At 74.8% G+C, this 57,671-nt stretch carries 40 protein-coding genes, 2 pseudogenes and 2 CRISPR repeat arrays (1 of these 44 running past the window's edge); of the genes and pseudogenes, 27 read left to right on the top strand and 15 right to left on the bottom strand.

Annotated elements, in window-relative coordinates; genetic code table 11:
- Together gdhA and MNZ27_RS06350 are read left to right on the top strand one after the other, a co-directional pair.
- Positions 1–1,260: the 3' portion of an NADP-specific glutamate dehydrogenase gene (gene gdhA, locus MNZ27_RS06355; protein WP_332842780.1), read on the top strand. Its footprint begins 93 nt before the window's first position; 1,260 of the gene's 1,353 nt are visible here — the last part of the coding sequence; its start codon lies beyond the left edge, outside the window; it ends in the stop codon at positions 1,258–1,260.
- Positions 1,261–1,923: 663 nt separating this feature from the next.
- Positions 1,924–3,807 carry a S41 family peptidase gene (locus MNZ27_RS06350; RefSeq protein ID WP_242393200.1) on the top strand — a complete coding sequence of 628 codons (1,884 nt, stop codon included), beginning with the start codon at positions 1,924–1,926 and terminating at the stop codon, positions 3,805–3,807.
- Between the two features lie 82 nt (positions 3,808–3,889).
- On the opposite strand, the gene MNZ27_RS06345 is transcribed toward MNZ27_RS06350, so the two are convergent.
- Positions 3,890–4,333 carry a response regulator gene (locus tag MNZ27_RS06345; protein WP_242393199.1) on the bottom strand — a complete coding sequence of 148 codons (444 nt, stop codon included), beginning with the start codon at positions 4,331–4,333 and terminating at the stop codon, positions 3,890–3,892.
- 278 nt (positions 4,334–4,611) lie between these two features.
- Here MNZ27_RS06345 and MNZ27_RS06340 point away from each other — a divergent pair, with 278 nt between their 5' ends.
- Positions 4,612–4,815 (top strand): hypothetical protein, encoded by a 204-nt coding sequence (locus MNZ27_RS06340; RefSeq protein WP_242393198.1) that lies wholly within the window; start codon positions 4,612–4,614, stop codon positions 4,813–4,815.
- Between the two features lie 26 nt (positions 4,816–4,841).
- On the opposite strand, the gene MNZ27_RS06335 is transcribed toward MNZ27_RS06340, so the two are convergent.
- The 5 genes and pseudogenes from MNZ27_RS06335 to MNZ27_RS06315 form a co-directional block, all read right to left on the bottom strand.
- Positions 4,842–6,590 carry a hypothetical protein gene (locus tag MNZ27_RS06335; RefSeq protein WP_242393197.1) on the bottom strand — a complete coding sequence of 583 codons (1,749 nt, stop codon included), beginning with the start codon at positions 6,588–6,590 and terminating at the stop codon, positions 4,842–4,844.
- A gap of 211 nt (positions 6,591–6,801) precedes the next feature.
- Positions 6,802–7,497 carry a hypothetical protein gene (locus MNZ27_RS06330; protein WP_242393196.1) on the bottom strand — a complete coding sequence of 232 codons (696 nt, stop codon included), beginning with the start codon at positions 7,495–7,497 and terminating at the stop codon, positions 6,802–6,804.
- A 158-nt stretch (positions 7,498–7,655) separates the two neighbouring features.
- A pseudogene (locus tag MNZ27_RS24235) lies at positions 7,656–8,240 on the bottom strand (methyl-accepting chemotaxis protein); the annotation flags it as partial.
- 39 nt (positions 8,241–8,279) lie between these two features.
- On the bottom strand, positions 8,280–9,227 hold the full coding sequence (locus MNZ27_RS24230) for a cache domain-containing protein (protein WP_408629681.1): 948 nt from the start codon (positions 9,225–9,227) through the stop codon (positions 8,280–8,282).
- A 250-nt stretch (positions 9,228–9,477) separates the two neighbouring features.
- Entirely contained in the window at positions 9,478–10,023 is a 546-nt protein-coding gene (locus MNZ27_RS06315; RefSeq protein WP_242393195.1) for a hypothetical protein, read from the bottom strand.
- Between the two features lie 168 nt (positions 10,024–10,191).
- Here MNZ27_RS06315 and MNZ27_RS06310 point away from each other — a divergent pair, with 168 nt between their 5' ends.
- Both MNZ27_RS06310 and MNZ27_RS06305 read left to right on the top strand, forming a co-directional pair.
- On the top strand, positions 10,192–11,904 hold the full coding sequence (locus tag MNZ27_RS06310) for a chemotaxis protein CheW (RefSeq protein ID WP_242393194.1): 1,713 nt from the start codon (positions 10,192–10,194) through the stop codon (positions 11,902–11,904).
- 110 nt (positions 11,905–12,014) lie between these two features.
- Positions 12,015–12,407 carry a DUF4259 domain-containing protein gene (locus MNZ27_RS06305; protein WP_242393193.1) on the top strand — a complete coding sequence of 131 codons (393 nt, stop codon included), beginning with the start codon at positions 12,015–12,017 and terminating at the stop codon, positions 12,405–12,407.
- A 27-nt stretch (positions 12,408–12,434) separates the two neighbouring features.
- Here the strand turns inward: MNZ27_RS06305 and MNZ27_RS06300 are convergent, their stop codons facing one another.
- Positions 12,435–14,486, bottom strand: a complete 2,052-nt coding sequence (locus tag MNZ27_RS06300) for a cytochrome c3 family protein (RefSeq protein WP_242393192.1) — start codon at positions 14,484–14,486, stop codon at positions 12,435–12,437.
- Between the two features lie 748 nt (positions 14,487–15,234).
- Here MNZ27_RS06300 and cas3 point away from each other — a divergent pair.
- The 10 genes from cas3 to MNZ27_RS06250 all read left to right on the top strand — a co-directional run bounded on the left by cas3 (position 15,235) and on the right by MNZ27_RS06250 (position 37,344).
- Positions 15,235–17,994, top strand: a complete 2,760-nt coding sequence (gene cas3 / locus MNZ27_RS06295; RefSeq protein ID WP_242393191.1) for a CRISPR-associated helicase Cas3' — start codon at positions 15,235–15,237, stop codon at positions 17,992–17,994.
- 2 nt (positions 17,995–17,996) lie between these two features.
- Complete coding sequence (casA, locus tag MNZ27_RS06290) at positions 17,997–19,631, top strand: type I-E CRISPR-associated protein Cse1/CasA (RefSeq protein WP_242393190.1); 1,635 nt, start codon at positions 17,997–17,999, stop codon at positions 19,629–19,631.
- Positions 19,628–20,152, top strand: coding sequence for a type I-E CRISPR-associated protein Cse2/CasB (gene casB, locus MNZ27_RS06285; protein ID WP_242393189.1), 525 nt, complete (start codon positions 19,628–19,630; stop codon positions 20,150–20,152). The genes casA and casB overlap by 4 nt, the downstream gene beginning before the upstream one ends.
- Before the next feature lie 30 nt (positions 20,153–20,182).
- On the top strand, positions 20,183–21,223 hold the full coding sequence (gene cas7e, locus MNZ27_RS06280; RefSeq protein ID WP_242393188.1) for a type I-E CRISPR-associated protein Cas7/Cse4/CasC: 1,041 nt from the start codon (positions 20,183–20,185) through the stop codon (positions 21,221–21,223).
- Between the two features lie 7 nt (positions 21,224–21,230).
- The gene (gene cas5e / locus MNZ27_RS06275; RefSeq protein WP_242393187.1) at positions 21,231–22,031 is read left to right on the top strand and encodes a type I-E CRISPR-associated protein Cas5/CasD; all 801 of its coding nucleotides are present in this window, start codon (positions 21,231–21,233) and stop codon (positions 22,029–22,031) included.
- The gene (gene cas6e / locus MNZ27_RS06270) at positions 21,970–22,755 is read left to right on the top strand and encodes a type I-E CRISPR-associated protein Cas6/Cse3/CasE (protein WP_308197919.1); all 786 of its coding nucleotides are present in this window, start codon (positions 21,970–21,972) and stop codon (positions 22,753–22,755) included. Before cas5e ends, cas6e begins: the two co-directional genes overlap by 62 nt.
- The gene (gene cas1e, locus MNZ27_RS06265; protein WP_242393185.1) at positions 22,756–23,667 is read left to right on the top strand and encodes a type I-E CRISPR-associated endonuclease Cas1e; all 912 of its coding nucleotides are present in this window, start codon (positions 22,756–22,758) and stop codon (positions 23,665–23,667) included.
- Positions 23,648–23,983 (top strand): type I-E CRISPR-associated endoribonuclease Cas2e, encoded by a 336-nt coding sequence (gene cas2e, locus MNZ27_RS06260; protein WP_242393184.1) that lies wholly within the window; start codon positions 23,648–23,650, stop codon positions 23,981–23,983. Before cas1e ends, cas2e begins: the two co-directional genes overlap by 20 nt.
- Positions 23,984–24,061: 78 nt before the next feature.
- Positions 24,062–28,576: direct repeats of the CRISPR family, unit length 29 nt; unit sequence CCGTTCCCCGCGCCCGCGGGGATGAGCCG.
- 91 nt (positions 28,577–28,667) lie between these two features.
- A CRISPR array of direct repeats spans positions 28,668–29,186; the repeat unit is 29 nt; unit sequence CCGTTCCCCGCGCCCGCGGGGATGAGCCG.
- Between the two features lie 123 nt (positions 29,187–29,309).
- Positions 29,310–31,340 carry an HNH endonuclease signature motif containing protein gene (locus tag MNZ27_RS06255; RefSeq protein ID WP_242393183.1) on the top strand — a complete coding sequence of 677 codons (2,031 nt, stop codon included), beginning with the start codon at positions 29,310–29,312 and terminating at the stop codon, positions 31,338–31,340.
- A 682-nt stretch (positions 31,341–32,022) separates the two neighbouring features.
- Complete coding sequence (locus tag MNZ27_RS06250) at positions 32,023–37,344, top strand: carboxyl transferase domain-containing protein (RefSeq protein WP_242393182.1); 5,322 nt, start codon at positions 32,023–32,025, stop codon at positions 37,342–37,344.
- A gap of 49 nt (positions 37,345–37,393) precedes the next feature.
- Here MNZ27_RS06250 and MNZ27_RS06245 read toward each other — a convergent pair whose 3' ends face one another.
- Positions 37,394–37,678, bottom strand: coding sequence for a hypothetical protein (locus tag MNZ27_RS06245; RefSeq protein ID WP_242393181.1), 285 nt, complete (start codon positions 37,676–37,678; stop codon positions 37,394–37,396).
- Between the two features lie 172 nt (positions 37,679–37,850).
- Here MNZ27_RS06245 and MNZ27_RS06240 point away from each other — a divergent pair, with 172 nt between their 5' ends.
- A complete protein-coding gene (locus MNZ27_RS06240) occupies positions 37,851–38,771 on the top strand; it encodes an RtcB family protein (RefSeq protein ID WP_242393180.1) in 921 nt (306 codons plus the stop codon).
- 120 nt (positions 38,772–38,891) lie between these two features.
- Here MNZ27_RS06240 and MNZ27_RS06235 read toward each other — a convergent pair whose 3' ends face one another.
- The gene (locus tag MNZ27_RS06235) at positions 38,892–40,043 is read right to left on the bottom strand and encodes an esterase/lipase family protein (protein WP_242393179.1); all 1,152 of its coding nucleotides are present in this window, start codon (positions 40,041–40,043) and stop codon (positions 38,892–38,894) included.
- Between the two features lie 148 nt (positions 40,044–40,191).
- On the opposite strand from MNZ27_RS06235, the gene MNZ27_RS06230 reads away from it, so the two are divergent.
- The 4 genes from MNZ27_RS06230 (at position 40,192) to MNZ27_RS06215 (ending at position 44,401) form a co-directional block, all read left to right on the top strand.
- Entirely contained in the window at positions 40,192–40,800 is a 609-nt protein-coding gene (locus MNZ27_RS06230; protein WP_242393178.1) for a tetratricopeptide repeat protein, read from the top strand.
- Positions 40,801–40,846: 46 nt separating this feature from the next.
- Positions 40,847–41,881: a ChaN family lipoprotein gene (locus tag MNZ27_RS06225; protein WP_242393177.1), complete on the top strand. Its 1,035-nt coding sequence runs from the start codon at positions 40,847–40,849 to the stop codon at positions 41,879–41,881.
- Positions 41,882–41,901: 20 nt separating this feature from the next.
- Positions 41,902–42,567: a class I SAM-dependent methyltransferase gene (locus MNZ27_RS06220; protein WP_242393176.1), complete on the top strand. Its 666-nt coding sequence runs from the start codon at positions 41,902–41,904 to the stop codon at positions 42,565–42,567.
- Between the two features lie 313 nt (positions 42,568–42,880).
- Complete coding sequence (locus MNZ27_RS06215; RefSeq protein WP_242393175.1) at positions 42,881–44,401, top strand: CoA-acylating methylmalonate-semialdehyde dehydrogenase; 1,521 nt, start codon at positions 42,881–42,883, stop codon at positions 44,399–44,401.
- A 9-nt stretch (positions 44,402–44,410) separates the two neighbouring features.
- Here MNZ27_RS06215 and MNZ27_RS06210 read toward each other — a convergent pair whose 3' ends face one another.
- Complete coding sequence (locus tag MNZ27_RS06210) at positions 44,411–45,298, bottom strand: PfkB family carbohydrate kinase (RefSeq protein WP_242393174.1); 888 nt, start codon at positions 45,296–45,298, stop codon at positions 44,411–44,413.
- Between the two features lie 22 nt (positions 45,299–45,320).
- Positions 45,321–45,719, bottom strand: coding sequence for a hypothetical protein (locus tag MNZ27_RS06205; protein ID WP_242393173.1), 399 nt, complete (start codon positions 45,717–45,719; stop codon positions 45,321–45,323).
- A gap of 144 nt (positions 45,720–45,863) precedes the next feature.
- Between MNZ27_RS06205 and MNZ27_RS06200 the strand changes: the two genes are divergently transcribed.
- A complete protein-coding gene (locus MNZ27_RS06200) occupies positions 45,864–46,892 on the top strand; it encodes a saccharopine dehydrogenase family protein (protein WP_242393172.1) in 1,029 nt (342 codons plus the stop codon).
- Positions 46,893–46,919: 27 nt separating this feature from the next.
- Here MNZ27_RS06200 and MNZ27_RS06195 read toward each other — a convergent pair whose 3' ends face one another.
- Positions 46,920–47,639 (bottom strand): RNA methyltransferase, encoded by a 720-nt coding sequence (locus MNZ27_RS06195; protein WP_242393171.1) that lies wholly within the window; start codon positions 47,637–47,639, stop codon positions 46,920–46,922.
- A gap of 124 nt (positions 47,640–47,763) precedes the next feature.
- On the opposite strand from MNZ27_RS06195, the gene MNZ27_RS06190 reads away from it, so the two are divergent.
- Together MNZ27_RS06190 and MNZ27_RS06185 are read left to right on the top strand one after the other, a co-directional pair.
- Positions 47,764–48,438 (top strand): trimeric intracellular cation channel family protein, encoded by a 675-nt coding sequence (locus MNZ27_RS06190; RefSeq protein WP_242393170.1) that lies wholly within the window; start codon positions 47,764–47,766, stop codon positions 48,436–48,438.
- A gap of 98 nt (positions 48,439–48,536) precedes the next feature.
- On the top strand, positions 48,537–49,136 hold the full coding sequence (locus tag MNZ27_RS06185; RefSeq protein WP_242393169.1) for a cytochrome c3 family protein: 600 nt from the start codon (positions 48,537–48,539) through the stop codon (positions 49,134–49,136).
- An 84-nt stretch (positions 49,137–49,220) separates the two neighbouring features.
- Here the strand turns inward: MNZ27_RS06185 and MNZ27_RS06180 are convergent, their stop codons facing one another.
- Both MNZ27_RS06180 and MNZ27_RS06175 read right to left on the bottom strand, forming a co-directional pair.
- A complete protein-coding gene (locus tag MNZ27_RS06180) occupies positions 49,221–51,326 on the bottom strand; it encodes a GtrA family protein (RefSeq protein WP_242393168.1) in 2,106 nt (701 codons plus the stop codon).
- Positions 51,327–51,629: 303 nt separating this feature from the next.
- On the bottom strand, positions 51,630–51,971 hold the full coding sequence (locus tag MNZ27_RS06175) for a hypothetical protein (RefSeq protein WP_242393167.1): 342 nt from the start codon (positions 51,969–51,971) through the stop codon (positions 51,630–51,632).
- A gap of 202 nt (positions 51,972–52,173) precedes the next feature.
- Between MNZ27_RS06175 and MNZ27_RS06170 the strand changes: the two genes are divergently transcribed.
- From MNZ27_RS06170 to MNZ27_RS06160, 3 genes are all read left to right on the top strand, one after another.
- The gene (locus tag MNZ27_RS06170) at positions 52,174–53,628 is read left to right on the top strand and encodes a hypothetical protein (RefSeq protein ID WP_242393166.1); all 1,455 of its coding nucleotides are present in this window, start codon (positions 52,174–52,176) and stop codon (positions 53,626–53,628) included.
- A 548-nt stretch (positions 53,629–54,176) separates the two neighbouring features.
- The gene (locus MNZ27_RS06165) at positions 54,177–54,917 is read left to right on the top strand and encodes a 16S rRNA (uracil(1498)-N(3))-methyltransferase (protein WP_242393165.1); all 741 of its coding nucleotides are present in this window, start codon (positions 54,177–54,179) and stop codon (positions 54,915–54,917) included.
- Positions 54,918–55,099: 182 nt separating this feature from the next.
- Positions 55,100–56,290 carry a pyridoxal-phosphate-dependent aminotransferase family protein gene (locus MNZ27_RS06160; RefSeq protein WP_242393164.1) on the top strand — a complete coding sequence of 397 codons (1,191 nt, stop codon included), beginning with the start codon at positions 55,100–55,102 and terminating at the stop codon, positions 56,288–56,290.
- Here MNZ27_RS06160 and MNZ27_RS06155 read toward each other — a convergent pair.
- Positions 56,287–56,697 carry a response regulator gene (locus MNZ27_RS06155; protein ID WP_242393163.1) on the bottom strand — a complete coding sequence of 137 codons (411 nt, stop codon included), beginning with the start codon at positions 56,695–56,697 and terminating at the stop codon, positions 56,287–56,289. The genes MNZ27_RS06160 and MNZ27_RS06155 overlap by 4 nt on opposite strands.
- A gap of 266 nt (positions 56,698–56,963) precedes the next feature.
- On the opposite strand from MNZ27_RS06155, the pseudogene MNZ27_RS06150 reads away from it, so the two are divergent.
- Positions 56,964–57,671, top strand: a pseudogene (locus MNZ27_RS06150) (hypothetical protein); the annotation flags it as partial.

The raw sequence follows: 57,671 nt of genomic DNA, 5'->3' as shown, positions 1-57,671 counted from the left end.
GAGGTGCTCGAGACGCTCGGGCCGGTCCTCGCGAAGTACCCCGAGTTCCGGGAGCGGAAGATCATCGAGCGGATCTGCGAGCCGGAGCGGCAGATCATCTTCCGGGTGCCGTGGCAGGACGACCACGGCGAGGTGCAGATCAACCGCGGCTTCCGCGTGCAGTACAACAGCGCGCTCGGGCCGTACAAGGGCGGGCTCCGGTTCCACCCGTCCGTCTACCTCGGGATCATCAAGTTCCTGGGGTTCGAGCAGATCTTCAAGAACGCCCTCACCGGCCTGCCCATCGGCGGCGGCAAGGGCGGCTCCGACTTCGACCCGAAGGGGAAGTCGGACAACGAGATCATGCGCTTCTGCCAGAGCTTCATGACCGAGCTCTTCCGCTACGTCGGCGAGCACACGGACGTGCCGGCCGGTGACATCGGCGTCGGCGGCCGCGAGATCGGCTACATGTTCGGCCAGTACAAGCGGCTCACCTCGCGGTACGAGGCGGGCGTGCTCACCGGGAAGGGGCTCGACTACGGCGGCTCGCTGGTCCGCACCGAGGCGACCGGCTACGGCGCCACCTTCTTCGTGCAGGAGATGCTGAAGGCCCGCGGGAGCGAGTCGTTCGGCGGCAAGACCTGCGTCGTCTCCGGCTCCGGCAACGTCGCAATCTACACGATCGAGAAGATCTCCCAGCTCGGCGGCAAGGTCGTCGCCTGCTCCGACTCGAACGGCTACGTGCACGACGAGCGCGGCCTCGACCTCGAGCTCGTGAAGCAGCTCAAGGAGGTCGAGCGGCGCCGCATCAAGGACTACGTGCAGTACCGCAAGCACGCGCGCTACGTGGAGGGCGGGAACATCTGGGAGATCCCGTGCCAGGTGGCGATGCCGTCCGCCACGCAGAACGAGATCAACGGCAAGGACGCCGCCCTCCTCGTGAAGAACGGCTGCATCGCCGTGGGCGAGGGCGCGAACATGCCGACCACGCCGGAGGGCATCAAGGTGTTCCTCGACGCGAAGATCGCCTACGGCCCCGGCAAGGCCTGCAACGCCGGCGGCGTCGCGACGAGCGCCCTCGAGATGCAGCAGAACGCCTGCCGCGACAGCTGGACGTTCGAGTACACCGAGAAGCGGCTCGCGAACATCATGAAGAACATCCACGAGAACTGCTGGGAGACGGCGGAGGAGTTCGGCGCCAAGGGCAACTACGTGGTGGGCGCGAACATCGCCGGCTTCATCAAGGTCGCGAAGGCGATGGTGGCTCACGGGTTGATCTGATCTAACGGGGCGTGCCGCCCCGCCCCGCCGAGCGAAGCTCGTCGGGGCCCCGCCCCGGCTGCGCGGGTCCCGTGACCTCGCGCGCTTCGCTTCGCGACGGCGCGCGAGGTCCCCGCGCGGAGGGGCTGCGCCCCTCCCCCCGCCTGCGGCGGGGTCCCTGCACCCTGCGTGACGGCAATGCCGGCGCTCCTCCGGGAGCGCCGGCGTTTTCATTTCGTCCACGCGGCGCTCCCGCCCGCCGTGAGCCCACCCTCCGTCACCGTGCCCGTCACCGTCACCGGTCTCTCCGTGACCCGTGAACCGGGTCGCGTGGCCCGTGGCCCGGACCCGTGATCCGACGGAGACACGGGCCACGGGAGGCGGGATGCGGGAGGCGGGCACGGATACGGGGAACGGGCACGGGTCACGGTGACGGCGGACCGGCAGCTGCGCCCTGACCTTCGTGCCGAGGTTCGCACGACGGGGCCACCGGTCCCCGACATCCCCACCACTCCACACACCTCCCCACGTGCGATCCGGACGCAGCGTCCGCGCGACTCCGCGCCGGTGCGCGTACCTACACCATCCGACAACCCGCCCCGGAATTCCGGGGCGCGCCGGAGTCGTTGGTGGGGCGACGACCGCGACCTCTCGCCAGGCGCCGCGTCGCACCTCCACCCACCGATGAACACCGCGATCCTGCTCGCCGCCGCCTTCTTCGCCGCCGCCCCCGCGGTCGCCCCCCGCACGCCGCCGTCGCCCGCCCCCGCCCGTGCGCAGCCCGCCCCCTCGACCGACGGAGATCCCTGCCGCGACCTCGACACGCTCGCGGAGCCGGCGACCTGCGGCAGCGCCCCGCTCTGCTCCGCGCGGCGGCGGGCTCGGATCGCGTGCGCCCTCCGCGACGCGATGCAGTCGCGGTACGTGTTCCAGTCGGTGAAGTCCCGCATGCTCGCCGCCGAGGGGCGCGCGTTCGATCCGCGGAGGCACCTCGACGCGTGCGTCGCCGCCGAGCGCGCGATCCCGCGCGAGGACGAGCCGCTCCGGTTCTACGACCGGATGCGCCGGTGCACCGCCGCCTTCGAGGACGGCCACCTGATGCTCTCCGTCCCCCAGGGCGTCCCGCAGGTCGCGCTGGGGGTCGCGCTCCGCCTCGACGGCCAGGGGCACGTCCGCGTCGCGCACCGCGATCCGGGCCTCGTCGCCGCGCTCGACGCCGCGTCCCGCGCGGCAGGCGCGCCCGGCGCGCGCGCGCTCGCCGTCGGCACCCGGGTCCTCGCCGTGGACGGCCAGCCCGTCGAGGCGGTCCTCCGCGAGCTCGGCGCGCTCGTGCCGGCCTCCTCCGAGGGCGCGCGGCGCGAGCGGGCCGTGGACGCGCTCACCCGCCGGAGCTTCGCCTTGCCGACCCACCGCACCGTGACGCTCACGGTGCAGCGGCCGCACGGGAGGACCGAGGACTTCCAGCTCGCGTGGTGGCTCTCCCCCGGCGGCGAGACCCACCCGCTCACCGCCGCGTGGGCGCGGCGCACCGGCGTCACCTCGACCACGCGGGTGGACTGGCGCCCCGAGGCGCGCGGCGCGTGGCTCCGGGAGGGCGACTCCGAGGGCCTCCTGCGCGGCGACCCGATCGTGCCCCCCGCCGCGGCCGCGCGCCTCCAGGCGTGGCGCGGCGACCGCGGCCAGCTCGCCGCCCGCCTCGGGGAGCTCGAGCCCTCCGGCGGGCCGCGCTTCTGCTACGCGCAGCTCCTCACCTTCCACACCGAGACCCTCTCCGACGGCGACGAGCCCCGCCCGTTCATGCAGGTGCTCGAGGGGTTCGTCCGCGGGTGCGGCGCGCGACACCTGGCCCTCGTCCTCGACCTGCGCCAGAACGAGGGCGGCTACATCGACCACTCGACCGCGCTCGCCGCGCTCCTCACGCCACCTCACCAGCGCTCGCCGGGCGGCGCCCTGGTGGTCCGCGCGACGGCCCAGACCGAGCGCGTGTACCGCGAGCGGGCCCCGATGCTCGGCGGGGAGCCGGACGGCGCCCGGCGCGAGGTCTCCGGGCCGGGCCGCGTGCTCCGCGCCATCGAGGACGCGCGACGCGACGGCCGCGAGTTCACGCCAGCGTTCTTCGACGCGCCCCTGCGCTCCTCGGCCGTGTTCGACGGGCGGGTGGTGGCCCTCGTGTCCCCCGCGTGCATGAGCGCGTGCGATCGCCTCGCCGGGATGCTCCGGAGCGGCGGCCGCGCCGTCCTCGTCGGCGGCCCGACCGAGGGGGCCGGGGCGAGCCAGCAGGAGACGCGCGATCTCTCCGCGCGCTGGATCGACCCGGACGAGCAGCTCGCGGTGTCGATCCCGAACGCGGCGATGGGCGTCCAGCCCGCGCTGGGACGAGCCCCCGGCGCGACCGCCGAGGAGTTCTTCTCCGCGCTCGCGCTCGAGAACCGCCCGGTCCAGCCGCACGTCTTCTACGCGACGGACCTCGGCGACCTCACCGGCCACGACCGCGGCTGGCTCGCGCAGACCATCTCGGCGCTCCGTCGCGACGCCGCGTCCGTCGCGCCCACCGCAGGCTCGCGCTGACGGAGCCGCGTCGGGGCGTTCGGATCCCCCGGCCTTCGCCGGCGGCGAGACGGAAGCGGGGCGCGGGCCGCCGTCGGTTCGGTCAGCCGCCGGGGGTCCCGGCGGCCTCGGAGCGCTCGAGCGCCGCGGCCACCGCCGCCGCGACGTCCTCCGGCGACGCCGGCCTCGCGACGAGCCGGTCCACCCCCGCCGTCTGGAGCGCCGCCCGGCCGTGCGCGTCGGCGAAGGTCCCGACGATCACGGCGCCCCGCAGCGTCGGGTCCCGCGACGCCCGGAGCATGCTCACGAGCTGCGCGCCGGAGACGCCGGCCAGCCCCTCGTCCACGATCCAGGCGTCCGGGGAGCGGCCGGCGGCGAGCCGCAGCGCCAGGTGAGCGGCCGGCACCGCCGTCGCGGCGAACCCGCGCCGCACCAGCAACGCGACCAGCGCGTCGGCGACCGCGTCGTCGTGCTCGACGACGAGGATGGTGCGGTACCCGAGCTCGCCCATGCCCGACAGGTGTGGCGCTCCGGGTCCGATGCACATCGCCCCGACGGGTCCGGGCCGCGTCCCCTTGGGGAGCGCGGGTGGGGTGGTGCGGCGCCGTTCACCGTTCGTCGCACCCGGCCCGTGCTCCGCGCAGCGCCCCCTCGGCGCCCTCGCCGCCCTCCGCGCCCCGGAGCGCCGTCCGTGCCCGTCGTCCCTTCGGGCGGCCGCATCAGGGCCGTGTCGGCGACGACCGCGGCGGAAGGACGTTGTGGGCGAGCAGCGCAAATGCGCGTTCAGCCGGCGGCGGGCGCCTGCGCTCGCGACGGGAGGCGCACATGGCGGGCATCGTCGTTTCCGGGCGGATGGCGGTCCTGTTCGACAAGGTGTCGCTCGACGCCGGCGCCGAGGTCGAGGAGCCGGTGGACGGGTACCGCTGCCGATGGTGCGGCTGGACCTACGTCGTGGACGATCCGAAGCTCATCCCGGATCACGAGTGTCACGGCGCGGTCGCCGCGCAGGCCGCGGCGCACGCACCGTGAGCTCGGGCAGGGCGCGAGCGGCGCCCCTACGCCGGTGACGCCACCCGCGCGTGGGCGCGGCGCCGGAGCCGCGGCACCAGGATCAGCGCCGCGCCGTAGCAGGCGAAGGCGGCGACGAGCGTCGCCGGGCGCCCCCGCGGCACGTCCTCGAGCAGGATCTTGAGGCCGATCGCCCCGAGGGCCGGCGGCGCGAGCCACCCCGCCTCGAGCCAGGAAGCACGCCGGCCGACCCAGGCCGCCGCGAGGGCGACGCCGACGAGGATCGCCGTCCGCACCGCCGCGACCGCGCCGGCCGCGGCGCCGCGCCCCGGCACGCCCGCGAGGATCGGCACGGCCCCGCCGATCGCCACCCCGGCGGCGGCGGTCACCGCCACCGCGGCGACGAGCGCGAGCTGCGGGAGCCGCTCCACCGTCCGGCTCCGTGGCACCGGGGCGCAGAGCCAGGCGGCGGCGCTCGCGGCGGGGACGACGAGCGCGGGCGGCGGCGACGCGGGCGCGGGCCGCCCGGGCGACGCCAGGATCGCCTCTCCCGCGCGGGAGAGGAGGCCGGAGGCGCCGGCGCCGATCAGCGCGTAGGCCGTCGCGTGGCCGGCGAGGGAGAGGCGCCCGGAGCGGCGCGCGATCGCCGCCGCCGCGACGGCGAGCGTCGCGCTCGCGAGCGCGAGGGCGCGGGCCGGGAGGAGGAGGGCGGCGCCGCAGGCGACGAGCACGAGCGCGAGCGACGCGTAGAAGTGGAAGTTCACCCGGTGCGGCCGGCGCTCGACGAACGCGAACGCCACCGCGTAGCCGGCGGCGCCCAGGGCCAGGCACGCCGTCCCCAGCGCGGCCGCGCCCGTCCCGGTCCGGTGCACCACGAGCGCGGCGCCGCCCAGCCCGATCGCGAGCGCGGCGACGCCCTGGACGACCTCGAACGGGACGACGCGCCGCCCGAGCAGCAGCGTGCGCGCCGCGATGCTCCCGAGGTACGCGGTGACGAGCACCCCCTGGACCCCGAGCGCCACCACCGGCCTCTCCGCCGCGGCCCCGCCGGTGGCGCGCAGCGCGAGCGCGCCCACCGCGACGTCCGCCGCGATCGCGATCGGGCCCCGCAGCGCGCGCCAGTCCACGACGTACCCGATCCAGAGCGTCGCGACGCCGAGCGCCACGAGCACGAGCGCGGGCGCGGGCGCCGCGAGCCGCCCCGCCACCGCCGCGAGCGCCGTCGCGCCGGCGACACCGCCGAGCGACACGATCCACGCGAGCGCGAGGAGGCGCCGCCGGACCGCCACGGCGAGCGCCGCGCCGGTGAAGGCGGCGAGCAGCACCGCGGCGAGCGCCGGCGGGAGCAGGCGGAAGCGGGAGGTCGCCTCGACCACGAGGGGGACGCCGATGATCGCCGCCGCGGCGCCATGGAACGCCGCGCTCGCCCTGGCGCCGGCCCGGCCGGCCCGATCCGCGAGGGCGATCCACGTCGCGGCGTACGCCAGGCCGAGGAGGACCGCGAGCCCGGCGGGGAGCGCGCCCGCGTCGGCCAGGGCCCGGAGCACGAACGCCCCCGCGAGCACGAGCAGGGTCCGTCCGACGAGCGAGGCGCTCGACGCGGCCGCCGCGAGGTCGGACCGCATCATCGCCGCGTCCGCCCCCGTGGGCGCCGGTCGGGCCCGCGCACGCCCTCGCTGCCGCGCGGGGGCGCCGGCGGCCGCCGCCTCCAGCGCGGCGAGCCGTTCCTCGAGCCGCCGCAGGCGCTCGCCCTGCACCGCGGTCCTCTCCTCGAGCTCCGTCAGCCGATCGCTCACGGCGACCTCCTCCGGGCAGGCAGGTCACGCCGCGGGCCGCCCGAAGGAGAGCTCGCGGGGAGAGCCCCTGCCGGAACGCGCGGGGGCGCGCTACAGCGCACCGATGATCTGCGCGGGGCGATCGATCTTTCACCTGCCTTCAGGGCCCGCTCCGGTCGGAGCCTGCCGGCGGAGCCGCGGCCCACCCGGCGCCGGATCGGCCGGACGCCGGTCAGGGCGCCGGGGGCGCCGCGTGCACCGCCGCGCCTCTTCGCCCGACGCCGCGCGACTCCGCGAGCACCGCGCCGGTCGCCGCGTCGCGCGTCCGGACGGCGAGGATGTCCACGACCAGCGCGGGCGCGGTCGCCCCGGCCTGGGCGCCGACCACCTCGACCTCGAGGTCGTGCACCACCCGCCGCGCCGGGTTGCCACGCACGAAGGCGAGGGCGCGCTCCCGCGGGACGTTCACGCTCGCGAAGTGGTCGCCGTTCTTGAACACGAGCAGGTACCGGAGGTCCTCGTCGCAGTAGTCGCCGCGATCGAACCGGATCACCGCGCCCGCCCGGAGCGACGTCGCGAAGCCGCCGGCGGCCAGGTCGTACCCGCCGAGGGTCTGCTCGACGGGCACCACCCAGCGCGCGGTCGCGGCGGCGGCCTCGCTCGCCTCGTCGAGCGAGCTCCGCGAGCGCGCGATCGCCGCGCGGCGCGCGGCCGGATCGAGCTCGCCGCAGACCTCGCCGAACCAGTGGACGAGCCGGTCGTCCGGCGAGCGCGTGCCGGTGCGCTGGTGGTAGAGCAGCGCCGTCTGGAGGGGGCCGAGCACGGGCCCCTCGAACGCAGCGCGCGGCGGGCGCGGCGCGACGGCGGCGCAGGAGGCGAGCAGCGAGGCGGTGACGGCGACGGCGATCTTCACGGTCGGGCGCTCCACGATGAAATGAACGTGGGAGATCATACCGAGTGCACGAGCGCACCGCCGCCCCGTCACCGCAGGACAAGGCCGCCGGGGCGCGCACGCACCGTGGACCCACCTCGCGCACCCGGCCCCGCCGCGTCGTCGCGCCGTCCCGCGCGCCTGGCGCGCCGTCATCAAGACGCGAGGGCGAGGCGACGAGGCCCGCGCGCGCGACCGGGGTCCGCGTCCACCGGGGCGTCGCGGACCCGGAAGTACGCGACGAGCCCCTGCAGCGCCTCCGCCTGCGCCGCCAGCTCTTCCGCCGTCGAGGAGAGCTCCTCCGCGGCCGCGGCGTTCCGCTGGGTCACCTGATCCACGATCGCCATGGCGCTCGACACCTGGGCCACGCCGGCGGTCTGCTCCGCGGAGCCACGCGCGACCTCCTCGACCAGGTCCGAGGTGCGCCGGATCGCCGGGACGAGCTCCTCGACGAGCCTCGACGAGCGACCCGACACCTCGAGGCTCTTCGCGGCGAGGACCCGGATCTCCTTCGCGGAGGCCTGGGCGCGCTCCGCGAGCTTGCGCACCTCGCCCGCGACGACCGCGAACCCGCGCCCGCCCTCCCCCGCGCGCGCCGCCTAGATGGCGGCGTTGAGCGCGAGCAGGTTCGTCTGGTACGCGATCTCCTCGACGATGGTGGTCTTCTCGGCGATGGCCCTCATGGCCGCCGCGGCCTCGGCCACCGTGCGACCGCCCCGCTCCGCGCTCGCCGCCCCATCCCGGGCGACGTCCTCGGTCCTGCGCGCGCTCGCGACGCTCTACTCGATGGACGCGCTCATCCGCTGGAGGGCCGCGGTCATCTCGTCGGCGCTCGCGGCCTGCTCCCCGGTGCCCTGCGAGAGGGACTGCGAGGCGATGGAGACGTGCTGCGACGCCACGGCGAGCGCGTCCGCGCCGGCGCGCACCTCGCCGATCACGTCGGCGAGGCGCCGCCCCATCGCGGACATCGCCGCGAGGAGCCGGCCCACCTCGTCCCCGCTCGTCACCACGAGCTCCTGCCGGAGATCGCCCGCGGCGATCCGGTCGGCCGCGCTCACCGCGCGGGCGAGCGGCCGCGTGATGCCGCGGACGACGAACCACGCGCCGGCGCCCAGGACCGCGACGATCGCCGCCGCCGCCCACAGCACCCGCCGCGCCTCCTCGGCGGAGGCCTCCTCGAGGTCGTCCAGGTACACGCCGGAGCCCACCACCCACCCCCACGGCGCGAAGAGCTTCACGTACGAGATCTTCCGCACCGGCGCGGCCGACCCCGGCTTCGGCCAGAGGTACGCGACCAGGCCGCCCGCCGGCACGCGCCGCGCGAGCTCGGCGAAGTCCACGAACAACCGCTTGCCGTTCGGGTCCCGCTCGTTCGAGAGGTTCTTGCCGTCCAGCCCGGGCTGGTTCGGGTGCATCACCATCCGCGGCTCGAGATCGTTGATCCAGAAGTACTCGGTCCCCTCGTAGCGCAGCCCGCGGACCGCGTCGATCGCCTGGCGCTGCGCGTCGGCGAGCGCCACCCCGGCCTCGACCTGGCGCGCGTACGCGGCGAGGACGCCGTGCACGGTCTCCACGGTGGCGCGGACCTTCGCCTGCCGCTCGTCGAGCATGCGCGTCTCGAGCACGCGCACCGACTGCCAGGCGAGGAGCCCGAGCCCCACCGCTCCGGCGCCGACCAGGATCCTGAGCTTCGTCGCGACGCTGAGCCCCCTGATGAACTCCCGCATGGACTCCTCCGGCTCGGTCTACGGATGAAAGAAACGGCGTTGAAATTTGCGTCACGTCCTCACCCAGCGGGTGAGGCACGCTCCCGCTCGTCGGATCGAACGTGCGTTTTCGCGAGGTTCCACCGGCGCACCCTCGGGACGCAAGCGCTGCGGGTGGCGCAGCCGGGGCGGGGCCTCACGGACCCCGGGTCAAGGACGTGCCGTCCGGCGCGACCCGCTCCGCGCACCGGCACGACGGCTCACGTTTGGATCACGCGCGCTCGCGGCTGCCGAACCGGATGAGGTCGCGCCCACCGCGCGCGAAGGCGGCGAGGAGCGCCCCCGTGCCGTCCGCCCGCGCCTCCGCGAGCTCGCTCGGCGCGAGGAACGTCGCCATCGAGACGACCAGGACGTCCGCCTCGAAGCGCACGGCGTCCGGGACGCCCGGGAACCAGCGGCCGCAGGAGGGCGGCAGGAGCGCGACGCCGGCGCGTCCGTACGCGGCGAGGTACTCGTCGTCGAGGGAGAGCACGGAGACGCCCTCGCTCGCCGGCGCCTCCCGCGCCGCGCGGGCGAGCACCGTGCCGACCCGCACCGGATCGGCGTCGGTGAGCGTGAGCACGACGCGGCGGCTGGCCCGGGCGAGCGTGAACACCGCCGACGTCCCCGGCACGGCCGCCAGCGGGGCGGCGGCGACGACCTCCTCCCCGGCGCCGTCCGCCAGGGGCGAGGCCCAGCAGCGGCCGCGCGTGGAGATCGGGAGCCGGTCCAGGAGGTAGGCGAGGATCCGTGCCTCGAGCCGGGTCAGGGTCGGCATCGCGGTGAGCTTGCCATGCTGGGCGGGGCCTGTCGCGAGGACCAGCGGCCGCGCGCCCCGCCCCGGTCGCCGCGTACGGACGCGTGGCGGCATGGGCGCACACCGCCCGCGGCCACCGGGTATGATCGGACCCGCGGATCGGTCAACCCCGCGTGCTACCCTCGCGCGGTGCAGCTCCTCGCCTTCGACTCCGGCGGGCTCGCGTGCGGCATCGACCTCTCGCGAGTCGCCGAGGTGCTCGACCCCGTCCCGTTGACGCGCGTGCCTGGCGCGCCCCGCGCAGCCCCCGCCGTCGTCGCGGTCCGCGGGGCGGTCCTCACCTACGTGGACGTCGCGGTGCGCCTCGGGCTCGTGCCCCTCGACGTGCGGGGCGCGCTGCTGGTCGTGGACGGCCCCGGCGACGTCGGCGCGTGCGCCCTGAGGGTGGACGCGCTCCGCGGGCTCGAGGCGCTCGCGGAGGGCGCGCTCATGCCGCCCGAGGGGGCGCTGGCCGCGGCCGCCGGCGTGCTCGCAGGGATCGCGCTGCGCGACCGCGGGGCGCTGCTCGTCCTCGACGTCGATCGGCTGCTCGACCCCGCCGCGCTGTGGCGGATGCCAGCGCCAACCCCGAACGCGAACGCGAACCCGACCCCGACCCCGACCCCGACCCCGACCCCGACCCCGACCCCGACCCCGACCCCGACCCCGACCCCGACCCCGACCCCGACCCCGGCCCCGGCCCCGGCCCCGGCCCCGGCCGCAACCACGACCTCGGCGCCGCTCGCGGAGTCGAAGGGCGCACGCTCCGCGGAAGCGTTCGGCAGCCGATCCGTTCGCCCTGAGCGGAGCGCCTGCATCGCAGGCGCGGAGTCGAAGGGCGCACGCTCGGCGGAAGCAGTCGGCAGCGGTTCCGTTCGCCCTGAGCGGAGCGCCTGCATCGCAGGCGCGGAGTCGAAGGGCGCACGCTCGGCGGAACCGGTCGGCAGCGGATCCGTTCGCCCTGAGCGGAGCGCCTGCATCGCAGGCGCGGAGTCGAAGGGCGCACGCCCGGCGGAAGCGATCGGCAGCCGATCCGTTCGCCCTGAGCGGAGCGCCTGCATCGCAGGCGCGGAGTCGAAGGGCGCGCGCTCGGCGGAAGCAGTCGGCAGCGGTTCCGTTCGCCCTGAGCGGAGCGCCTGCATCGCAGGCGCGGAGTCGAAGGGCGCACGCGCGGCGGAAGCGATCGGCAGCCGATCCGTTCGCCCTGAGCGGAGCGCCTGCATCGCAGGCGCGGAGTCGAAGGGCGCGCGCTCGGCGGAAGCGGTGGGCCCGATCCCGACCGTCGACCAGCCCGCCCGTCACACGGCCCCGCTGCTCGCCGCCGCCGCAGCCGCGGCGGTCGCCCTCGCGGTCCTGGCCCTCCGCCCGTCGCGGCGTCCTTCGCCCGCCGCGCCGGTCGCGTCGCGCCCTCCCGTCGCGACCGTGACCGCGACGCCTCCGCCGCCGCCAGCGCCCATCGCTCAGCCCCTCCCCCCGAGCGCCTCCGAGGTCGCGCCGCCCCTGGAGCCCCCGGCCGTCGCCATCCAGGAGCCCGTCGCGGTCCCGGAGCCTCCGCCGCCGCCCGCCCCGCCCGCGCCCGCAGCGCCGCCGCCCCCGCCCCCTTCCGAGCCGGCTCCCGTGCTGGCAGCGCGCGCGGCCTCCGCTCGGCCGATCGAGGCCGCCCCGTCGCTCGCGTCCTTCGATCGCCCCGGCTCCTCCGTTCGCGTCGCGCGCGGCGACACCCTCTGGCACCTCGCCGCGGTCCATCTCGGCGACGCGCGCGCCTGGCCCGCCCTCTTCGCGGCGAACCGGGGCGTGCTCTCCGACCCGGATCTCATCGTGCCCGGCCAGGAGCTGGCGCTGCCCACGCGTCGCCGTCGATGAAGAGCGCGCGGCGTGGGGACCCGCCGCCCATCCGCCCACATCGACAATCGCGGACCGGCCGTGCTCTCCTCCATGCGCGCGTCGGGGAGGGGCGCCGCCGGAGCTTCGCGATGGGTTACCCAGGTTCGCTGGACGGCCGGAACCACGCCTTCGAGCTGATCGCGGAGGCGATCCAGGCGGAGGACGGGCTCGACGTCGTCGCGGACTCGCTCGCCGCGGCCTCGGACGTCCACGGCGACTGGCTCGAGATCCCGGACGCCGCGGCCGCCCTCGCTGCCGCCGAGCTCGTCGCCGCCGCGCGCGGCGCGCCCTCGCCGCTGCTCCCCGCCGAGGCGATCGCCTGGGCCTCCCGCACGCCCGGCCTCGCCGCCCTCGCGTCGCGCGCCCGCACCGCCTGCGAGGCGGTGCGGCGCGACTCCGAGCTGCGCGATCGGTGGGCCGAGTCCGGCGCGGTGGCGGCCTGGGACGCCGCCGTGGTCGCCCTCGCGCGCCGGCTCGCCTGATGTTCCCGGGCTGGCGCCGCGCCGGCGCTACCCGCGCGGCTTCGCGGTCCCTCCGTGCGGATCGTGGCACCCCGTGCACGGCTCCGTGGGCGTCCCGCCGTGGGCCTTCCTGGGCCCCTCCGCCGCCAGGTCGTGGCACGGCAGGCACAGGGCGGCCCCCGAGCGCGCGAGCAGGTGCTCGCGGGGGGAGGCGTGCGGGTCGTGGCACGCGGCGCATTGGCCGTCCCGCGCGGGCGCGTGCGGGGGCTTGCCAGCGCGCTGCGCGAGATCGTGGCACTCCGCACACGCGGTCATGAGGTCCTTGCGGACCTGCGCCGGGGCCGGCCCGCCCTCCGCCGGCGCGTCGTAGTGGCAGCGCGCGCACTCGCGGTCGCCGAAGGGCGGGTGGACGTTCGCGGGCACGAGCTCCTTCCGCGACGACACGTGCGGATCGTGGCAGGACGTGCAGCGCGCCCCGGCGACCGCGTAGCCGCGGTGGGCCTTCGCGGTCTCGGCGCTCTCCAGGTCGTGGCACCCGCCGCACAGCGCAGCCTGATCCTTCACGAGGAGGGCCGGCACGGTCGAGGCGTGCCCGCGGTGGCAGTCGAGGCAGTCGCCGCCCGAGACCGCCTCGTGCACGACCGCCCCCTTCGCCGCGAGCCGGGCCGCCAGCGACCGATGACAGTCGAGGCAGACCTTCGACGGCTCCGCGCGGAACAGCTTCGGCCGCCCCGAGCCGTGCGGATCGTGGCAGGACATGCAGGCGCCCTGCGCGAACGGAGCGTGTCGCGACACACCGCCGCTCCACACCCGCTGCACGGCCACGTGGCACTCCAGGCAGGCCTTCGCCGGCTCGGGCCGGAGCAGCGCCTTCCCGTCGCCGTGCGCGACGTGGCAGCTCGTGCAGGCGCCGCCCGCGAACGGGTTGTGACGCTGCTCGGGCGGACGGCTCTCGATGGTCTTGCGGTGGCAGCCGACGCAGGTCGTCTCGGGCCCGGCGACCAGCAGCCGGGGACGATCGGCAGCGTGCGGCGCGTGACAGGTCGTGCACTCCGCGGCGGGGTGGCCGCGCTTGCCGAGCTCGGCGGCGTGGCACTCGAGGCAGAGCGCACGGCCCGGGCGGACGAGCAGCTTCTTCGGCCCGCCGTGGGGATCGTGACAGTCCGTGCAGTCGCCCGCGCGGACCGGCTCGTGCACCGAGGCCTTCTGCACCCACTCGCGCGCCGCGCGGTGGCACCCGGCGCAGAGCGAGTCGGGGGCGCCGAGGAGCCCCTTCCGATCGGCGCCGTGCGCGTCGTGGCACCCGTCGCAGCGCCCCTGCGCCGCCGGCGGGTGCGGCTGCTCGGCGGTGAGCTTCTCGCCGACCGCCCGGTGACAGCGCACGCAGAGCGCCGGAGGCTGCGCGGCGAGGAGCCGGGCGGCGTCCGCGGCGTGCGGCTGGTGGCACTCGGTGCAGCGGCCCGACCTCACCGGCGCGTGCACGACCTTGCGCTTCGCCTTCTCCTCGAGGTCGCCGTGGCACCCGAAGCAGAGCCCCGGCTGCGGCTCGGTGGAGAACGGCCGCGCCGACGCCGGCGCCGCGTGGCAGTTGCCGCACTCCGGGAGCACCTCGTGGCGGACCTCGCGGAGCAGCCCCTTCTGCGCCGCGGAGTGCGGATCGTGGCAGGAGACGCAGCGGGTCCCCTCGACGCGATACCCGCCGTGCGCCTTCGCGACGTCCGCGTGACACCCGGCGCAGAGCGCGTCCGCGGGCTTCCGCAGGAGCTTCGGCTCGGCCGACGCGTGGGGCGCGTGGCAGGTGGTGCAGCCTTCCGCGGCCGGCGCGTGGACGTTCGCGCGCGAGACGAGCCCCGCGTCGTGGCAGCCCAGGCACAGCCGCGCCTCGCTCCCCTTGAGCAGGAGCTCACCGCGCGCGCCGTGGGAAGCGTGGCAGCTCTCGCAGCCCCCCTCCGCGAACGGCGGGTGCACGGTCCGGAGCGCGCTGGCCGCCCGAACCGCCGGGCGGTGGCACGCCGCGCAGGAGGACGACTCGGCGCGCGACAGGCTGGCCGCGGGCGCCGCGCCCTGGCGCGCACACGCCAAGGCGAGCAGGAGGAGCACAGGGGCGCGCGATGCTCTGATGGATTCCACGATGGGTTTTCCCGGATGGAGCGACCGGGCAGGTATGCCATGGAACGACAGCGCTCCGACTTGACCGCCCGCAGGCGCGCGCGTCATCGGTGCACGCACCCGGGCGCACGCCGTCCGTCCCCTGCCCACCGCGTCATCGCGGACCCGCCACGATCCCGGGACGCTTCCCGCTCCGATGGGGGCTGGATCCCGAGCCGCGGCTGCCTCAAGATCCAGTCAGCAAGAGTGACCTACCAAGGAGGTCTCATCGCCGAGCATGCTGCAGGAGACATCGTTCGAATGCAGACCGGCGCAAGCCGGTAATCGCTCGCCGCAATGACGAGCTCGTAGGTCGAGAGCAGAAAGAAGCACAAGGGGCCCGGTAGCGGGCCCCTTTCGTTTTCGCGCCCGGCGGACCAGGTCGCCGCGCGAATGCCACACGCAGCGTGAAGATGTCGCGCGACTGCGCGTTGGCGCTTCGATGATCCGCTGCCCGGATTTCCGTTGAGTGAAGCGGCGCGGCATCGCGCCTCATGTCACAAAGCGGTAGCCGTGAGATCTTCGCGGATGGGGCCCTTCCGGGATCTACCTCGGGATCGGGGCGCTCGGGGCCAGGAGGAGCGACGCCCTCTGGCAGCCAAGCACCCGTGTTCACGACGCATTCGCGTTCGCCCGAGCTGCAGACGCCGCGGCGCGTGTCCGACCCTCGAATAGGGTGATCATCACGTTGAGTGTCGGAATGAGCGCAACCGGATACTTTGACTACTGGGCGAAGGCTCGCGCAGACGGCCAGACTGCGCCGTTCCACCTGCTTGCCTTCCACTCCCTGGACGTCGCGGCGGTCGGGGCCGAGCTCCTCGAGCGCGACGGGCGGTGGCTCGAGCGGCTCTCCGCGGTGTCCGGGCTGAGCGCCTCGACTCTCCGGCAAGCCCTGCCCTATCTCCTGGCGCTCCACGACCTCGGCAAGTTCTCCGAGCCGTTCCAGGATCAGCAGCCCGAGATCGTGAAGGTTCTCCAGGGCGCGAGGACGCCGCGCGCGTGCAACCTTCGGCATGACACTCTGGGTTACCTGCTCTGGTGGAGCTGGGGCGCGCGCCAGCCGGATCCGCGCGAAGCCGGGCTGCTCGAGGCGCTTCACTCGGTCATGGTCGCCGGGGAAATCATCTGCAGGCGTGACCTTGGCGAGGTCATGCAGAGCTGGATGGCGGCGGTGCTGGCACATCACGGGAAACCGCCGGAGCTCGCGGTGCTTCCGCCGGACGTCTTCAAGGCCCATCCAGCGTCTCCGCTCGCCCGAAGCAGGCTGGACGCGGCGTCCTTCGCGCGGGCAGTGAGGGACCTCCTCCGGCCGGGAGCGATGGCGACGGAGCTGGACGACATCGACGCCCTGATCGAACGGATGAAGCGCTCCTCGTGGTGGCTCGCCGGGTTCACGATCCTCTGCGACTGGCTCGGATCAGACACCAGGTACTTCCCCTACGAGCGCGAGCCCAGGGAGCTCGAGGCGTACTGGGCGACTGCCCGGTCCGCGGCGCGCCGCGCCGTGGACGCCAGCGGGCTCTCCGGAAGCCGACCGCGTAGCTTCGCCGGGCTGGAGCAGCTCTTTCCGGCGATCGCGGGGAGGGCAAGCCCTCTCCAGACTTCGGCCGCGACCGTAGACCTCGGGGCGGGGCCGCAGCTCTTCGTCCTGGAGGACCTGACCGGCTCGGGCAAGACCGAGGCGGCGCTCACGCTCGCGCACCGCCTTATGGCGGCAGGGCGCGCCGACGGGCTGTTCTTCGCCCTGCCGACGATGGCGACCGCCAACGCGATGCACGCGCGCGTCGAGCCGCTGGTCGGGAAGCTGTTCGACGGGAGCCCGTCGTACCTGCTGACCCACAGCGGCCCTCGCCTCACGGAGCGCGACCGGATCGCGCTGGCGAGCGGACCTCGGGACGTGCCCTACGGGCGCGAGGAGCAGCAGACCGCGAGCCGGACCGCGTCCGCCTGGCTCGCCGACAGCCGCAAGAAAGCGCTGCTCGCCGAGCTGGGCGTGGGGACCATCGACCAGGCCCTCCTAGCGACGCTCCAGAGCAAGCACGCGGCGCTGCGGCTCCTCGGACTGCACCGGAAGGTGCTCGTCGTCGATGAGGTCCACGCCTGCGACCCGTACATGCTCGGCGTGCTGTGCGCGCTCCTCGCGGCGCACGCGTCCCTGGGCGGGAGCGCCATCCTCCTCAGCGCGACCCTTCCCCTCGAACAGCGCCGGAAGCTCACCCGCGCGTTCGTCGAGGGGCTCGGGCGGCGAGGCCAGCAGGTCCCATCGTCGCTGGCTTACCCGCTCGTCACCGCCTTCGGCGCCGATCGGATCCTCGAGCAGCCCGTCGCCCCGCGTGCGGGAACGCCGCGGTCACTCCCCGTTCGCCGGCGGGGCTCGGTGTCCGAGGTCGTGGAGCGGCTGGTCGAGGCGGCGCGTGCCGGCCAGTGTGCGTGCTGGGTGCGGAACAGCGTGAAGGACGCGATCGAGGGGCACGAAGCCGTCGCCGCCGCGCTCGACGCAGCGGACGTGACGCTCTTTCACGCACGCTTCGCCCTCGGAGACCGCCTGCGAATCGAACAGGACGTCCTGAACCGGTTCGGCCGGGAGAGCGCGGTGGAGCGGCGGCGCGGTCATGTGGTCGTGGCGACGCAGGTTGTCGAGCAGTCGCTCGACATCGACTTCGACGTCATGGTGAGCGACCTCTGTCCGATCGACCGGTTGATCCAACGCGCCGGGCGGCTCCAGCGACACCCGGACCGGTTTCCGGACCGAGCACCACCGGTGCTCGAGGTGCTGTCGCCGGCGTGGTCCGACGATCCGCCGTCGAGCTGGCTCGCCTCGCCGTTTCATCGGACTGCGCGTGTCTACCCCGATCCGGCGGTGCTCTGGCGAACGGCCCGAGAGCTCCATCGAAGGGAACAGCTCATCCTGCCGCAGGACGCTCGCGAGCTCGTCGAGCGCGTATACGATGACCCCGAAACGCCGCGGTCCCTGGAGCAGCGCAGCAACGCTGCGCTGGGTCAGGACCTGGCGCATGCCTCGGTCGCCTCGAACGCCGTCATCGACCTTGATCTCGGTTACCTGCGCGAGGGCGCGGACTGGTCGAGCGAGGCGCATACGCCCACGCGCCTCGGAGAGCCCACCACGACCGTCCGGCTCGCGCGGGTGGACGAGCGCGGAGCGCGCGCCTGGTTCAGCCAGTGCGAGGCACGCCTGGTCTGGCCGCTCAGCCAGCTCAGCGTGGCGCGCCGGCTCGTGTCCGGGCCGGATCCCGGCGACGAAGCGCTCCGGAAGGACCTGGAAGCGAACCAGCCGTTCGTCGGCGACGACATCGCCACCGTGCTGCTTCGCCCATCGGGTGACGGAACGTGGGGCGGCCGGGCCTTCGCCGAGCGGACCCGTAAAGGCGAGAAGTACCAGGTGAGGGTCCGAGTCCGATACTCGGAGCAAAGGGGTTTCGAAGTGCAGGAAGGGGAGTGATCGTGGCCTACAACCTCATCGATGAGCGCTGGATCCCGGTCGAGCGGAAGAGCGGAAAGGTGGAGATGATCGCGCCGGCGGAGGTCGCCGACCCGGAAGACCCGCCACTGCGCATCGCGAGCCCACGGCCCGACTTCGACGGAGCGCTGCTCGAGTTTCTCATCGGCCTCCTGCAGACCGCGGCGGCGCCCGCGACGGAGCGCGCCTGGGAGCGCGAGTTCGAGACGCCGCCGACCGTCCAGGCGCTGAAGAAGCGCTTCGATACCGTACGCTCAGCGTTCTTCCTCGACGGGGATGGGCCACGTTTCATGCAGGAAGTAACGCTCACGCCGAGCGATTCAAAATTGAAGCAGATCGGCTACCTTCTCGTCGATCGGGCGGGCGAGGACAACATCGAGGACGGCCCGAGCTTGTTCACCAAGCCGGGCGATATACCATCGCTCTCCTATCCCGCAGCAGCCGCCGCGCTCTACCTGATGCAGTCCCGGGCGCCTTCGGGGGGCGGTGGTGGTGGCGGACACTTCACCAGTCTCCGCGGCGGATCCGCACTGTCAGGAGTCATCGTCGGAAAGCAGCTTTGGGATACTTTGTGGCTCAACGTGTTGCCTTCCGACGTTTTCGGCGACGCCGAAGCCTCCGCAGGCACCAAGACTTTTCCATGGCTGGGAGCAATCCGAAGCGGCAACAAGAAGACGGGGGCCCCGACTCCCGCGTCAGCCGTCACTCCTGCCCACTCCTATTGGGCGCTGCCGCGTCGTCTGCTGCTCGCCGATCAGAACTCAACTTCTCGTTGCGCCGTGTACCCTGAGTACGAGGCGAAGAACTGGCTGTCGGTCAGGACCGCGACAGCTGGAATGCGATACGAAGGTCTTCTGCATCCGCTGGCAGCCTACACACGCAAGTCGGAAAGCGATCCGTGGCTGCCCTTCCTCACGCCGGAGGATGGATTCAGCTATCGAAACTGGCCGGTGCTCGTACAGAGCTCGATCCGCAGCAGGCCGCCCCGTGTGGTTTCACATTTCGCGTCTACTCGGAGGGTGGAAATGGTCGAGACTCCTCGCCTGACCGCTTTCGGTTACGCGATGGAGAGCATGAAACCGCTGCGCTGGTGCCGTGCGGAGACGCCCCTGATTCTGGTAGCCCCCACGCTCGCGGAGAAGTTCGCCGCCGACGCCGAAGCCCTCGTCGCTGTCAGCGAGGAGGTCCGGAGGGCGTTCACGTACCGGGTGAAGTCGGCTTGGAGCGATCGCCCGGACGACCTCGACGTGCACAAGGTCCTGGGCCGCGTGAACCCCGTCTTCTGGTCGCGAACGGAGACTGAATTCTTCGCGGCCGTGGAGGGCATCAAGCATGGGCTCGAGACCGACGACGACGCGCTGCGCGTCGCGGTCCGCGAGAAATGGCTCCGGGCCCTCCACCAGGCGGCGCTCGAGCTGTTCGACACCTTCGTGGAGATCACCGCGGATCTGGCCGCCCCCGACCTGAGGCGTGCCGTGCTGGCCCGCCGGAGCCTCTACCAGTTCACGTTCCCGTCCTCCCCGAAGCTCCGCAAGCTTCTCGGCTTGCCCGTCGAGGAGAGGTCGGAGGGCGGCAGCAAGCCCCGGGCTCGCAAGCCCAGGAAGGAGAGCAACCCGTGACCGAACCGCGTACCGAGGAGGCGTCGCCGCCGGAGCAGCGCTCCAGCGTCTGGCGCTGGTGGAAGAGCCTGGCCGAGGAGGACCGCGCCGGCCGCGCCGAGCTTCGGCGCTGCGGGACGGTCGCCGAGGTCGCGTTCACGGCCCCCTACCACAGGCTGCTGCAGCGCCTCGGCTCGCGCCTCGCCAACGGCGACGCGGCGCGCGTCGCGGTCGCGGCCGCCGTGCTCGCGCACGTCGACGACGAGCCCGCCGCACCCTCCTCGATCGCCCGACAGATGGGCACGCCCAGGGGCGACGGGGAGGGGCCGCTGGTGAGCGACACCCGATTCCGGCACCTGATTCGCAACGAGGCCCCTGACGAGCTCCTGCGCGAGCTCGTCAGGACGGTCAGGCAGCTCGACCGGAAGGTGTCGGTGGACGTGCTGTTCCGCAACGTCATGCGCTGGGACGAGCCGACCCGGGTCCGGTGGGCTCGGGACTTCTACGAGGCAGCCCCTCCCGAGCCGAAGAAGAAGGACTGATTCACCCCACGTCTGCCTTTGGAGATCGCCATGTCCAACACGTTCCTGCAGCTCCATTTCCTGACCCCTTACGCACCGTCCAACCTCAACCGCGACGATCTCGGGAGACCGAAGACCGCCCTGTTCGGCGGCAGCCAGCGCCTCCGTGTGAGCTCGCAGAGCCTGAAGCGGGCGTGGAGAACCTCGACCGTGTTCGAGACGGAGCTGGCGGAGCACCTCGGTACGCGCACCAAGCGCTTCGGGGATCTCGTCCTCCCGATCCTGCAGAAGAGCCTCGACGAGAAGAAGGCGAAGAAGCTCGCGAGCCGGCTGGCCGGACACTTCGGCGCGGTGAAAGAGGAGGGGCTGCGGACGGAACAGCTCGCGCACATCACCCCGGAGGAGCAGCGGCACCTCGAGAAGCTCGCCGCGAAGCTTGCGCGCGAAGATGGACGTGAGCCCACCGACGAGGAGCTGGCAGGCCTCCTCGGCCGCGCGCGCGGTGCCGCAGATGTCGCCCTGTTCGGCCGGATGCTCGCGGCCAAGACGGAGTTCAACGTCGAGGCTGCATGCCAGGTTGCCCACGCCATCTCGATCCACAAGGTGGCGATCGAGGACGACTACTTCACCGCCGTAGACGATCTGAAGCCCGCGAAGGAAGACGCTGGCGCCGCACACGTGGGCACGCAGGAGTTCGCCTCGGCCGTGCTGTACCACTACGTGTGCGTCGATCGCGGCCTCCTCGCGGAGAACCTGGGCGGCGACGAGGATCTGCTCCACAAGACGCTCCGCGCGCTGGGAGAGGCCTGCCTGACGGTCGCGCCGAACGGGAAACAGAACAGCTTCGCGTCGCGGTCGCGGGCACACTTCGCGCTGGTCGAGAAGGGATCGAGCCAGCCACGCTCGCTCGCCTCCGCGTTCCTGCGGCCCGTGACCGGTGATGACCTGCTGGCCGACGGCGTGAAGGCGCTCCAGACGACTCGCCAGGCGCTCGACGCCATCTACGAGGACGTGGTCCCCTCGGCTTACTTCGACGCTTCGACCGGCTCCGGGACCAAGGAGGCCGTGCTCGACTTCTTCGCGGAAGCTTGAGCCACCCATGAACCATTTTCTCTGTTTCCGGCTGCACGGCGCGCTTGCGTCGTGGGGCGACATCGCCGTCGGCGAGCGCCGCCCCAGCACACCACACCCCTCGCGCTCTGCCGTGCTGGGGCTGATGGCCGGCGCCCTCGGCATCCGCCGCGACGACGCGGACGCGTGGACCGAGCTCGACCGCGACATCGGGTTCGCCTCGCGGACCGACGCTCCCGGTGAGCTGCTGCTCGACTTTCACACCGCACAGGGTCCCGACGAGAAGCTCCTCCGGGCGCAGGCGGGCGCCGCCCGGAAGGCGGGGGCGCTCTGGCATCGACCGGCCACTCGCCGCGCCGAGCTCGCCTTCGGACGTCAAGCTCTCTCGACGATGCTGAGTAGCCGGCAATACCGGGTGGACGCCGCTTGGACCGTGGCCCTGTGGCTGCGCTCAGACGGTTCGCGCTGGTCGCTCGAGCAGCTCGCGAATGCGCTCCGGCGACCGCACTTCGTCCCTTACCTCGGGAGGAAGAGCTGTCCATTCGATATTCCCATGGAGCCGCAGCTCGTGGTCGCGCCGGATCCCATCGCGGCGATGGCGAGCGCCGCCTTCCACACGAATGGCCTCCTCGAGGCGGTCTTGTCTGGCGGGAAGGGCAAGGCGACGGTCCAGTGGGAGGGCGCTTGGCCAGGGCTGGAGCCGTCCCAGACCTCGCGGCGCCGAGATCGCGTGCTGAACCGGGCCCGGTGGCAGTTCACGGAGCGCGATGAGCACCAGAAGGGCTGGAGCGCGCCGGAAGGAGATCGCCATGTTCCTCAGCAGGGTTGAGCTCGGGCCACGCGCCACGGAACGAGAGGAGTTCTGGCGCGAGGTCTCGCGGCCGTACGGCGCCCACCAGGCGCTCTGGAAGCTGCTCGGGCGCGATCCCGAGCAGAAGCGCGACTTCCTCTTCCGCGCGGAGGAGTGCAGGGGTCGTCCGAGCTTCCTCGTCCTCTCCGCGCAGCGGCCCGAGGTAGGGACGGACGGACTGTGGGGCGTCGAGTCGAAGCCGTTCGCGCCGGAACTCGGCGTCGGGCAGCGTCTCGGGTTCCGGCTCAGGGCGAGCCCCGTCGTGAGCCGCGGCGAGCGAGTGGAAGGAAAGGCGAACCGGCGCATCCACCGCCACGACGTGGTGATGGATCTGACGAGGAGACTCCGCGATTCCGGAGAACCGATGCCGGACCTTACGGAGCGCATCCGTGACTCCGGTTTGGCCTGGCTCGTGAAGCAATCGGAGCGCGCGGGCTTCCGCCTCGCGTCGACTTCGGTCGAGGCCATCGGTGATGACGGCCTGCTGGAGGCCGAGCCGCGGGAGCAAACAGCCGTCCGGGTCGACGGATACCAGCAGCACCGGATCGTCCGCCGCGGTGCGACGGCGATCCGCTTCAGCACGCTCGACTTCGAGGGTGTGCTCGAGGTGGTTGATCCCGCCGTGTTCGTGGCGAAGGTCATCGCCGGCTTCGGCCCGCAGAAGGCGTTCGGGTGCGGCCTGATGCTGCTGCGGAGGACATGAGTGCTGCCGCCGCCCGGCCCCATCCAGCTCAAGGAGCGCGTCTCCCTGGTGTTCCTGGAGTACGGGAACCTGGATGTCCTCGATGGAGCGTTCGTGCTCGTGGATAAGAACGGGGTCAGGACCCACATCCCCGTGGGCAGCGTCGCGTGCATCATGCTGGAACCCGGGACTCGGGTATCGCACGCGGCCATCGCGCTTGCGGCCCGGGTCGGCACGCTCCTGGTGTGGGTCGGGGAGGCCGGGGTCCGGCTTTACGCGGCGGGGCAGCCCGGCGGCGCGCGCAGCGACCGGCTGCTGTTCCAGGCACGGCTCGCGCTCGACGACGAGCTGCGGCTCAAGGTGGTCCGCAAGATGTACGCGCTCCGCTTCGGAGACGAGCCCCCGGCGCGACGCAGCGTCGAGCAGCTCCGGGGCATCGAGGGGGCTCGCGTCCGCGAGACGTACAAGCGGCTGGCGCAGAAGTACGGAGTCGACTGGGAGAAGCGAGAGTACGACGCGACCACGTGGGAGTCCGGGGACCTCCCGAACCGCTGCCTGAGCGCCGCCACCGCCTGCCTCTACGGCATCACCGAAGCGGCCGTCCTGGCGGCGGGCTATGCGCCCGCAATCGGGTTCATCCACACCGGCAAGCCGCTGTCCTTCGTCTACGACATCGGCGACATCGTGAAGTTCGAGACGGTCGTGCCGATCGCATTCGAGCAGGCGGCCAAGGTTCCACACGACCCGGAGCGCACCGTGCGAATCGCCTGCCGGAACGTCTTCAGGCAGTCGAAGCTGCTCGAACGGCTGATCCCGCTCATCGAGGAGGTACTCGACGCGGGCGGAATCGAGAAGCCGGGGGCCGCAACGGACCAGCTCGCGCCGGCCATCCCGAGCGTAAGAGGGATCGGAGATGTTGGTCATCGTGGTTGAAAACGCGCCCGATCGCCTCCGCGGGCGTCTCGCATGCTGGCTCCTCCAGGTTCGCGCCGGGGTCTACGTAGGGGACGTCTCGAAGCGTGTTCGCGAGATGCTCTGGGCACAGGTCGAGGGCGGGATCGAAGGGGGCAACGCCATCGCGGCCTGGAGCGCGCCCAACGAATCCGGCTTCGAGCTCGCGACGTTCGGCCCGAACCGACGCGTTCCCGTCGACCTCGACGGGCTCACGCTGGTCTCGTTCGGACCAGAGGTCGTCGCGGCGGAACAGGCACCGAAGCCTCCATCTGGGTTCGGCCTGCGCAAGCCCTGAACGTTCGGACATGTAGGCAACCTGGTAGCTTTGCTCTTTGACACCAACCCTATAGATTTTCGACTGCTTTCAATTGGTCCGTTCCCCGCGCCCGCGGGGATGAGCCGGTGGCGGGGTTGTCGATCTGGGGCTCGACGAACCGTTCCCCGCGCCCGCGGGGATGAGCCGGACGGGGACCCGGTTCGTCGCGGTCAACACCGCCGTTCCCCGCGCCCGCGGGGATGAGCCGGTCCGGGACCCGCTCTCCAGGCAGCACATCCCCCGTTCCCCGCGCCCGCGGGGATGAGCCGTACTTGTGGATGATGCGCGGATACGTCTGGACCCGTTCCCCGCGCCCGCGGGGATGAGCCGAGCGCGGAACGTCGATCCGCCTCCTGGGCGTCCCGTTCCCCGCGCCCGCGGGGATGAGCCGTCGACCGCGGCGACTACCTTCGTCGTGATGAACCGTTCCCCGCGCCCGCGGGGATGAGCCGGTGGCGACGCGCTCGAAGGCGACGGGCGTCACCCGTTCCCCGCGCCCGCGGGGATGAGCCGCGGTCACCCGCAGGGCGATCTCGGTTGGGCCACCGTTCCCCGCGCCCGCGGGGATGAGCCGGCGCTCGCCACCGCAGCCAAGGCCGCTGGGCTCCGTTCCCCGCGCCCGCGGGGATGAGCCGTCCGAGGCGGTGAGCGTCTTCCGCTCACGCCACCGTTCCCCGCGCCCGCGGGGATGAGCCGCTGTTGCGCGAGCACCGGGGCGTCCTGGACGACCGTTCCCCGCGCCCGCGGGGATGAGCCGGTGACCGCCGATGGCACGATCGCGGCGGGGACCCGTTCCCCGCGCCCGCGGGGATGAGCCGTGCGTCGCCGAGAGCTTCGGCGCGGTCACGCCCCGTTCCCCGCGCCCGCGGGGATGAGCCCGCCGCGGCCTGCCCGCCCGCCGGCCCGCCGGCCCGTTCCCCGCGCCCGCGGGGATGAGCCGGATCCCGACTCCGTGACGACCGCGGGGCGCCTCCGTTCCCCGCGCCCGCGGGGATGAGCCGGCCCGCCGCGGTCGCCCCCCGGCCTCCGGCACCCGTTCCCCGCGCCCGCGGGGATGAGCCGCCACCGCGCGGGGATGAGCCGCTCGACGGCAAGGGCGCGGAGTACGTCGGCGCCCGTTCCCCGCGCCCGCGGGGATGAGCCGGAGAGCGAGGCGCGATGAGACAGCGATTCTACCCGTTCCCCGCGCCCGCGGGGATGAGCCGCTGCTCGCGAGCTACGCGGAAGACCTGCCCCGCCCGTTCCCCGCGCCCGCGGGGATGAGCCGTCGAGGATCACCCCGTCCTCGACCTCGTTGCACCGTTCCCCGCGCCCGCGGGGATGAGCCGCTGACCCTGGATCAGGCAACGTTGCTGGTGTCCCGTTCCCCGCGCCCGCGGGGATGAGCCGCTTGTCTGATGTGACGCTCGAAGCGCTGGGGGCCGTTCCCCGCGCCCGCGGGGATGAGCCGCCAACGGTCGCCGTGTCCGCGGTCTCCGTGGACCGTTCCCCGCGCCCGCGGGGATGAGCCGCGCGAGGCGCACGAGCTGGAGGCGCTCCTCCGCCGTTCCCCGCGCCCGCGGGGATGAGCCGCCCTGGTATCAGGCCACCCGGCACACCTACGCCCGTTCCCCGCGCCCGCGGGGATGAGCCGGCGGAGGCGGTCGCCTGGTTCCGCGCGATGGACCGTTCCCCGCGCCCGCGGGGATGAGCCGGCCGGCTGGCCGCGCGCGCTCACCGCCGAGATCCGTTCCCCGCGCCCGCGGGGATGAGCCGATCCCTGCCAAACCCGGCGATCCGTGCGATCCCCGTTCCCCGCGCCCGCGGGGATGAGCCGGCGCTGTTCTGGGGCCCGGACCGCAGCGGATACCGTTCCCCGCGCCCGCGGGGATGAGCCGCGAGCGTAGGTAGTCGCGCACGGGATGATACGCCGTTCCCCGCGCCCGCGGGGATGAGCCGCCGGCGGTTGAGGCGCACCCGTCCCGGTGGTCCCGTTCCCCGCGCCCGCGGGGATGAGCCGTCGGCCTCGCGCTCGATGTCCCCGTACAGGCGCCGTTCCCCGCGCCCGCGGGGATGAGCCGATCGATGTGTCGTCGTCCCGGACGAACCGGACCCGTTCCCCGCGCCCGCGGGGATGAGCCGCTCCCGTGCGTCGCGATCTCGCCGGTCGCGTGCCGTTCCCCGCGCCCGCGGGGATGAGCCCGTACTTCGCGGGGATCGCCGCCGCGCTCGGCTCCGTTCCCCGCGCCCGCGGGGATGAGCCGCGCCCTGCAGGCCGGGTTCAACGCCGGATGGGCCGTTCCCCGCGCCCGCGGGGATGAGCCGGGGCAGGACGGATCCGCCGCTGGCGCGGGAGACCGTTCCCCGCGCCCGCGGGGATGAGCCGTCAGGCACGGGAGAGCACCTCGAGCTCCTCGCCCGTTCCCCGCGCCCGCGGGGATGAGCCGTCGCCGGGGGCGTGCGTGCTCGGGCTCCGGAACCGTTCCCCGCGCCCGCGGGGATGAGCCTCCGCCGCGCCGGCCCCCGCCCGGCCTCTGGCGCCGTTCCCCGCGCCCGCGGGGATGAGCCGTGATCCACCTGGGCGGGTTCGCGCGGACCGGGCCGTTCCCCGCGCCCGCGGGGATGAGCCGGCCCTCGGCGCCGCTGTCTCGAGCCAGGCCGCCCGTTCCCCGCGCCCGCGGGGATGAGCCGTGAACGGGTAGAGGAGGAGGACATGGCGACGACCGTTCCCCGCGCCCGCGGGGATGAGCCGATCCCCGTGCCCCTGTTCCTTGTCTCGCTCGGCCGTTCCCCGCGCCCGCGGGGATGAGCCGCCCGACACCGAGTTCGGCAAGGAGATCGGTAACCGTTCCCCGCGCCCGCGGGGATGAGCCGGCGACCGTCGCGTACCTCGCCGAGCAGGAGTGCCGTTCCCCGCGCCCGCGGGGATGAGCCGGCGCGGCAGTTCGCGGATCGGAGCACGAGCGGCCGTTCCCCGCGCCCGCGGGGATGAGCCGCGTGCCCCGCGTGCGGAACCCCGGCCCCGAAGCCGTTCCCCGCGCCCGCGGGGATGAGCCGGCCCGCCGGATCTCGATCCGCTCGTCCCGCAGCCGTTCCCCGCGCCCGCGGGGATGAGCCGCCCGGGGCGATGTTGCGCTGCCTGGCCATCAGCCGTTCCCCGCGCCCGCGGGGATGAGCCGGTCGCGGCTGAGTCGAGCGGGAGCGGATCGAGCCCGAGACGCCGTTCCCCGCGCCCGCGGGGATGAGCCGCCGCCCTCCCCGCTCGACTCCCGCACGCGGAACCGTTCCCCGCGCCCGCGGGGATGAGCCGGAGTGCTTCGCGGTGTTCTCGGGCTTGTCGTTCCGTTCCCCGCGCCCGCGGGGATGAGCCGGCCTCGAGGACGTCGTGCTGCCAGGCGTCGATCCGTTCCCCGCGCCCGCGGGGATGAGCCGCGCGAGGGGGTGCGCCGATGAAGTGCCACGGCCCGTTCCCCGCGCCCGCGGGGATGAGCCGGGGATCGAGCCGAAGACCGACCTCCAGCTTTACCGTTCCCCGCGCCCGCGGGGATGAGCCGGTCGGGACCGGGGTCGAGTCGGGCAAGCCGGACCGTTCCCCGCGCCCGCGGGGATGAGCCGACGCCGACGTGACTTTGCAGATCCCCGGTTGCCCGTTCCCCGCGCCCGCGGGGATGAGCCGAACGTGACGGGCCTGGACGGCGCGCGCGGCGGCCGTTCCCCGCGCCCGCGGGGATGAGCCGACGGTCGGCAAGGTCGGCGGGATGGCGATCGCCCGTTCCCCGCGCCCGCGGGGATGAGCCGCTCTTCCGGAGGGTGGCGGAAGACTTCTTCGCCCGTTCCCCGCGCCCGCGGGGATGAGCCGTTCGGCGGGCTGTGGATTCTAGCGAAGGGCCCCCGTTCCCCGCGCCCGCGGGGATGAGCCGTGATCGATCGGATGCCACACCCTACACGCGGACCGTTCCCCGCGCCCGCGGGGATGAGCCGGCGCGGGTCTTCTCGAGTGCGGGGCGAGACTCCCCGTTCCCCGCGCCCGCGGGGATGAGCCGCTCGTCGACCTGGTCGAGCCGAAGTACGCCGACCGTTCCCCGCGCCCGCGGGGATGAGCCGGCCGCCGCCGAGGCTCGCGCGGAGCGGCTCGCCCGTTCCCCGCGCCCGCGGGGATGAGCCGGTGTGGGACGACGGCCCGATGTGGCCCGAGTACCGTTCCCCGCGCCCGCGGGGATGAGCCGATCCATGCCTTGCGCCGGTGGAGGTCGCGGTCCCGTTCCCCGCGCCCGCGGGGATGAGCCGCGGCCCGGGAGCGGGGCGGGGCTCGTCTTCCGCCGTTCCCCGCGCCCGCGGGGATGAGCCGTCCGCATCCCCTCGGGCCGCATCGTGGACCTGCCGTTCCCCGCGCCCGCGGGGATGAGCCGACCGGGGCGGGCAACGCGGTCAAGAAGATCATCCCGCTCCCCGCGCCCGCGGGGATGAGCCGCCGGACCTGGCGCGCACGTGGGAGACGGGCCTCCGTTCCCCGCGCCCGCGGGGATGAGCCGTACCCTCCCCGCAGCACCACCTCGTGCCCGTCCCGTTCCCCGCGCCCGCGGGGATGAGCCGCCCTTCGGCTTCTTCGTGCCGTCGCCGGACACCCGTTCCCCGCGCGGCGGGGATGAGCCGGCCGCGCGCGAGTGCCTCGCCGAGCTCCTCGACCGTTCCCCGCGTCCGCGGGGATGAGCCGGATCTGGCCGAGGTCGCCGCGGGGGCGAGGATCCGTTCCCCGCGCCCGCGGGGATGAGCCTACTTCGCGACGCGGGCGATGCGATGAAGTCGCCCGTTCCCCGCGCCCGCGGGGATGAGCCGACGAGTCCGCGTCCCACCTCGCGAACGATCCGCCGTTCCCCGCGCCCGCGGGGATGAGCCGTCGTGCGGCGCCTGCGCGACGTGCGCGGTGCACCGTTCCCCGCGCCCGCGGGGATGAGCCGACCTACGCCTCCCCTCGGGCGATCGCCGCGTTGCCGTTCCCCGCGCCCGCGGGGATGAGCCGCGGTGCGCGACGGTGTGGTCGGCGGTCAGCGCCCGTTCCCCGCGCCCGCGGGGATGAGCCGCGCGTGCCGCTGGATTCGGTGGTCTTTTCTGACCGTTCCCCGCGCCCGCGGGGATGAGCCGCCCGGGGCCTCCCGGGTGAGCGCCGTCCGGTTCCGTTCCCCGCGCCCGCGGGGATGAGCCGGCATTTTCATAACGATTGCGATCACGCCTTTCGCCCTCAGCATCCAGCCACATTCCAAGAAACATACGCGGCAATCAACCGCACCTAGCGATGACGAGCCAACGCAATTCGAAATGAACTTCGATGTCAGACCTGCGTGCAATCGTCCGGACGATGTGCGAGGCCGTCGCCAGTTCGAGCGCAACCTCGGCGGTGCCGCCGCCCGAGGCGCTCGCCCGCGCCGCGTGGCAGCTCGACCCGCCCATGCCTCACGAGCGGCCGCACGTGCTCCGGGAGGAGGCGGCGCTGCTCGTGGACGAACTCCTCGCCCGGGTGGCACGAGGGCGAGGCGCGCTGGACATCGCGCTCGGCGAGGGACTCCTGGCCCTGGCACAGGGCGACCGGACGCTGCGGCTCGGGTACTCGGGGATCGCGGATTACGCGCGCGAGCGGATCGGGATCGCCGGCCGCACCGCGCAGGGAATGGTCCAGCTCGCGCGGGCGCTGCACGAGCGACCGCGGCTCCGTGAGGCGGTGCGCTCCGGAGAGGTGAGTGCGCGCAAGGCGACGACCATCCTTCGCGTGGCGATGGGCGACGCGGAGGCGGAGTGGGTCGAGCGGGCGCGGACCGCGACGGTGCGGGCGCTCGAGGTGGCGGTCCGGGCGGCGGACCGGGATCGCGCGGAGAGCGCGAATGGCGCGATGGGTGCAGCAACCTGCATGGAGCTCGAGGAGGAGCGCTTCGACCGGGTGGACGTCCTTCTCGGACCCGAGGCGCGGGCCCGGCTCGACGAGGCGCTTGCGCTGGCGGGGAAGCTCCTCAAGGCAACCTCGCCGCGGTGGCAGCGGCTCGAGGTGATCTGCCAGGAGTACCTGGGCGCGCACCCGGTGGACGCGGACGAGGAGGCCGAGGAGCGGAGCGCCGAGGCTTCGCGGGCGGAGTGGCTCGACGCCGCGCGGGAGGGGCTCGAGGAGGAGACGGCATGTTGGGAGGCGCTCGCCCCGGTCGAGCCGGTCGCGGCCCCGATGCTCGGCGCCGTGACGGACGGCGCGGTCCTGGACGACGCGGCTTTGGACGACACGGGCGGCGCGCCTGCCAAAGATCCCGCGGAGCGGCTCGACGACCAGCTCCGTCACCTGGCGTCGATGCGCGAGCGCTGGGACGAGCTGGTCGGCCACCTCGCCATGCTGGTCCTGAATGTCGGGCTCTGGCGGGACATGGGCTTCGCCACCTTCGGCCACTACTGCGCCGAAAGACTGGGAATGGCGGAGCGGACCGTGGCGCAGCGGGCGGCGTTGGAGCGGCGGCTCTATGCGCTCCCGGCGCTCCGACAGGCGCTCCGGGAGGGGAGGGTCAGCTACGAGCAGGCGCGGCTCGTCGCGCGCGCCGCGGGAGCGAATACGGACGAGGATACCGTCGAGGCGCTGATCACCCACGCCGAGGCCTCGACCTGCATCGCGTTCCGGCGTGAGCTCGAGGACGAGCTCGCCGCTCGGTCCACGGCCGAGGCGCAGGCCGCGGCGCAGATGTGTGCGCCGTCGAGGCGGACCGACGACTCCGCGGAGGAGCCGGCGCAGATGTGTGCGGCGCCAGGGCGGACCGACGACTCCGCGGCGAAGGCAACGCAGATGTGTGCGCCGTCGGGCCGGGCCGACGACTCCGGGGCGGAGACGGGCACGCCGAGCAAGCCGACGAACCCCTTCCTCGCGCAGATGTGTGCGCGCGACTGGCTGACCCTCCATGTGCCGCGCCGGGTGGCCCTCCTCATTGACGCCTCATTCCGCGCGGCTCGGGCCGCCGCAGGTCATTGGCTCACCCCGGAGGAGTGCGTCGTCCGCATCGCGGACGAGTTCATCGAGACATGGAAGGAGGCCGCGAAGGTGGCCGAGCGCTCGCGCCCTCCGCGGCAGCGGAAGATTCTCGCGCGCGATCGGGGCCGGTGCCAGGTCCCCGGGTGCAGCCGCCCCGCCGCGCACGTGCACCATGTGTGCTATCGCTCCCGTGGCGGCGACGACTCGGACGAGAACCAGATCGCCCTGTGCGCCGCGCACCACCTCCACGCCCTCCACCGGGGATGGATCCGGGTCCGCGGCCGGGCGCCGGACGGGCTCCGCTGGGAGCTCGGGGTGCGTTTCGACGGGAAGCCGCTGGCTGTATTCGGGCCGGATGCCTGACCCCTGACGACGGGATCGATAGCGTCCCGCTCGACGCGTTGAGGCGCCTCGAGAGAACCGCCGCGCTTCTGCGGATGGCTGATCTCGACGTTCATCCGACGGGAAGTAGTGAGCCGTACCCACGGTCAGCCACGGCGTCGTGGCAAGACCACCTCCCGACCGAGTCACCTCCCGACCGAGAGAAGTTTTCGCTCGAAGGCCCCAGCGGCGACGTTCATGGTCCGCCACCTCGGCGGCCCCGCAGCCCGGATCTGCCGCGCTGGCTTCACGCTGGGCGAACGCGTCGTGATGGCGACGATCCCGCGTGGGTCGCCGCGCCGCGGCCACGGCGGCACGGGGCTCCTCGACCGAGCCTGAACGGGGCCTTCGTCGGTTTCGCCGCGGGCGCGGAAGCACGGGGCACGGGGCACGGGGCACGGGGCACGGGGCACGGGGCACGGGGCACGGGTGACCGGGTTCGCGTTCGCGTGCGGGTTCGGGAAAAGACGATCGCGGACGAGCGCAGCCCCCGCCGGGACGGAAATCATCCCCCGCGGGGCTCCGGACGCACGGGGGCTCGCTTTCGCGGGAGGTGCGGTCGCGAGGCGCCGTCGTCCGCCGTGCGGCGCGTCCGGCCGGCACCTACAGGAAGGATCCGCGGCGTCGCCGACGAGGGTGGCGGCGGGCGCGACCGCGGGGAGCCATGGACGGCACGGGCGGCATCGGGCGCGTGGCGGTGCGAGATGGCGGCGCGCGCGGGAGGCGGGTGCTCCGCGCGGTCCGGGAGCTCGCGCGGGCGGGGCGCGCCGCGGAGACGGTGGCGGTCATCGCGCCGAACGAGCGCGAGGCGCCGTTCGCCCGTGAGGCCGACGAGGTGGTCGTGCTCGACGGGCCCCCGGAGCGCGCCCTGGAGCTCGCCCGTCCAGGGGCCGCCTGGCTCGGCGACGCGTCCCTGGCGGAGCGGGCGGCGTTCGCCGCGGCGTGCGCGGCGCGGGGCGTCGTCCACCTCGGCTGGCCGGCCGAGGCGCTCGCGCGCGTCTCCACCCCGGGCTGGCTCGCTGAGCGCGCGGCGGAGCTGGGGATCGAACGCGCCGGCGCGGCGCCGGATCCGCGATCGCGGCTGATCGAGGTGGTCGTCGCCCGCGACGGCGTCGGCGATTCCCGGGCGCTCGGGACCGCGGACGCGTCGCTGCGGCGCGGCCCCGCGGTGGTGCTGTCGGAGTCGCCCGCGCCCGGGCTCGACGCGGAGCAGGTCGTGGCGGCGTGCGATGTGGCGGTGAAGGTGGCCACCGCCGCGGGCGCGGTGGGCGTCATCGCGGTGTCGCTGCTCGTCCATCCCACGACGGGCGCGCTCGCGCTGGTCGATCTGGGCCCGCTCCCGGCGGCGGGGTGCGCCCTCGAGGCCGCGATCGGCGTCGATCTGGTCCGGCTCTCCCTCCACCTCGCCACCGGCGGACCGGTCCCCGCCGCGGCCCTGCTGGGCGCGCACGCGATGGCGGCGCGCCTCGACGCCCGCGATCCCGAGGACCGCACCGCGGTCCCCGGGCGCGTGGCGCTGCTGCGCCTCCCCTGCGATCCCGACGTGCGCGCCGACGCGGCCGTCGAGGTGGGCGATCCCGCCCCCGCCGGCAACGCGCCCGTCGCGACGATCGTCGCCCGCGGACCGGACCGTGACGCCGCCCTCCGCCGCCTGGCGCAGGCGCTCGCCGAGGCGGACGTGCTCGTCCGGGGCACCGGCACCAGCCGGGCGTTGCTCCTCGCGCTCCTCGACCGCCCCGAGCTGCGGGGCGGCATCGCCGGCGTGGGGCTGCTCCCGCGCCTCGCCGCGACCGGCGAGCCGCTGGTGGTCCCGCGCCCCGGCCACGCGCTCCTCGCCGCCGCCATCGAGGCCTACGAGGCGGACCTCGATCTCGAGCGCGCCCGCTTCCTCGCGGGGGCGCGCCGCGGCCGCCCCCGCGTCGGCCCCTCCACCGGGCGCCCCGTCGATCTCCGCCTCGCCGGCCGGCGCCACCGGCTCGAGGTGCGGCAGGTCGGTCCCGACAGGTTCCGCGTGGCCTCGGGGGTCGGCTCAGTGGACGTCCGCGTGGAGCGGCTCGGCCCCTCGGAGCGGCAGCTCGACGTGAACGGCACGCGCATGCGCGTCCTCTCCGCCGCGGAGGGCGCCCGCGTGCTGGTGGACGTGGAGGGCACCCCCCACGTCGTGGAGCGCGAGCCCGCGGGGCTGGTCACCTCCCCGCTCCCGGCGGTGGTGCTCTCGGTGCCTGTCGAGCCGGGGCAGCGGGTCGCGCGCGGCGACGAGGTCGCGCGCCTCGAGTCCATGAAGGTCGAGGCGGTCGTGACGGCGCCGGAGGACGGCGTGGTCCGGGAGGTGCTCACCCTCCCCAACGCCCAGGTGGACGCCGGCGCCCCGCTGCTGCGCATCGACCCCGCCGGCGAGGCCTATGCGGAGCTCGCCCCGCCCCTCGCGTTCGAGCCGACGGCGCCGCAGCCGCCGCAGGACGCCCGCGCCGCCTACCTGGCCGCCCTCGGCGAGCTCCGGGCCCTCCTCCTCGGCTTCGACTTCGTCCCGGCCGAGGCGGCGCGCATCACGGCCGCCCTCGTCGAGCGCGCCGCCGCGGTGCCCGCGGCCGATCCGGCCGCGCTGCGCGCGGAGGAGGACGCGCTCGCGGCGTTCGCCGACGTGCTCGTGCTGTTCCGCCGGGTGCCCGAGCCGGCCCGCGGCGCCGGGGAACGGCCTCGCCCGGCGCTCGAGGAGCTGTGGCGCTACCTGCACGAGCCGGGCGCGCGCGGCGCCGGGCTCTCGCCGGCGTTCGTGGCCCGGCTGCGGACCGCGCTCCGCCACTACGGCGTCTCGCTCGACGCGCCGGGGCGCGCCCTCGAGCTCGCCCTGCTGCGCCTCCAGAAGGCGCACGAGCGCGCGAGCGCGTCGGTGCCGGCGATCCGCGCCATCCTGGAGCGGCGGCTCGACTCCGGCGACGAGCCCCTCGGCTTCGAGGGCGAGGGCGCGCGCGCCCTGCTCGACCGGCTCGTGGACGTCGGCCAGGAGCGGGCGCCGGCCCTCGCGGATCTCGCCCGCGACCTGCGCTTCCGCCGCTTCGACCGGCCCGAGTTCGAGCGGCTGCGGGCGGCGGTGTACGCGCAGGCCGAGGCCGACCTCGCCGCGGTGTCGCGCCCCTGCGCCGGGCGCGAGGCGGCCCTGGCGCGCCTGGTGGCGTGCCCGCAGCCGCTCGCGACGCTGCTCGTCGCCCGGATGGCCGCCGCCGACGCGGCCATCCGCCCCGCGCTGGTCGAGATCCTGCTCCGGCGCTATTACCGCACGGTCCCGCTCGCCGGCGTCTCGCCCCGCGAGCTCGACGGGTTCGCCTGCGCGACCGCCGAGCACGACGTCGACGGCCGCCGCGAGCGGCTCGTCGCGGGGTTCGCCCGCGCCGCGGACGCACCGCGGCTCGCGCGGGCCCTCGCGCGCTACGCGGCCGAGGTCCCCGCCGGCATGGACCTCACGATCGAGGCGTACCTCTGGGCCGACGATCCGTCCGGCCCGCCGGAGGTGCTCGCGGCGCGGCTCGGCGACGCCCTCGAGGGCGCCGGGTTCCCGCGGCCGCTCCGGCGCGCCTCGTTCGTCGTGGCGCGGGCGGGGCGTGGCCTCGGGCGCCAGGCGAGCCAGCAGCACCTCTCCTTCCGCGGCGGTCCGGATCGCTTCGAGGAGGAGCCGCGATACCGCGGCGTCCACCCGCTGCTCTTCCGGCGCATGCAGCTCTCCCGACTCAGCCGCTTCGAGCTCGAGCGGCTCCCCTCGGTCGAGGACGTCTTCCTGTACCGAGGCGTCGCGCGGGAGAACCCGAAGGACGAGCGGCTCTTCGCGGTCGCAGAGGTGCGGGACCTCACGCCGGTGCGCGACGCCGACGGCCAGATCGTCCAGCTCCCCCACCTCGAGCGGAAGCTGCACGAGGCGCTCGCGGGGATGCGCCGCTTCCAGGCGAGCCGCGATCCGCAGCAGCGGCTCCACTGGAACCGGGTCCTGCTCACCCTCGAGCCGCCGCTCGTGCTCCCGAAGGAGGCGCTCCACCGGGTCGCCGCGCGCCTCGCGCCGGCGACGGAGGGGCTCGGCCTCGAGATGGTCCTCCTCGCCGCGCGGATCCCCGACCCGCTCACCGGCGCGCTCGCGGACACCTTCGTCCGCGTCACGCTCGCCGGCGAGGGGCTCGCGATCCGGTACGACCCGCCCACCGACCGGCCCCTCGAGCCGATGCAGGAGTACCAGCGGCGCGTCATCGCGCTCCGCCGCCGCGGGCTCACCCACCCGTTCGAGATCGTCCGGATGCTCGCGCCGCCGCGCGGGGCCCTCGCCGACGTGCCGCCCGGCGAGTTCGCCGAGCACGACCTCGACGCGGGCGGCGCCCTCGTGCCGGTGCGCCGGCCCCCGGGCGAGAACACCGCGAACGTCGTCGTCGGCGTGATGCGGACCTTCACGGATCGCTACCCGGAGGGCATGCTGCGGGTGGTGCTGCTCGGGGATCCGACCCGGGCGATGGGCTCCCTCGCCGAGCCGGAGTGCCGGCGCGTCATCGCGGCCATCGACCTCGCCGAGCGGCTCGGCGTCCCGCTGGAGTGGTTCGCCGTCTCGGCCGGCGCGAAGATCTCGATGGAGAGCGGCACCGAGAACATGGACTGGATCTCCCGCGTGCTGCGGCGGATCGTCGAGCACACCGCGCGCGGCGGGGAGATCAACGTCGTCGTCACCGGCGTCAACGTCGGCGCCCAGCCGTACTGGAACGCCGAGGCGACGATGCTCATGCACACCCGCGGCATCCTGGTGATGACGCCCGGGTCGGCGATGGTCCTCACCGGCAAGGAGGCCCTCGAGTACTCCGGCTCGGTCGCGGCCGAGGACAACCTCCTCATCGGCGGCTACGACCGGATCATGGGCCCGAACGGCCAGGCCCAGTACCAGGCGGCGAGCCTCGCCGACGCCATCCGGATCCTCCTCGCCCACTACGACCACACCTACGTGGCGCCGGGGGAGCGGTTCCCGCGGCGCGCGCGGACGGAGGATCCGCCGGAGCGCGACGTCCGCGCCTCGCCGCACGGGCCGGAGGGCGGCGCCGGGTTCACGACGGTGGGCGACGTGTTCAGCGCCGAGAAGAACCCGGACCGGAAGAAGCCGTTCGACATCCGCCGGATCCTGGCCGCGGCGATCGACCAGGACCTGCCGCCGCTCGAGCGCTGGCGCGACGTGCGCGGCGGCGAGACCGCGGTGGTGTGGGACGCGCACCTCGGCGGCTGGCCGGTCTGCCTCCTCGGGATCGAGTCGCGCCCCCTGCCGCGCCTCGAGTTCGTGCCCGCCGACGGCCCGGAGCTCTGGTCGGCCGGCACCCTCTTCCCGCAGTCCTCGAAGAAGCTCGCCCGCGCCATCAACGGCGCGAGCGGCAACCGGCCGGTGGTCGTGCTCGCGAACCTCTCCGGCTTCGACGGCTCGCCGGAGTCGATGCGCCGGCTCCAGCTCGAGTACGGCGCCGAGATCGGGCGGGCGGTGGTGACCTTCGACGGCCCGCTCGTGTTCTGCGTGGTGTCGCGTTACCACGGCGGCGCGTTCGTGGTGTTCTCGAAGGCCCTCCGCGAGGAGATGGAGGCGGTGGCGGTGGAGGGGGCGCGCGCGTCGGTGATCGGCGGCGCGCCAGCGGCCGCGGTCGTCTTCTCTCGCGAGGTGGACGCCCGGACCCGCAAGGATCCGCGCGTCGTCGCCGCGGAGCAGGCCGCGGCGAGGGGCGGTGGCGCCGCCCGCGCCCGGCTCGCCGAGGTGCTCGCCCAGGTCCGCTCCGAGAAGATGGGCGAGGTGGCCGAGGAGTTCGACGCCGTGCACACCGTCGAGCGCGCGCGTCGGGTCGGCTCGCTCGACGCCATCATCGCCGCGCGCGATCTCCGCCCCTGGCTCATCTCCGCCGTGGAGCGCGGCATCGCGCGCCACGCCGAGCGCGAGCCCGAGGCGGCAGCGCACGAACAGCCCGAGCCGCCGGTGATGCACTGACGGCCGCTCAATCTCCTCCGGACGGCGGACGACGGGCCCGAGGCGGCGCTCACCGCGGCGGGTGAACGCTTTTCCTGTCCCGGTTCAGCCGTCGCTCGGCGATTCGCAGCGCGAGGTGCTCGAGTCCGAGCAACGCCACGACAACCAGGACGAGCATCGGAAGATAGCCCGCGACGAAGTTGAGCACCTGGAAGCCGGGCGCGCGCGCGTACTCTTCGATCGTGCCTGGCGGTGCCTCTGATGCACCGCGTATCAGCCCCAGGAGGACGACGGCGCAGACGCCCACCCACATCACGACCGTCACGCCGAAGACGACGCGTCTTGCACGAGTCATGGCATGGTGCCTCGAGCTGATGGAACCCATGCTTCAGCAGCCGCTGACGAATCCATGCGAACGCGCTGCGCGCCGGTTGGACGGAGAAGATGATGGTCGCCGGCACGACCGATGTCGCAGGGTTCCGGTTCGCCAGGTGTCGTGATCCCGTGATCGGAGCGCCAGCATGAACGTGACCAACTGCTCCGCGGAGCCCCTGGGCGTCCTCTACTCGTGGATCCCCCGCGGCCTCCGGGCGGAGGAGATCGTGTTCCTGCCCGACGCCTGCCCGGGGAAGAGCCCGCTCCCGACGGGCACCGCGGTGCTGACGCGCCAGCCGGACTGGAGGCGCTTCGCGGTCTCGGACTGCGGCTGCGGCATGCGCCTGCTCCGATCCGACCTCGACCGCGCGGACCTGGACCGGCGGCGGTGGGACGCGGTCGCGGACCGGCTGCGCGCGAACCGGGGGCGGCTCGGCGACCTCGGCGGAGGGAATCACTTCCTCGACGCGCTCGCCCCGGATGACGGCGGGCCGATCCACTTCCTGTGCCACACCGGCTCCCGGCAGGAGTCCGGGCTCGTGGACGCCCTGGTGGATCGCCCGGCCGAGTTCGACCGTGAGTTCGCCCGCGTCTCGGCCTGGGCCCGCGACAACCGGGCCGCGGTCCAGGAGGCGCTCGAGGCCGTGTTCGGGCGGCTCGAGCCCGTGCTCGACGTGTCACACAACGGGTACGAGGAGCGCGCCGACGGCGCGGTGATCCTGCGGAAGGGCTCGGTCCGGCTCCTCCCCGGCGAGCTGGCCGTGATCCCCTCGCACATGTCCGGCGACGCGGTGCTCGTGCGTGCGACGCCCCGGATCGCGGAGCTGCTCTGCTCGATGAGCCACGGCACCGGCCGCGTGATGTCGCGCGGGGACGTGAAGCCCCTGGCCGACGCGTTCGACTTCCAGGCGCTGCGCCGGCGGATCCTCGTCCCGGACGCGATCGCGGACGCGTCCTTCCGGACCGAGGGGCCCTACGCGTACCGGGAGCTGGACGACTGCCTGCTGCTCGTCGATGGGTACGTTACCGTCGAGCGCCGATTCTCGGTGGTCGCGTACCTCGGCCACCTCTGATGCGTGCTGCGCCGGTCCGCATCAGGCCCTCGGCGCGTGCGTGAGGCGCCGCGCGGCGAGCTCCACCCAAGGTTCCGCCCGGTCGCGGGCGGCTCACGCCAGGAGCCGGACGATCCCCCGTCACTGGACGATCGCGGGACGCGGGCGCCCGCCGGCGGCGCCGAGGAACGCCGCCACGGAGCGCCACACCTCGTCGAAGTCCGCGCGCGTGAAGCCCGCGCCCGAGTCGAGCCAGTCGAAGTGCGGCGGGACGTGGGTCGGCAGGTGGAAGTGCCCGATGACGTCGAGGTGGTCGGCCCAGACCGCGCGGATCACCTCGCCCCAGATCTGGCTGCGCGTCGGGACCATGCCGTCGTTCGCGCGCGCGTCGGGGATCCGCCCGTAGACCCGCCGCAGCGGCTCCGCCTGCTGCACGGTGAGGGGCGGCTCCTTCTTCACCGGCGTCCCGGACGCGACCCGGTACAGGCCGACGTAGAGCGCGTGGGTCGCCTGCGCGTAGGGTGAGAGCCCCGCGCCGAGCGCCGAGCGCAGCCCGGGCCGCCGCGCCTGCGTCACCACGCAACCGTAGCGGACGCCCGGACGATTCTCGGTGGACGCGTCGAACACGTCCATGCTCGCCGGAGTGATCTGGCCCACCAGGTCCTGGTCCTGCCCGAGGCTCTGGAAGAAGCGCTCCAGCCGGTGGCGCCGGTCCCGCGAGAAGTCGGCGAGGAGCTGGGCGAAGAGCTGCTCGATGACGCCCCGGGGCGTCGCGCGCGGGCGGCGCACGAGCCCGGCGAGCCGGAGGACGGCGCCGATGGGGAGCCGGCCGGCGCGCAGCGAGTAGATCGTGGCGAGGGAGAGGATCCGGAGCAGCTGCTGGCCGAGAAAGTTGTTGAAGAACTCGGCGACGGGCGTGCCGTAGTGCGGCGCCGAGACCGTCACCACCGACCGGACCGCCCGCGCGCACCCCTCCACGTCCACCTCGGTGGGGAGCGACACGTCCGGCGAGACCACGAGGCGCGCGTCGAGCCCGCCGCTCGAGTGGCCGACGATGGAGATCTCGCCGCCGGACCGCTCGAGCACCTCGGCCATCGCCTCGGCGAGGAGCGCGGCGCGGCGGGACAGCGTCGCGGTCGGCGCCGTCTTGATCACGCGGATCTCGCCGTCGAGCCCGAGCTCCGGGCCGATCTCCGCCAGGATCTCCCGGACGTGACCGAAGTACGTGAAGTCGCCGAGGTTCGCGAACCCGAAGAAGCCCGGCACGAGCAGGACGTGGTGCGGCGTCGGCACGGGCGTGAGTCTAGCGCCGGAGGGCCGGCGGCGATGCGGCTGGGCATGCGACCGCCTGCCACGTCGCGCGAACGGTCGTCGATGAAAGCGACTGGCGCTGCACCCGAAGTCGTGCTCTTTTCTCTGCTCCCCAACGGGAGGTCATGACGTGAACCGCTATACCCTGCTCGGCCTGGTGGTCGGTCTCATCGTCGGCCTCTGGCTCGGCTACATGGCCGGCCAGAAGAGCGCCACGATGAGTCGCCTCGCGCAGCCGGCGCTTCCCCCGGTCGGCATGCCGCCGGGCGGCGCACCCGCGAACCCGGCGCGACTCCAGGCGCTCCAGCAGATCCCGACGCTCCAGCAGGTCGTCGCGAAGGACCCGAAGAACACGCAGGCGTGGGTCTCGCTGGGGAACTCCTTCTTCGACAGCGAGCAGCCGCAGAAGGCGGTCGAGGCGTACGGGCGCGCCCTGGAGCTCAACCCGAACGATCCGAACGTCCTCACCGACCAGGGCGTCATGTACCGCGCCCTCGGCCAGTTCGATCGCGCCATCGAGAACTTCAAGAAGGCGAACCAGATCGATCCGAAGCACGTGCAGAGCCTCTTCAACCAGGCCGTCGTGTACCTGAACGACCTGCACGATCCGGCGAAGGCGAAGGCCGCCTGGGAGAAGGTCATCGAGGTGGCCCCGAGCTCGCCGCAGGCGATGCAGGCGAAGCAGGGGCTGCACGACATCGAGGCGCACCCGGCGGAGGCGCCGCCGGCCGGCAAGTAGGCGCGCGGGACTCGACGGGCGGCCCGCGGCGCCGTATCTGATGGTGATGCCGCGCCGCGCCTCCGCCCTCCTGGTCCTCGCCTCGCTCGCCGTCGCGTGCGCCCCTTCGCGCGCTCGGCTCGTCGCCCAACCGCTCGCCCCCGGACGCACGTGGGTGAGCCCGCTCCTCCGCGATCACCCGCTCGCGGGCCGGATCTGGGACGTCCGCGCCGGACGGTTCGTGGACGAGCCGGCGCTGGTGGCCGCGCTCTTCGGCGCGCACACCGTCCTCCTCGGCGAGATCCACGACAACGCGGACCACCACCTGCTCCAGGCGCGGCTGATCCGCGCCCTGGCGGCGGCGGGTCGGAAGCCGGCGGTCGCGTTCGAGATGCTCTCCGTCGAGCAGCAGCCCGCCATCGACGCCGCGCTCGCCGCGCCGGGGGTGACGCCGGACTCGCTGGCGAAGGCGGTCCAGTGGGCGAAGAGCGGCTGGCCCGAGTTCCCGCTGTACCGGCCCGTGTTCGCGGCCGCGCTCGACGCGAGGCTCCACGTCGTCGGCGCGAACCTGCCGCGCAAGGACGTCCGCCGCGCGGTGATGGAGGGCGAGAAGGCCCTGCCGCCCTCCGTCGCGAAGCGCATCGCGCGGCTCGGGCCGCCCTCCCCCGCCGAGCGCGAGGCGCTCCGGAAGGAGATGCAGGAGGCGCATTGCGGCGAGCTCCCCGAGGCGCAGATGGACCCGATGATCCTCGGCCAGCGCGCCCGCGACGCGCAGCTCGCGGAGTCGCTCGCCGCCGCCGGTGCGGGCGGCGCGGCGCTCGTCTGCGGCTCGCAGCACGCGCGGCTCGACCGCGGCGTGCCGGCCTACCTCGCGGGCGACGGCGGGAAGGTGATCTCGGTGGCGTTCCGCGAGGTCACGCCGGAGGGGCGCGAGCCGGCGCAGTACGTCGAGGAGGACGAGCCCGAGGGGCTGCCGTACGACTTCGTCGTCTTCACTCCCCGCGCCGAGCGCGAGGATCCCTGCAAGGGGCTCCGCGAGCACCTGCGCGCGAAGAAGGCGAAGCCGAAGGCGCCGCCCGCGCCGCCGTCCTCGGCGCCGTGACGCGCGGCGAAGGTGATTTCTTGCCCTCCCCGCCGCGCGCGCCTGGCGATCTCGCCGAGTTCATCCGGACGAGGACCGCTCCGGCGGCCGTGCCGGTCGCCCCGGAGCTCCGCGTCTACCAGGCGTCCGAGCTGACCCCGCTCTGGCACGCGACCGCGGCCGAGCTCGCCGGCTGGGACGACTCGCCGTACTGGGCGTTCCCGTGGGCGGGCGGCCAGGCGCTCGCGCGGGTGATCCTCGACGAGCCGGCGCTCGTGGCCGGCGCGCACGTCTTCGACTTCGCCACCGGGAGCGGCCTCGTCGCCCTCGCCGCGCTTCGCGCCGGGGCGGCCCGGGTGGTCGCCTGCGATCTCGACCCGTTCTGCGCCGCGGCGGTCGGTCTCAACGCAGCCCTGAACGGGCTCTCCGTCCCCTTCCGCGCCGGCGATCCCATCGGCGACCCGCTCGACGGCGTCGACGTGCTCCTCGCCGGAGACGTCTTCTACGAGCGGGCGCTCGCCGCCCGGTCGCTCGCGTGGTTCCGGACCCTCGCCGCGCGCGGCGTCCGGGTCCTCGTCGGCGACGCCGGTCGGACCTACGCCCCCGCCGACGGGTTCGCGGTCCGCGCGATCCTCGACGTTCCGACCACGGTCGAGATCGAGGACGCGCCGGTGAGGCGCGCCCGCGTGCTCGAGATCCTGCCCTGATCCGCGGCGGGCGCCCGCCCGCTCGCGTGACTCCCCGTGTGGCCGCGCGTTCGCTTCGGGACGCCCCTTGCCGCCGCCGCGTCCGCTCCACACGTTCGAGGTGCATGGCCCGACATCGATCCGCTGACGCCGAGCGGACCAGGACTGTCGGGAGTGCAAGCGGCGCTTCCCTCTGGCCGCGTGTCGGGCCAGGGACCACGGAGCCTCCGGGCTCCCCCGGATCCGGCGCGGCAGATGAGTGAAGCTCCGCGGAGGCGGCTCGCAAGGGCCGCCTCGCTTTTTTCCGGGCCTCCCCAGAGGCAGGAGATACTCCATGAGCGAGCCCGCAGAGCGGCTGGAGAGCCCGCGCCCCATCCCGCACTTCGTCGGAGGCCGGCTCCACCCGGGCCACGGCGGCCGGGAAGGCGACGTCTTCGATCCGGCGACCGGCGCGGTCACCGGCCGCGTCGCGCTCGCCGGGGCCGACGAGGTCGGCGCGGCCGTGGCGGCCGCGCAACGTGCGTTCCGGCCCTGGGCGGAGACCTCCCCGCTCCGGCGCGCCCGGGTGATGTTCCGGTTCCGGGAGCTCGTCGAGCGCGACCAGGAGCGGCTCGCGGCGATCGTCACGTCCGAGCACGGCAAGACGATCCCCGACGCGCGCGGGGAGGTGCAGCGCGGTCTCGAGGTGGTGGAGTTCGCCACCGGTGTCCCCCAGCTCCTCAAGGGCGAGTACACGGAGCAGGTCGCCACCGGGATCGACGCGTGGTCCGTCCGGCAGCCGCTCGGCGTGTGCGTCGGGATCACCCCGTTCAACTTCCCGGTCATGGTGCCGATGTGGATGTTCCCGATGGCCATCGCCTGCGGGAACGCCTTCGTGCTGAAGCCTTCGGAGCGCGACCCGTCGGCGTCGCTCGCCCTGGCCGAGCTGCTGCGAGAGGCCGGGCTGCCGGACGGGGTGTTCAACGTGATCCAGGGCGATCGGACCGCGGTGGACGCCCTCCTCGCCCACCCGGACGTGCAGGCCGTGAGCTTCGTGGGCTCGACCGCGGTCGCCCGGCACGTGTTCGCCACCGGCGCCGCCGCGGGGAAGCGCGTGCAGGCCCTCGGCGGCGCGAAGAACCACCTCGTCGTCATGCCCGACGCCGACCTGGACCAGGCGGCGGACGCGCTCGTCGGCGCCGCGTACGGCTCGGCCGGGGAGCGGTGCATGGCCGTGTCCGTGGCCGTGGCGGTCGGGGACGCCGCCGATCCGCTCGTCGAGCGGCTCGCGCCGCGCGTCCGCGCCCTGAAGGTCGGCGACGGGCGCGATCCGGAGGTCGAGATGGGCCCGGTCATCACCGCGGAGCACAGGGCGAAGATCCTCTCCTACCTGGACGACGGGCTCGCCGCCGGCGCGCGCCTCGCCGTGGACGGCCGCGGCCTGCGGGTGAAGGGGCGCGAGGGCGGGTTCTTCCTCGGCGGGTCGCTGTTCGACCAGGTGACGCCCGGGATGCGCGTCTACCGCGAGGAGATCTTCGGCCCCGTGCTGTGCGTCGTCCGCGTGCCGGACCTCGCGGGCGCCGTCGAGCTCGTGAGCGGCCACGAGTACGGGAACGGCGCCTCGATCTTCACCCGCGACGGTCGCGCGGCGCGCGAGTTCGCGCACCGCGTCCAGGCCGGCATGGTCGGCGTGAACGTGCCCATCCCGGTTCCGATGGCGTTCCACAGCTTCGGCGGGTGGAAGCGGAGCCTGTTCGGCGACCACCACGCGCACGGCCCGGAGGCGATCCGCTTCTACACGCGGCTCAAGGCCGTCACGCAGCGCTGGCCGACGAGCGGCGGCGGCCCCGCCTTCTCGATGCCGACGCCGAGCTAGCCGGCCACACTAACCGGGGAGCACCAGCACCCCGGCCGCCCGGGCGCGCGCCTCGGCGATCCGGTCGAGCGCCGCGGCGCCGCGGGCCTCCACGACGATCGACGCCGCCCCCGCCCCGAGGCGCGCGGCGTCGGCCGGCTCCAGGCCCTCGGCGAGCCCCAGGAAGAACGCTGCGGAGAACACGTCGCCGGCGCCGGTGGGATCGACCTCCCGCGTCTCGTACGCGCCGATCCGGAGCGCGCGGCCGCGCAGGAAGAGGTCGCACCCGTGCTCGCCATGCGTGAAGGCGACGACGGGGATGGCCGCGACGAGCCGCTCGAGCAGGTCGCCCTGCCCGCGAAGGTCGTCCTCGCCGACGCAGGCGGCGTGGACGCCGCGCAGCGCCTCCGGCGCGGGGCGCCAGGGCGGCTGGATCACCGCGCCGTCCGGCGCCACCGCGCGGACGCAGCCCTGGATGCCGAGCCCGACGAAGGGGGCGCGCACCGCCGCGAGCCACGCGCCGAGGTCGAGCTCGCCGATGACGGGGGCGAGGTGTACGAGGTCCGCCTCGAGCCAGCCCGCCGGCGCCAGCGCGGGGTCGAGCGGAGGGGCGACCGCCTCGACCCGCTGGGTCCGGACGCCGGCCTCGTCATAGCGGTTCACGAACGTCGTCGTGCGACCCGCTGGCGCGATGGAGAGCTCCGCTGCGGCGAGGGCGTCCGTCGGGAAGTCGGGCCCGGCGGCGGTGATGGCGCGGACCCGGGCGCCGAGGCCGAGGTAGGTCCGGGCGGCGTAGCTCACCGTGCCGCCGGGCTCGAGCCCCCCCTCCCAGCGGTCGAGCGTGACGTGGCCGGCGAGGAGCACCGTCCTCGCCAGCGGGGCGAGCCCTGCACCAGAAGGATGACCAACCGCGGACACGCGGACTCCCCTCTTTGCGCTTCTACGGATCGTCACCGGGATCGGCGGCGTCCGGGCCCCCGCCGGCCTCCGGCGGCGGCGCCGCCCCGGGGCCCGCGGCGAGGCATGTCCAGAGCCGCGCCAGGGTCCGCTGCGGCCAGGCGTCGTCGTCGTCCGCCTCGCGCGGCGCGGAGGAGAGGCCGTGCGCTGCGGCGAGGAGCTGGATCGCGAACTTCACGAGCGTGTCGCGAGCGTGCTCGCGGCCGAAAACGCCGTCCCCGAGCTCGTGCTCCTCCCCGCCAGGGGCGAGGACGCAGATCGGGCGCCAGTACTCCGGCTCGGGGTGCGGCCGGACCGCGAGGAACGTGCCCGCGCCCTCTCCGCCGTCGGAGAGATCGCAGAAGAGCCCGCCGTCGCGCTCCAGCCACGTGAGGGGTGTCATCAACCGATTCTAACGGCCCTTCGGGCCGAGGGCTCACCGCTGCCCCGAGCCCGTGCCCGTGAGCGTACCCGGCCTCCCGCGCGCCCCGGATCGGAGTCCGAACGCGCTCGCCACAGGCGCCCCGATCCGCGCTAGCCTTCCCCCGTGTCCACTCCGACCCTGCTCATCTACGGCGCCTACGGCTACACCGGCGCGCTCGTGGCCCGCGAGGCCGCCGCGCGCGGCCTCCCGATCGTCCTCGCCGGCCGCGACTCCGAGCGGCTCGTCGCCCTCTCTCGCGAGCTGCGCGTCCCCTGGCGTGCCTTCCCGCTGACGGACCCGGACGCGATCCGGCGCGGGATCGAGGGCAGCGCCGCGGTGCTGCACTGCGCCGGTCCGTTCGTGCACACCTGGCGCAACGTCGCCGAGGCCTGCCTCGAGCTCCGCGTGCACTACCTCGACCTCACCGGCGAGCTCGCCGTGTTCAACGGGATCGCCTCGCTCGGCCCGCACGCCGAGCGCGCCGGGGTGATGCTCCTGCCGGGCGCCGGCTACGACGTGGTCCCCTCCGACTGCCTCGCCGCGCACCTCGCGCAGCGGCTCCCCGGAGCCCGGTCGCTCACGCTCGCCCTCTCGACCCTCGGCCAGCTCTCGGTCGGCACCGCCCGGACCCTGCTCGCGCACCTGGACGCGCGGGCCCCGGCCGGCGCGCCCGCGGTGCGATCGTTCGACCTCGGCGAGGGCCCGGTCCCGTGCGTCTCCCTTCCGTGGGGCGACCTCGCGACCGCGCCGCGCTCCACCGGGATCGCCGAGGTCGCGACGTACATGGCCGTCCCCGCCTGGGCGCGCGCGTTCCTGAAGCTCGCGCCGCGCCTCGCGCCGCTGGTCCGACCGCCGCGCGTCGCGGACGTCGTCGCGCGCCTCCTCGCGCGCGGCGGTCCGGGGCCGGACGCGGCCGCGCGCGCCCGCGGGCGGACCGTCGTGTACGGCGAGGCCGTGGACGGCTCCGGCAAGAAGGTCGCCGCCCGGCAGCGCGGTCCGGAGGGCTACACGCTGACCGCGCTCGCCGCCACCGAGATCGCACGCCGGGTCCTCGCCGGCGAGGTCCGCCCCGGCTGGCAGACGCCCGCGTCGGCGTACGGCCCGGACCTCGTCCTCGGGATCCCCGGCGTGGAGCGGGAGGACCTGGGGTAGCTCCCCGCACGCGCCGGCGCGGCCGCGCTATCGCGCTCCCCGGGGGCGCCCCAGCGTCCGGAGCGCGGCGAGCCACAGGCTCGCCTCGCGCCGCGACAGGCGCGCGCGCCGGAGCGCCGCCGCGAGGTCCCGGACCGCGTGCCGCTCGGGCCCGGCGAGGAACCCGGCGGTCCGGAGCGCGTCGCGCAGCGCGTCCTCCACCCGCTCCAGGTCCGCGTCCGTCGCGCCCTGCGGCAGCCGCGTCGCCCGCGCCGGGGCGGCGGCGAGCGCGGCGCGCCGGACCTCGTAGCAGTAGAGGAGCACGGCCTGCGCGAGGTTCACCGAGGGCTGGGCCTCGCCGGTCGGGATCGCCGAGAGGTCGTGGCAGCGGTGGATCTCCTCGTTGGTGAGCCCGCTCCGCTCGTCCCCGAACACGATGGCGGTGCGCCCCTCCCCGGCGCGCTCGAGCGCCTCGCGGGCGACCGCGGCGGGCGCGAGCCGGCGCTTCCCGCGGACGGCCCGCGAGCTGGTGCCGACGACCCAGGCGCAGTCCGCGACCGCCTCGTCGAGCGTCGCGACGAGGCGCGGCCGGTCGAGCAGGTCCTCGGCGTGCACGGCGACCCGGCGCGCCGCCCCGAAGTCGTGGGTCCCGAGGGCGGCGATGGCCCAGTCGTCGAGGCCGAAGTTCTTCATGGCCCGGGCGGCGGCGCCGAGGTTCTCGGGGTTGCGCGGGCGGAGGAGCACGATCCGGACGGGGAGCGGTGTCATCTCTTCGCGATGCTACCCTGCCGGCGTGGGACACGCAGGGAGCCTGCGCCGCAGGACCTGGCCGCTGCACGAGGGCGGGGCCGCCGTCGGGCGGGAACGCCCCGGGCGTGCTTAGATGTCCGCCGTGGACCCGCTCCGCGCGCAGCAGTTCCTCGAACGCCCGTTCGCCCTGGACATCGCCTTCGATCTCGCCGCGACGTTCCTGTTCGCGGTGACCGGCAGCCTCATCGCGCGGAAGAAGCGCTACGACGCCGTGGGCGCCATCGTCCTCGCGTTCGTCACCGGCCTGGGCGGCGCCCTCCTCCGCGACGCCCTGTTCCTCCGGGAGGGGCCGCCCGCGGTGATCACCGACGGCCGCTACCTCGGCGCGGTGCTCGCCGGCGCCGCCGCCACGTTCTTCTTCAGCAAGCACCTGCAGCGCCTCCGGCTCGTGTTCATGCTCGCCGACGCCCTGGCGCTCGGGACGTACGCGATGGTGGGGGAGCAGAAGGCGCTCGCGGCGGGGCTGCCGGTCCTCACCGCGTTGCTGGTGGCGGTCGTGAACGCCGTGGGCGGCGGGGTCCTGCGCGACGTGCTCGTGCGCGAGGAGCCGCTCATCTTCAAGCCGGGCGAGTTCTACGCGCTCGCGGCCCTCGCAGGTGCGGTCGCCTTCCTCGGGCTCGCTCGCGGGCTGCACCTGCCGCCGACGCTCGCCGCCCTGGTCGGGATCGCCGTCGCGTTCGCCGCGCGGATGCTCTCGGTCCGTCTGGGCTGGCGCACCGGCGCGCTGTGGGACGAGGAAGGGCGGAGTGGACCTTGATGGCGACGGCGGGTCCGTTGTCGTCCGTCAAGGAACCGTCGGGGCCTGAGCCCTTACATTGCCCACCCGTTCCCCTGATCCATCAAGGAGTCTCACCGATGTCGCTCGCCCGCAGGTCCTTCCTCGTCGCCCTCGCCACCACCTTCCCCCTCGCCGCCCTCGCCGCGGGCGCCCACGACAGCGTCGGCTGCTCGGGCTGCCACTCGATCCACACCGCCAAGGGCGAGATCATCTTCGCCGTCCCGCAGAACAAGACGATGCTGAACCCGAAGACGAAGCAGCCGTACACGGGCACCACGGCGCTCTGCCTCGGCTGCCACGCCGACTCGAAGGAGGGCGGCCAGGGCTACGCCCCGGTGAACGGCCACATGAGCCACCCGTTCGGCCTCGCCTCGGTCAACCCCAAGATCGCGAAGGTCCCGCCGGAGCTGCTCCGCGAGGGCGGCCGCTTCGAGTGCCTCGGCTGCCACGACCCGCACCCGTCGAACCCGTACTACAAGTACCTCCGCGTCGACACGGCCAAGGGCTCGAAGATGGACGCCTTCTGCGCCGTGTGCCACCCGATCAAGGCCGACGTCGCCACGGCGAAGGAGAGCGCGGTCCTCTTCACGTCGATGGACGAGACCGGTGACCGGGTCCTGAAGGCCCCCGCCCCCGCCCCGGCCGCCGCCCCCAAGGCCCCCGCGAAGAAGAAGTAGCGGCCGAAGCCACAGGCGAATCGAGCGGGCCCTCCGGCGAACGCCGGGGGGCCCGTGTCGTAAGAAGGCTCTCGGGCTCCGCCCTCAACGAGGAGAAGCCGTCCTCGCCACCTGGGGCCCGAGGTCCGAGGCGTGCGGCCTCCTCCCCGCCGTCGCGGCCCGCGGCCGCCAGACCTCGAGCAGGCCGCGAGGCGCGGAGAGGAACACCGGCTCGTAGCGGTCCGCGAGCTCGACGACGAGCGCCGCGCCGCACGGCGTCTCCAGGTTCTCGCGCGTCGCACCCCACACCAGCACGTAGTCGATCGTCCCCAGGCGCGGCGCCGCCCGGAGGTCCACGCACGGCGGGACGCCCTCCATGCGCCCGCGGTTGCTCGCGATGATCCGGAACGGGTTCCGGTCCGCGGGCCAGCGCACCGGGCACTGATCGGTGTTCGCCTGGCTGTTCTTCAGCTCCACGCCGCCCTGCGCCGCGACGATCCAGCTCGCGCCGTGCAGGAACGGCTTGATCCGGTAGCCCATCCGGCGGCCGTGCGCGTCGCGCGGCCCGTGCGGCGCGAGGGCGAGCGGGAGGATCACCCGATCGTTCCCCACGAACCGCCCCGCCGAGACGAGCTCCTCCATCAGCGCGGAGAGCCGCCGCTCCTTGTCGAGCCGGACGCCGAGGGCGACCACCGAGATCGCCGCGAGGGCGAGCGCCACACGCCGCACCGCCACCCGTGGCGCGGCGCCGGCGCCGATCCACGCGGCCGTGCAGAGGAACGCGAAGAGCGCGAGCCGGTCCGAGACGTACGCGCCGGCGGCCACCACGTCCGGCACGGCGAAGTAGAGGACCACGAAGATCGCCGCCGCGAGCAGCCACCCGTCGTTCGGCCGGAGCGTCGGCCCGCGACCGGCCCGCACGAGCAGCAGGTGCACCACCCCCACGAACAGGACGAGCACCACCATCACCGCGAGCGGGAGCTCGCCCCGGTCGATGGAGACGAGGGCGTACCCGGCGGCGAGCTTCGCGGCGAGCTCCGGAAACGGGAGCCGCGCCGACGCCCGATCGCGGTGCGCGACGACCCACGCGAGGACGAGCGCGATCCCCGGGGCGAAGGTGAGCGCCCCCGCCGCGAGCCGCCTGCCGTACCCGCGCAGCACGCGGCGGCGCCGCGCCGAGCTCGGCCCCGCCCGTCGCACCGAGGCCCAGGCCCGGAGGCCCAGCACCGCAGCCGCCGCGATCACCGCCCCGACGAACGCGACGAGGTGCGCCAGGTACAGGAGCGCCGACAACGCGGCGAGCCCGGCGAACCGCGCCGGCGAGAGCCGGCCGCGCGTGCGCAGGTAGAAGCCCGCGGTGAGGAAGGCGAGGGCGAGGCCCCACGAGAAGTTCCAGAACCCCATGAAGAAGGGGAACGCGTGGACGAACGGGAAGACCGCGAGCGCCGCCCACCACCCGCGCGCCCCGCGCGGCAGCACCGCCCGGAAGGAGAGCGGCAGGAGCAGGGTGTAGCCGGTGAGGACGAGCTTCTCGGCGGTCGGCGCGGAGACGATCCCGAGCAGCGGCGCGAGCAGCAGCTGCGTGAGCCAGTTCGGCTGCGCCCCCCAGTTGGCGACGTAGTACCGCTGCAGGAGCGGGGAGGTCGCGTGGTGCAGCAGGGCGAGCGTGTTCTCGACGTGCAGGGGGCCGTCCTGCGTCGGGACGTAGGCGACGAGCCAGGTGGGCAGCGCGTGCAGGACCAGGAGCGCCGCGAAGATCGCCGCCGGCACCGCCGCCGCCCGTGACGCGCGTCGCGGCGGGCGAGCGCGCGCGCGGGCGTGACCGGCCCAGGCGAACCGGACGCTCCCTGCGTAGCTCCAGGCGAAGGCGAGGGCGATCCCCGCGAGCTGCGCGGCGGAGCGCCAGGGCCCGAGCGCGGGACGGCCGAGCAGCCGGCGCGCGCCGAGCGCGAGCGCGGTGAACGTCCCGAGCTGCACGATCACCCCGACGGCGCTCACGGCGTGATACCGCAGCAGCCGCCGGCCGGCGCCGCCGGCGCCGTGGCGATCGCGGAAGGTGAAGGTGTCGTTCAGCAGGAAGTTCGAGACGACGCTCGCCTCGATCGCGAGGGCGGAGGCGGCGATCTCCGGCACGCCGAGCCCCGCGGCGAGGACGTGCAGCGCCGCGAGGTTGACCCCTACGCCCGAGATCCCGACGAGCGCGAAGCGCACCAGCCGTTCCCGGCCTCCCGGCACACGCGATGGCGCCTCGCCACCCGAGGATTCCTGCATCGGGTCGGTCCCCCCTCGGGAGACCTTGGGGACCAGGTGCCAGGCGGGGCATCCCGCGAAGGGAGGCCGTGCCCATCGAAGGTTGCCCGCGCCTCCGCACCCCTGGCGCGCCCGCAGGGACGTCCCCGCCCGCGTCCTCCCCGTGCCCACCCCCGAACGCGTGCTGGGTGGATGCGGAAGGGCCGGAACCGCGCGCCATCCGCGCGACGACGAGCGACCCCGAGCGAGCCCGGCGCTACACCGTCAGTTCAAGTATCGCGGGCGCGCAGCGGCCGCCGCCGGGGCCTCGACCCCCATCAGCTCGAGCCCCTGGCGCGTGAGGAGGTAGCGGACGGTGCCGCTCCCGCGCTCCGTGTCAAGCCTCGCCTCGAACGCCGGGCCGCTGATCGCGCCGAGCTGCATCGTCTTCTTGAGGTTCGTGACCCGGCCGTTCACCAGGTCCCCCGCCACGGGCGCGACCGCGCTGTCGCGCCGGTAGAGCTCCATCGCGGCCTCGTGCAACGTCGCGGCGAGGCTCGGGGTGAGCGGGATGCTCGAGAAGAGGACGGAGATCAGCGTCCAGCGGGGCGGCGCTTCGGCGGACATTGACTCCATTGTACCCGACCGGCGGCCGCGCGCGTCGCCCGCGGCACGCGCGGGTCGGCCCGCGCACCGGCGAGTCGCCCCGGCCCACGCAGGGACCGGCACACGCGCGGTCGGATGATTACCCACGTGTGGAGCCCACCCGGCGGGCGCGCGAGCGAGCGCGCCGTCGCTCGCCGCCCCTGGAGAACGCAGGAGTCGAGCCGTGTCCGAGGAACGCCATCATCACGCCACCGACAACACCGCCGCGGCGGCGCTCCCACGCCGGGTGCGGAGCTGGCTCGGCCTCCCGACGGAGCCGCGGGTGCGCCGCCCCCGCCGCGTCCGGCTCGAGCCCGTCCACCGGACCTGGATCGCCGCGTGCTGGCAGGCCCGCGCCGGAGTGACCGCGGGCGTGACGCTCGACGACTACCTCCGCTCCCGCCTCGCGCACTACCTCGCGATGCTCCCGGTCCCCCGCGCGCGCTTGCCCATCGCGGTCGACGTGGACGACGGCGAGCTCGTGGTGAAGCCCGTCGAGGAGCGCCGGCCGGCGCCCCCCGCCGCCGAGCCGGACGCATGGCTCGCGCCGCTCGTCGCGCTGGAGGGCCCCGCGGTGCGCCAGGAGGCCGCCGAGCTGGAGGTGCGGCTCGCCGTCCTCGACGGCGAGATCGACGCCGCGCGCCGCCGCGGGGAGGAGCTGTCGCGCCGCGTCGCCGCCGACGTCTCCTCCGGGCTGCTGGTGGCCCCCTCCGGCGTCGAGGCGACCGCGGAGCAGCTGGGCCGCCCGCCCGTCCACGGCGCGCTGCCGCAGCTCTCCCTCGGCGCGTTCGCCGCGGCGGCGTTCGCCGCCGAGTCCTGGCAGGTCGCGCTGCCGCTCCTCCGCGCCGCGGACGTGGACCCCGCGCGCCTCGGGGCGGAGTCCGCGCGGCGCCCCATCGAGACCGCCTTCGCGGCCCTCTTCGCCTTCGGCGTCTCCGCAGCGCTCTTCGGGCTCGCCCACGTGGGGCTCGACGGCGCGATCTCCGCCGCGCGCGGCGAGGCCGACCGGCCGAGGCGGCGCGCGCTGGCGGTCGCCGCGGGCGCCGCGACGGCCATCGCGGCGCTCGTCGCCGCGGCCCTCGGCGCCATCGAGCCGCGCGGCGCGCGGATGCCGGTCGCGACCTACGTGCTCCTCCTGCTCGCGGTGCCGCTCGCGACCGCGCTCGCGCTCCGACGCGCCCGCGCGGCGGCGGCGCTGCGCGAGGCGGAGGTGGCGGCCGCGCTCACCTGGGATCGGGAGCGCGCCCGGACCCTGGCCGAGCGCGCCCGCAGGCTCGAGGAGCTGGACTGGGCCGACCAGGAGGTGCGCGATCTCGAGCGGCAGCGCGACGCCGCGCGGCGGCGGCTGCGCGAGATCTCCGCCCGCGCCATGACCGCCGCGCGCGTCGGCGTCGAGGCGGAGCACCGCGAGCGCGTGGCGCTGGCCCGGCTCGCGCAGAGCCTGCTCGGCGCGCTCGAGCTGGATCGATACGAGTACGTCCGCCAGGCGTCCGTGCGCGGCGCGCCCGAGCTCGTGGCGCCGCGCCGGAGGAAGTCGGCCGACGTCCGCTCCCCACCGCTCGGAGAGTCGCCCACCCCGGCCCCCGGCGCGATGGGCGTCCCGGTCCCGTCGCCCGCGGAGGGGCGGCTGGCGTCTTGATATCGGGGGCTGGCGCCCCCGCCCCGTCCACCCTGAGCTCGTCGAAGGGTGGCCGGGGCCCCACCCCTGCTGCGCGGGTCCCGTGACCGCTCGCGGCCCCCGCTTCGCGGGGGATCGCTCGCGGTCCCCGCGCGGAGGGGCTGCGCCCCTCCCCCCGCCATGCGTGACGGCTCGGATTTCCTTCACTCCCCCGAACGCGAACGCGAACCCGCGCGCCCGTTATCCGTGCACCGTCACCGTCACCGGCTCGTCGTGACCCGTGAACCGGGTCCCGTGGCCCGTGGCCCGGTATCCGTGGTCCGACCGCGCCATCGGATCACGGGCCGAGGGACCAGGGGCTGCGGGAGCCGGGTGCGGGTTCGGGTTCGCGTACCGGCAGAGCGTGAACCGTCGCCCGATCCCCGTCGTCCGACGTCCAACGGAGCACGGGCCATGGGACACGGGAGGCGGGACGCGGGCACGGAAACGGGCACGCTCACGGGCACGGTGACGGGGACGGGTGAGACGCGCATTGACACCCACCCGAGCCCACGCCACCCTCCGCCGGCGTGAACCTCCTCCTCCTCGAGGCCGACGAGCTGGCGCCCGACGGCACCGCCCGGCTCTCGGATCGGCGCGCGCGCCACGTGCTCGACGTCCTCCGCGCCGCGCCCGGCGATCGGCTCCAGGTCGGCGTCGTGGGGGGCCGGATGGGCGAGGCGCGGATCCTCGCGGCGACCCCCGCGGAGGTGGTGCTCGCGCCGGTCCTCGACCGCGACCCGCCGCCGCCTGCCCCGGTGGCGCTCCTGCTCGCGCTCCCCCGGCCGAAGATCCTCCGGAAGGTGCTCGCCGCCGCGGCCTCGATGGGGGTGAAGCGCCTCGTGCTGCTCGGGAGCTGGCGCGTCGAGAAGAGCTACTGGGCGTCGCCGCTCCTCGAGCCGGAGGCGCTGCGGGAGCACCTCCTGCTCGGCCTGGAGCAGGGGCGCGACACGATCCTCCCCGAGGTGATCGTCCGCCGCCTCTTCAAGCCGTTCGTCGAGGACGAGCTCGCGGCGACCTTCCCCGAGCCGGCGCGCCTCCTCGCTCACCCGATCGGCGCCGCGCCGCTCGACGCGCTCGCGCCGGGCGGGCCGCGCGCCGCCCTCGCCATCGGGCCGGAGGGCGGCTGGACCGCGTACGAGGCCGGCGCGCTCGCCGAGCGCGGGTTCACGCCGTTCTCCCTCGGCCCGCGCGTGCTCCGGGTGGACGCCGCGGTGCCGTACGCCGTCGGCCAGGTGGAGCTCTGGCTGCGCCGCGGCGCCGGGGGGTGACGTCGAGCGGCGTTCGACGGCCCTCCGTTCTCGTTGGTACGCCCACGGTCCGTCGCGCCGGAGCGCCACGCGCCCGTTTTTGCGCACGGACGTCACGGGGGTCGCGCCGGCGGGTCCGCGGCGGGTATGATCGCGCTTCATCTTCCGCGGCCGCCGCCCGGCCGCCTCCGCGAGGTCCCCACATGAACGTCCCTGCCGTCTCCGAGCTGGCGCCGCCGACCCGCCTCCTCCTCGGACCTGGCCCGAGCATGGTCCATCCACGCGTCCTCCGCGCGATGGCCACCCCGCTCCTCGGCCACCTGGATCCGCGGTTCCTCGAGCTCATGACCGAGGTGCAGGCGCAGCTCCGGGCCGTGTTCCGGACGGAGAACCCGTTCACCATCGCCGTCTCCGGGACCGGCTCGGCCGGGATGGAGGCGGCCCTCGTGAACCTGCTCGAGCCAGGGGACGCGGCGATCGTGGTCGCGGCGGGCGTGTTCGGGAACCGGATGGCCGACATCGTCGGCCGTTGCGGCGCGCGCGCCGTGAAGCTCGAGGTGCCCTGGGGCCAGGTCTGCGACCCCGCCCGCATCGAGGAGGCGCTCGCGAGGGAGGGGAAGGTGAAGCTCGTGGCGATCGTGCACGCCGAGACCTCCACCGGCGCGGAGCAGCCGATCGCCGGGCTCGGCGAGCTCTGCCACCGTCGCGGCGCGCTGCTCGTGGTGGACACCGTGACCTCGCTCGGCGGCGTGCCGGTCGAGGTGGACGCCTGGGAGGCCGACGCCGTCTACTCCGGCACGCAGAAGTGCCTCTCCTGTCCGCCCGGGCTCTCGCCGCTCACCCTCTCGCCGCGCGCGCTCGAGGCGGTGAAGGCGCGGAGGACCAAGGTCCAGAGCTGGTACCTCGACGTCGGCCTCGTCGCCGACTACTGGGCGGAGGGGAAGCGCGTCTACCACCACACCGCCCCGATCTCGATGATCTACGCGCTCCGCGAGTCGCTCCGGCTCGTGCTCGAGGAGGGGCTCGAGGCCCGCTTCGCGCGCCACCGCCGCCACTCGGCCGCCCTCGTGGCGGGGCTCGCCGCCCTGGGGTGCACGCCGCAGGCGCAGGAGGGGCACCGGCTCTCGAGCCTGAGCTGCGTCCGCGCGCCCGCCGGGGTGGACGAGGGCGCCGTCCGACGCGCCCTCCTCGCCGACCACGACATCGAGATCGGCGGCGGCCTCGGACCGCTCGCCGGTCGGGTCTGGCGCATCGGCCTCATGGGCGAGTCCGCGCGCCAGGAGAACGTGCTGGCCGTCCTCGCCGCCATCGAGCAGGCCCTGGCGAAGCAGGGCAAGGCGCCGAGGCCCGGCGCCGCCGTCTCCGCCGCGCTCGAGGCGTACGCCAAGACCTAGCCCGCGCCGCACGCCGCGCCCGCGGGCGACGGCGGCAGCACGCGCCGGACCGCCTCGACGAGGGCGACCTCGCCGAGCGGCTTCCGCAGGATCGCGATCGCGCCCGCGCGGCGCAGCTCGTCCTCCGCGCCCGCGTGGCCGGAGAAGCCGATCGCCGGGATCGCCCGGAGGCGCGGGTCGGAGGAGGCGCGCAGCGTCCGGATCAGCTCCGCCCCGGTCATCCCCGGCATGTAGTGATCGACGAGGCAGAGATCGGGCGGATCACCCGCGGCCACCTCCAGCGCGCCGATCGCCGATTCGGCCGCGATCACGTCGTACCCGGCGTGCTCGAGCGCCTGCGAGAGGAGGGTCCGGAGGATCTCGTTGTCGTCCACGACGAGGATCCGGGTAGGGCCGGCGAAGGACACGGGCGGAGCGTACCGACCGGCAGGAGCCGCGGGTATCCCTTGCGCGCCCGACGCCACCCCGACCCGTCGCGCGACCCGCTTGCGTCCAGCGGGACGAGGCACACGGAATCGTGCCGCCGGAGCGGCGCAATGCGAGCGGGTGGCCCCCTCGAGCTGGCTCGCGCAGGCCGAGCCCCGCCGGGCTCGCTTGGCGGTCTCCCGACCGCCTCCCTAGCTTCGCGGAGGGGCGAGGGTCGGAGGACAGGCCGGTGACGGACGGAGGCGAGATGTTCTCAGGGACGGGGCGGCACGAGCGGAGCTGGCGGCGATTCCTCGCCACGGCGGTGGAGGCGTGGCGGGCGCGGCGTGCCGCGCGCGCGGCGCGGGAGCAGGGCCCTCAGCGAGAGCCGCGGCTCAGCCGGTCGCGGGCTGGCGCGGCGCTCGAGGCCCGGCTCGCGGTGCGGGCGGGCGTGCGCCTCCAGGACTTCCTGCGCCACCGGCTGGCGAGGTACGCGACGCGCCTCCCGGTGACGCTCGAGGAGCTCCCCATCCGGATCGACGTCCAGGACGGCGAGCCGGTGGTCCTGGCGCGGCCCGCCCGGGCGGCGCTCGACGCCACCCTCCCCTCCGCGTCGCGCTCGTCCGGCGAGCGCTGGCTCCACGCGCTCGAGGCCCGCGAGGGCCCCGCCGCGGCACGCGAGGTGCGCGATCTCGAGGCCGCGCTGGCCGCGCTCGACGGTCGGGCGGAAGAGGCGAGGGCGCGCGCGGCGAAGGTCTCGGAGCAGCTCGCGGCGGATCTCGCCTCCGGCTCCTTGCCGGCCGCGGCCGCCGTGAACGCGACGCCGGAGCAGCTCGGGCGCCCTCCCGTGGCGCTCGCGGCCCCCCCGCAGCTCCTCCGCGCCTTCGCGCTCGCCCTCCTCGTCGCCGAGACGTGGCGGATCGCCGATCCGGTGCTGGCCGCGTCGGGGCTCGGGACCGCCGACCTCGCGGCCGCG

The sequence above is a fragment of the Anaeromyxobacter oryzisoli genome, from assembly GCF_022690765.1.
Classification (GTDB): domain Bacteria; phylum Myxococcota; class Myxococcia; order Myxococcales; family Anaeromyxobacteraceae; genus Anaeromyxobacter; species Anaeromyxobacter oryzisoli.
This window is presented reverse-complemented; position numbering and strand designations above follow the sequence as displayed.

Excerpts from the sequence above, each read along its gene's own strand:
- MNZ27_RS06315 (WP_242393195.1), bottom strand. The coding sequence starts at position 10,023 with ATGCCGACCCTGACCCGGCTCGAGGCACGGATCCTCGCCTACCTCCTG.
- MNZ27_RS06345 (WP_242393199.1), bottom strand. The coding sequence starts at position 4,333 with ATGTGCATCGGACCCGGAGCGCCACACCTGTCGGGCATGGGCGAGCTC.
- MNZ27_RS06340 (WP_242393198.1), top strand. The coding sequence starts at position 4,612 with ATGGCGGGCATCGTCGTTTCCGGGCGGATGGCGGTCCTGTTCGACAAG.
- MNZ27_RS06245 (WP_242393181.1), bottom strand. The coding sequence starts at position 37,678 with ATGACTCGTGCAAGACGCGTCGTCTTCGGCGTGACGGTCGTGATGTGG.
- MNZ27_RS06185 (WP_242393169.1), top strand. The coding sequence starts at position 48,537 with ATGTCGCTCGCCCGCAGGTCCTTCCTCGTCGCCCTCGCCACCACCTTC.
- cas6e (WP_308197919.1), top strand. The coding sequence starts at position 21,970 with ATGAGCACCAGAAGGGCTGGAGCGCGCCGGAAGGAGATCGCCATGTTC.
- MNZ27_RS06225 (WP_242393177.1), top strand. The coding sequence starts at position 40,847 with ATGCCGCGCCGCGCCTCCGCCCTCCTGGTCCTCGCCTCGCTCGCCGTC.
- cas3 (WP_242393191.1), top strand. The coding sequence starts at position 15,235 with ATGAGCGCAACCGGATACTTTGACTACTGGGCGAAGGCTCGCGCAGAC.
- MNZ27_RS06215 (WP_242393175.1), top strand. The coding sequence starts at position 42,881 with ATGAGCGAGCCCGCAGAGCGGCTGGAGAGCCCGCGCCCCATCCCGCAC.
- MNZ27_RS06195 (WP_242393171.1), bottom strand. The coding sequence starts at position 47,639 with ATGACACCGCTCCCCGTCCGGATCGTGCTCCTCCGCCCGCGCAACCCC.
- MNZ27_RS06305 (WP_242393193.1), top strand. The coding sequence starts at position 12,015 with ATGGGTTACCCAGGTTCGCTGGACGGCCGGAACCACGCCTTCGAGCTG.
- MNZ27_RS06160 (WP_242393164.1), top strand. The coding sequence starts at position 55,100 with ATGAACGTCCCTGCCGTCTCCGAGCTGGCGCCGCCGACCCGCCTCCTC.
- MNZ27_RS06255 (WP_242393183.1), top strand. The coding sequence starts at position 29,310 with ATGTCAGACCTGCGTGCAATCGTCCGGACGATGTGCGAGGCCGTCGCC.
- MNZ27_RS24230 (WP_408629681.1), bottom strand. The coding sequence starts at position 9,227 with ATGCGGGAGTTCATCAGGGGGCTCAGCGTCGCGACGAAGCTCAGGATC.
- MNZ27_RS06205 (WP_242393173.1), bottom strand. The coding sequence starts at position 45,719 with ATGACACCCCTCACGTGGCTGGAGCGCGACGGCGGGCTCTTCTGCGAT.
- cas5e (WP_242393187.1), top strand. The coding sequence starts at position 21,231 with ATGAACCATTTTCTCTGTTTCCGGCTGCACGGCGCGCTTGCGTCGTGG.
- cas2e (WP_242393184.1), top strand. The coding sequence starts at position 23,648 with ATGTTGGTCATCGTGGTTGAAAACGCGCCCGATCGCCTCCGCGGGCGT.
- MNZ27_RS06250 (WP_242393182.1), top strand. The coding sequence starts at position 32,023 with ATGGACGGCACGGGCGGCATCGGGCGCGTGGCGGTGCGAGATGGCGGC.
- cas7e (WP_242393188.1), top strand. The coding sequence starts at position 20,183 with ATGTCCAACACGTTCCTGCAGCTCCATTTCCTGACCCCTTACGCACCG.
- MNZ27_RS06175 (WP_242393167.1), bottom strand. The coding sequence starts at position 51,971 with ATGTCCGCCGAAGCGCCGCCCCGCTGGACGCTGATCTCCGTCCTCTTC.
- MNZ27_RS06350 (WP_242393200.1), top strand. The coding sequence starts at position 1,924 with ATGAACACCGCGATCCTGCTCGCCGCCGCCTTCTTCGCCGCCGCCCCC.